Source organism: Acinetobacter marinus, assembly GCF_900096915.1.
Lineage (GTDB): Bacteria > Pseudomonadota > Gammaproteobacteria > Pseudomonadales > Moraxellaceae > Acinetobacter > Acinetobacter marinus.
In genome coordinates, this window is the sequence record NZ_FMYK01000002.1 from 288,358 (window position 1) to 346,028 (window position 57,671).

The following is a 57,671-nucleotide window of genomic DNA, read 5'->3' on the forward strand; positions in this document are numbered from 1 at the left end:
TGCATGTGCAACGCCTCAAAGAAAAAGTCGGCAATCGCAGTAATTCCAGCTCTGAAGTTGAATTTCAGAACGCATGGGGCATCATGATCGGTGAGGAAGGGCGAGGCATTCCGACCATTATCGAAATGGCGAACTATACCCGCCTGACTTGCTCCGTCGGCAGTACAGCGATTCTGCGTCAGGCGTTGGTGCAGTGTCTTGCTTATACGCGTCAGCGTCAGACTTTTGGTAAAGCACTTGCCGAGCAACCATTAATGCAAGCGGTATTGGCTGATTTGGCTTTAGAAACAGAAGCCGCTTTGCAACTGAGTATGCACCTTGCCTCACATTATGATCAGATCGCAAAGCAAGACAATGCGAATGAAAATGCCTTGTCACAAGCGTGGATACGTCTGATGACACCAGCGGCTAAGTTTTGGATTTGTAAGCGTGCGGTGGAACTGACAGGTGAGGCGATGGAAGCGTTTGGTGGTAATGGCTATGTCGATAACGGCATCATGGCTCGGCTGTTCCGTGAAGCACCTGTGAATACCATTTGGGAAGGTTCGGGCAATATCATGTGCCTCGATGTGCTTCGAGCGATGCAACGTGAATCAGAGTTGATCGAAATACTTCTCGCTTCTTTTTCAGAAGAATGTGCGTCACATCAAACACTCAAAATTGAACGCAGTCAACTCTATGAAATGTTGATGCTACCGCCTGATCAATTGCAGTTCCAAGCACGGACATTGGTGACACGATTGGTACTATTGGCGCAGTCGGTATTGATGCTACGCTACTCTGAGTCTGATGTTGCTGAGGCATTTGTTCAAAGTCGTTATAGTGCCATGCACGGACGTGTGGTGGGTATGTTGAATATTTCTCAAGCAGACGTTCAGCGTTTGTTTGATCGGGCTTTGGCATCCTAAAGACGGAAAATTTAAACAAAACAAAAGGAACAAAAAAAGAAGCTATCTCAAAACGATAACCTCCACTTGCGAAGTATGCTTCTCACTTCTTCACAGGGGGAAGGCTACTCAATAAAATCAAATAGTTAGAATTCCTCCCCTTGTTAAGGGGAGGTTAGGTGGGGTTGCTTAGATTTTGAGACAGCTTCTAGTGATCGTGCAATAGAAAAAAATTAAACCGTCACCACACGACCTGATTTCACCATATCTGCCAAACCGTGCGTACGGAAATAATGCTCAATCATGCTCTTGGTCATCAGCGGATTATTCAACTTTAACGCTTGATCAAGTAAGTCTTTGGCATCACTCATTGGAATATTACAAATGGCTTTACGCACTCTGAGAATATTACTCGAGCTCATTGATAAGGTATTGAAGCCCATCGCCATCAACAGCACAGCCGTCAATGGATCGCCCGCCATTTCACCGCAAATACTGACAGGTTTTTCAAACTTGTGGCATTCCTGAACCAGCTTGGCAAGGGTGCGCAAAATCGCTGGATGAAAATGTGAATAGACACTTGCCACACGAGGATTGTTGCGGTCTACAGCCAGAAGATATTGAATCAAATCGTTTGAGCCGACCGAGAAAAAATCGACCAAACTGGCAAAGTCCTCGATCTGGAGCAAAATGCTCGGTACTTCGATCATGATGCCGACTTTTGGACGGGTGATTTTGACTTGTTCTTCTTCTTGTACCGCCGCTAGATCACGTTCAAGCAAATACAACACTTCTTCGACTTCACTGACGCTGGTGATCATCGGTAGTAAAATATGCAAATTATTCAATCCGATACTGGCTTTGAGCATAGCACGGATTTGCGAGGAAAAAATCTCAGGATGATCAAGCGTAAATCGAATCCCACGCCAACCCAGCGCCGAGTTTTCCTCATCAATCGAGAAGTAGGGTAAATCTTTATCCGCACCAATATCGAGGGTACGCATCACCACAGGTTTATTGGCGAAGTGGCTGAGCTGTTGCCGATAAATTGCCCGTTGTTCTTCTTCCCCTGGAAAGCGTTCACGCAGCATAAAGGGAATTTCACTGCGATACAGTCCAACGCCTTTGGCACCACGTTGCACGCCACGTACCACGTCGATCATCAGACCTGTATTGACGAATAGTTTGACCGCCTCACCGTCTGGGGTAATGGCATCTTTGGTTTCATACTGTTTCAGGTCTTTGGCGATCTGATCTTCATCTTTTTTGATTTCTTTGTAGCGGGTGCGCAGACGACGAGGCGGATGAATAAACACACGACCTTGATAGGCATCAACGATCATTTCCGCATCATCTAAAGTATGAATTGGTAATTCGGTCACACCGACCACAGTTGGTATCCCCAGCGCACGCGCCACGATCACCATGTGGGAGTTGGCTGCGCCTTCGGTGGTGACAATGGCAGCGATGTTGGCAATCGGCATTTCGACCAATGCCGCAGTGCTAATTTCTTCACCGATGAGAATGGTATCTTCGGTGATTTCCTTATGCCCTGTATCTTCGGTTTGTAGATGTGCAAGGATACGGCGTCCAAGGTCTTTGAGATCGGCGACACGTTCTCGCAGATAGCTGTCTTCCATCTGTGCAAAGGCATTGGCATGTTTGTCAATAACACGGCGTACCGCACCTTGCGCCCATTGTCCATCACGGATTAAGGTGTTGATTTCGGCAGGCAAGGCATGATCATCCAGCATGCGTAAAAACACACTAAATAATGCACGCTCTTCAGACATTAATGAGTCTTGCATCTTGGTGTCGAGCTGTTTTAGTTCCTCACGTACCGCAATAATCGCCTCATTGAGCAGCGCTAATTCCTCGCTAATGTCTTCTGCATCTCGGTCAGGTACAGAGGATAAATCTGCAGCAGGATAGAGGATTACCGCTCGACCGAGCGCAATACCATCGGCGCCAGGTACGCCTAAAAAAGTTTGGTAGCTGGCGGCACTGTTTGGCTTACGAAAGACATCAATATTGCCGACCACATGCGCATGAGCAATCGCCCCAGAAAGTTGCGCACAGAGCGTCACTAAAAACGACTCTGCGGCTTCGCTAAAATCATGGCTTTCTTTATTTTGAATGACCATGACGCCCATTACCTTACGGCGATACATGACGGGCACACCCATGAACGAGTTATAAATTTCCTCACCTGTTTCAGGTAAGTATAAGAAGCGTTCATGTTGCGGGGCATTTTCGAGGTTGACGATTTCTTCACGTTGTCCAACAAAGCCGACCAGACCTTCACTGGTGGCGAGCGAGACCGTGCCGACCGCTTCGGCTTTGAGACCGTGGGTTGCCATCAAGACATAACGATGATTGCGCTCATCCAGTAAATAAATCGAACAGACATCGACATTCATGGCTTCCGCAACTTGATTGACCATGACATCCAAAGCCTCGTGCAGGCTCGGCGAAGCATCCACTTCTTGCACGATACGTCTTAAGGTCTCAAGTTGCATGGTATTTGCCATTCACAATGTCCTTTACTCAGTGAATTATCACGATTCGAAATCAAATCAAAATCAAGTCAAATCAAAATCAGTTCCAACGTGTGCATGATGAAGCGGTCAATGGAGTCATGCATTGAAGTCATACCATTTAAGCACTAAATGGTAACTCCAAACTCAGCTCAGTCAGCGCACGGCGATAGACGTCTTTTTTAAAATTTACTACTTGCCCAAGCGGATACCAGTAGCTCACCCATTGCCATTCATCAAACTCGGCGGGGGCGGTGGTGTTTAAACAAATGTGTTTGGTGTCGCCAATTAGGCGCAATAAAAACCATTTTTGCTTTTGTCCGATACAGACTGGATTAGAGTCGGTACGGATGTAGCGATACGGCAAACGATATCTTAACCAGCCTCGGGTTTGTGCAACGATTTCGACATGCTCTGGCAATAGTCCAACTTCTTCATACAGCTCTCGGTAGAGTGCTTGTTCTGGCGATTCACCATATTGGATGCCGCCTTGTGGAAACTGCCATGCATTGTGTCCAATGCGTTTTGCCCATAGTACTTGTCCAGCGTCATTTGCCAAGATGATCCCGACATTGGGTCGGAAACCTTCGGAGTCGATCATTTGGCACCTAAATATTCTATGTTATGGACTTTGCGTGCAGGCTGAGATCAGCGTATGATGCTCGGCGAGTGGACGCACAGTCAAAAAGCAATTTAAATTGCTATGATCTTAACGAATTTCTGACTGTTGCGGTAACAGAATTACATTTTTTTTACCAAATTATTGAAGCATTTGAGAAGTTTGATGAAACTGGCACTGTTTGATTTAGACCATACCTTGTTAAATACCGATTCCGACCATTCTTGGGGGGAGTTTTTGGTGGGTGAAGGCTTGGTGGATGCAGTGCGTCATCGCCACATGAATGATCAATTTTATGAAGATTATAAAGCAGGGCAGCTTGATCCGATCGCTTATAACGAGTTTGTCTTTGAATTTTTGACCCAGCATGACAACGCTTATTTGTCTGAATTGCATGATTTGTTTATGCAAAAAGTGATTCGTGCGCAAATGCGTCCAAAAGGCTTTGCAGCGATTCAACATCATCAAGAACAGGGTCATGCCATTGTCGGAATTACGGCGACGAGTGACTTTATCACTGCACCGATTTTCCGTGCCTTTGGCATTACCGAGATTATCGCCACCAATGCCGAAATGGTGGATGGAAAGTACACAGGGAAAGTGGCTGGAGTACCATGTTATCAAACGGGCAAATTGACCCGACTCGAACAATGGCTGGCTGGGCGTCAAGTCGATGAATCTTGGGCATATTCTGATTCAATCAACGATCGCTTTTTGCTTGAATATGCAACGCATGCGATTGCGGTAAATCCTGACGATCGCCTTGAGAAATTAGCGATTGAAAACCATTGGAAAATTGAAGATTGGTCGATTTAAACGGATTTTTAATGTCCGCTGAATTTAGATCACAAGATGCTGAAGCGTCATTGCAAAGAACTATTAAAAAAATCATTAAAAATAACCATTAAAAAATCATTAAAAATAACTATAGCAAAAAAGCCACTAGGCAAAGTCGTCGCCGTTCATGTTAGGCTGTAGTCAACGCACAATCTGAATGTACGCTGAAAATCGTGATCAAAGTCGAATGAAAACTCAGCAACGAACGATGCATCAAACTAAGCAACAAGCAATGCATCAAAGCAAGCAAAATACAACACGGGCAGTAAATACACTGCTTGCAATGTCTCGTGTGGCACCCGTTGCTAAGGTCAGTTGGTGGATTTTTCTCGGGGTTGGTACGTGCGTGGCATACTGGATTTGGGCAGAAGGTGGCGTTGCATGGTGGATGTTGATTCCATCGAGTTTGGTATTTTTTGCATTTTTACGGTTGCTGTATCGTTGGCGTAAAAATCGTCAATTGGCAAAATTCAATCACATCCATTTACCCCCGCAAATCTTATCGGCATTTAGACAACAGTATCCAGCATTGACACCGAAGCAAGTCGATTTGATCGAACAAGGCTTCTTGGATTTTATCGCAATGCATCTCTTGTCCAAACGAGACTATGCCATGCCATCACATGCGGTCGATGCGCTGTGGCACTGCATGCTGGAACAGCCTAAGGTCTATGAACAATGGTGTATTTCGGTATTGGGTTATTCTTTAGAGCATGTGCCACATATTCCGATTCATGCTGAACAGAGCTTAGGTGCGCAATGGCGTTTAAAATCATTGCATAGCCGACAAAATCATCTGGCTTGGCAGGAGAGTTGCTATTTGCACGGTCTCAATCCCTATCGTACCAAGCAACTGTCCAGACTATATGCTCTCGATGCGGCGCTAGGCTGGGCGGATGGTCTGCACTATGATGTACAGGTGTTACGTGGGAAATATGCACTAAAAGAAGGGGCAACGGCGTCTTCCAGTGATGATTATCATTCGGGGAATCATAGTTGTAGTAGCTGTAGTAGCAGTTGCGATTAATCGGTGCTTTGGGCTTATTCGCTGTGAAAATTGTTAAATGTCAGCAGACCCTAAGCGTTCTAACTGATTGAGTAGGCTTTGCATCGCTTTGGATTGACTACGATCAGGATGCCAGACGATGCCAAGTTGGCGTTCCAGTTGCACATCCAAATCTAAAATACACAAATCCTCATTGATCAAAGTCTGCGGTAACACCGACCAACCCAGCCCAATTGATACCAACATACGGATCGACTCCAGCGGATTGGTGCTCATTGACGCATGCGGTTTTAGCCCATATTTGGAAAATGCCGCTAAGGTAATCTGACTGGTATAGGTGTTTGACGCAGGTAACAAACTCGGATAGGCAATCAAATCCTCAAGGCGAAGCTGTTGTTGCTGTGCCAACGCATGAAAAGGGGCGACCACAAAAGATAAGGGATCATTCCACAATACCCGATGTTGCAAACGTGGATCGGGTTTTGGCGGTAGGGTGAGAAACGCCAGTTCAATTTCACCAGAAAGTACCAATTGTAAGGCTTGCTCAGAATCGACAAAGTGCACATCCAGCTCGACTTGCGGATATTGTTGTGCAAAAGGTTGTAGTTGTTTGGCGAGATGATGTAGCCCGATATGATGACTGGTACCGATTTTCAGTTTCCCTGCGATATTCGACTGCGACTGGCTCAGATCTCGATGCATATCTTCGAGTTGATTCATCCATTGCTGGACTTGCGGTAACAGGCGCTCTGCGGCTTTGGTCGGCTGAATATTACGTCCGACACTGTCAAATAATCTGACATTAAAAAATTGTTCGAGGCTTTGAATGCGTTTACTGACGGCAGGTTGAGTAATAAAGAGTTTTTCAGCCGCCATCGAAATGGAACCTGTTTCCATGACTTTGAGGAATGCTTCAAAGGCAGCAATATTCATAATTTTTATACGTGAAGTCGGTGAGGAAGTGATGATCTAATGAAATGCGGGAAAATGCAAATGGCTTGAAGTGATATGACTTGAAATAATAATTTGAATGGCGTGCGGTGCTTTTGCCTTACGGCATGAATTACTTGTTGCCGTAATGCCATACTGCGCCAGTGTAAGCGATAAAACCGAATGTTAATAGAACTGCTGTCATCATGAGAATGTACCTGTGGTTTCTGTTGATGCTATTTAATGATAGAAATATGACAATATGATGACACTTTTGTCATAATTGAAAAATAATTTTATAATGAATAATTTGTTCAAACTATTGATAATTAAGTATAAATTTAAAATTTAGGGGAAAATTGAATGAAAAAATCACTGTCATATTTCATGAAATATGACAGTTTTTAAAAAAATAAACCGTTTTCTTGTCACAAAGCGGATGGCTGATAGCGCTCCAATTCGACGGGGTCGTGCGCACAAAACATTTCGATTTCGGGATGTGCCTGATGCAAGGCACGCAATTTTTCTTGAGTTGCGATGCGTTCAGCTTGATCGGTCTGCACTTGTTTCTCAAACCATGCGAGTCCCGCAGGAACATTCGGCTGAGCGCTGATTTGACTGTGATCAAAATAAGCATCCCCACAATGTAGTAGCCAGTTTTCACCTGATTTTATTGCGACACCAACATGCCCCAGCGTATGCCCGATCAGAGGAATCATTTTCACTTCAAAACCAAGCTGTTCGGTTAAATCAATCGCATCAAAGCCAAACCATTGATCATTGATACTGACATGACGTTGCCATGTCGAAATATCTTGCAGTTGCGCTTTACGAAAGCGCAGGCGATCTTTCAATGTTGGCTTTAACGCATAATCCAACTCTTTGGCATAGACATGGATGCGTGCATTGGGAAAATCCGATGCCCCACCAATATGGTCAAGATCAAGATGGGTCGGCACAATATCGGTGACATCACTTGGGGAAAATCCCAAGGCTTTGATCTGCTCAGTCGCCGTTTCTTGTGGGTCGAGTGTTGGGCGAGTCAATTTTAAAAATAAGCCGCCGAGCCGAGTTTTGGGCTGGGCAATATCTTTTAGTCCGTAGCCTGTATCGACCAAGAGCAGTTTATTGTCATGTTCAATCAACAGCACGTGACAGATCAGTTTGGCAGGTTTGAGATAACTGCCATGACCATTGATAAGTTTTTGGCAGATCGGGCACATACTGCCACAGTTCAAGTGGTGAATTTTCATCGTAATGTTGTACTTTTTGATTGATTCCCTTGTTAGCGATAGTGGCACAGTGCTTTTACGATGTATAGTGCTCTGAAAAATATAGCGGTCTGGAAAATGTTGATCAGTTATTACGATTAAGGCTTAGAGAACATTGATTATTTTGCTAAGATGAAAAGAGCAAAAATTGAGATGAAATGAAGGAATGCGAGCATGCTAATTATCCCTGCGATTGATTTAAAAGATGGTAAATGCGTACGTTTAAAACAAGGTCGCATGGAGGATGATACGGTATTTTCTGATGATCCAGTGGCAACCGCTGCGCATTGGGTCAATGAAGGGGCACGCCGTTTGCATTTGGTGGATTTGAATGGCGCATTTGCAGGCACACCGATTCACAAACCTGTGGTGGAAGCGATTGCACAATCTCAGCCTGAATTGCCGATCCAAATCGGTGGCGGGATTCGTTCATTAGAAACCATTGAGCATTATATTGATGCAGGGGTGTCTTTTGTCATTATTGGCACCAAAGCCGTGCAAGAGCCTGAGTTTGTTGAGCTGGCGTGTAAAGAGTTCGCAGGGCACATCATCGTTGGGATTGATGCCAAAGATGGCTTTGTCGCAACTGACGGCTGGGCGAATGTCACCGATGTCAAAGCCACTGATTTGGCGAAACGCTTTGCTGATGCGGGTGTGTCAAGCATTGTTTATACCGATATTGCCCGTGATGGCATGATGCAAGGCGTCAATGTTGAGCAGACGGTGCATCTTGCCAATTATTCAGGTTTACCCGTGATTGCTTCGGGTGGTGTGACCAATCTGGAAGATGTGAAATTGCTCAAAGGTCAAAAAGGCATCCTCGGTGCGATCACAGGGCGTGCGATCTATGAAGGCTCACTCAGCTTACGTGAAGCACAATTGTTGCTAGATGAACAGCTTTAAGCTAGCAACTCAACACACCCAAAGTAACTGTAAAAAACATCATGATTTGCGAAGCTGATTCGTCCGCTTCGTAAACATATTACAATGGATTGATTTTTACTTGCCGATTGAGGAGAATGTATTGTCATCACCAACTGCGATTTCGACTCAAGACGACTTTTCGGTACAAGTCTTTTCGGTTCAAGCATTCTTTCATCAAGACACCAATACCTTTAGCTATGTGGTGGGTGATCCTGCGACACGAGCTTGTGCGATTATCGACTCGGTGCTCGACTATGATGCGGCGTCGGCATCAACCTCAACCACACATGCCGATCAGATCATTGATTATATTTCCTCAGAACACTTCACCGTACAATGGATTTTGGAAACCCATGTCCATGCCGATCATCTCAGTGCGGCGCAATATTTAAAACAAAAATTGGGTGGCAAAGTCGCCATGAGTGCCAAGATTGGCATTGTGCAAGAGACGTTTTCCAAGATTTATCATTTCGATATGAAGCAGATCAATGCCTCACAGCATTTTGATTATCTATTTGCCGATGGTGAACCATTTCACATTGGTAGTTTAAGTGCCTATAACATTCCCACCCCAGGGCATACGCCTGCCTGTCTGAGCTATGTGATTGGCGATGCGGTGTTTGTCGGCGATACCTTGTTTATGCCTGACTATGGCACGGCACGTTGTGATTTCCCTAAGGGCAGTGCAGGGCAGTTATTTGATTCGGTGCAACGGCTGTATCAACTGCCTGATACGACACGTGTTTTTCTTTGTCATGATTATTTGCCCGATGGGCGTGAAAGTTATTGTTATCAAAGTGATGTGCACACGCAAAAGATTGAAAATATCCACATCCAAGCTGGCACTGAAAAATCGGCATTTATCGAGATGCGAACCCAGCGAGATGCGACGCTGTCTATGCCACGACTGATCTTACCTGCGATTCAAATCAATATGTTGGCGGGACACTTTCCTGAACCTGAGGAAAACGGACAGCGTTATTTAAAATTGCCACTGAATTATTTCTAATCGATGGAGTGGTAAAAAAAACTGTATTTGGTTTGGCATTCCACCTGAGAAACATTGTTTCAGAACGGTGGAACGAGGTAAAAAATACAGTAAAAATAGTCGCTTAAGTCTCCAATTTTTGATTTCGTATAGAGTGTATTATGTTGATTTTAGGAAAATTAAACTTAATATCCCAACACTTTGAGATATCTAGACAATCTTTTTAAAGATTTATCTAAATATTCTTCATCATTAGCCACACCTTCTTTCAAAACTTCAATCAATGCAGGGTTCTTTGATAAAGTGATCTGAAAGTCATCATAAATTGGTAACTTTTCATCCTTAGCGTAACTGATAGACGCACATAATAAGCTAGCTAAATCTAATACACGATGAATAGGTAACTCTTCTGATTGTCTTGACCATTTTTCTCCCGTATATCTCCAAACTTTTGCAGATAAATCCATTTCCTCTGCATCACTCCACTGTGCTAAGCCTATTGATAAACCTTCAGCATCTGATTGATTAGCAAATTTCCCATCTAACAGTGTGTAGTCTTCCAATTTTACAATCGGTTTATGTGACAAATGAGTTGGTATATCCATGTTTAAACCCTTTTAGTAAGAAATTTAGTTAACTGTTTATAAAACTTGTTAGTAACATTTTTACTAAAAAATTTACTAAAGTAAAGAAATATTTTATCTCGTTCCACCGTTCCGCAACAATATTTCTCAGGTGTCATGCCAAACAGGTAGGTGCATGGCTTAGACAGCATTCGATTAGGCGCTGACCATACTACATGATCTGAAAAAGACCAAAGGTTTTACTTCCCACAACCATAAAGTTGATCCCCGACCTGAATATCCCACAGCTGACTTTGCCCAGCGTTGATTTCCAGTACATATTTGATATTTGAACTTTTCGCAACGTAGATTGGACAGTTTTGAGTTTTGCAAGGAGGGATATTCTGTTTGATTTCACGCAATTCACCACGGTCATCAAAAAACAGCATATCCAAAGGAATCAGCGTATTACGCATCCAAAAACCGACTTGGTGCGGTTCTGGGTAGATGAATAACATGGCTTGGTCATCTGCCATTGATTGACGAAACATCAATCCTTGACGTTGCTGATCTGGTGTTGTCGCAAGCTCAGCATAAAACTTGGCAGGAGGCGTACGATGAGATTTACCCTGAGACGCAACATCACCAACACAGATTAATGCATTATGATCACCATTGGCATAAGCAAGATTGCTAACGAATAAGGTCGTTAGCCAAAACAAGCCAACCGAAGATTTCAAAAATGTCATTCTCATTCTGCAATTCTAAAGAATAATCGAGTCTATGTTGCGTCTCATGTTTTTCAGGCAAAGATTCTGTAAAAAACACCAAGAGCCTCATCATAACACTGCGCAATCATTTGCCAAGGTATTTTGACCGTCAGAAATATTTTGCCATGAGCATAGACAAAGCGTTCAAGCGCAGCATGACAAGCACAAAAAATCCGAGTCGAAACTCGGATTTTTTAACGCAACAAATTACATATTTCGATATGAGAAGCACTGCTTCGCAAGACTATCCAAATTACATATTCGGGTAATTCGGACCGCCGCCACCCTCAGGGACTACCCAAGTGATGTTTTGTGATGGGTCTTTGATATCACAGGTTTTACAATGCACACAGTTAGCCGCGTTGATTTGGAAACGCTTCGAACCGTCATCATTTTCCATGATTTCATAGACACCCGCAGGGCAGTAGCGCTGAGCAGGCTCATCCCATTTCGGTAAATTCACATCGACTGGAATATCAGGATTGGTGAGTTTCAAATGTGCAGGTTGATTTTCTTCATGCACCGTATTTGACACGAATACCGAAGACAAACGGTCAAATGTAATCTTGCCATCTGGTTTTGGATAGTTCGGTTTAAAGCTCACCGCATCGACATTTTTTAGTACCGCATAATCTTGTTTCAGATCATGCAAAGTGAATGGCACTTGGAAAATGTTTTGATCGACAAAGTTAAATGCACCACCGATCCATAGACCAAATTTGTGCATTGCCGCACCAAAGTTACGAGCACGATGCAATTCTTCTTTGAGCCAGCTATTGTCAAATTTCTGCGTATAGGTCGAAACTTCTTTGGCAAAGTGATCTTCACCTTCAAGCACACGAGCAACCATGAGGTCGCCGCCTTTTTCAGCGCCTGCTTTGATTTCGTCAAATACTGCTTCAGCACAAAGCATTCCTGACTTCATTGCCGTGTGAGAGCCTTTGATTTTTGAGAAGTTCAAGAAACCTGCATCATCACCGATCAAGCAACCACCTGGGAAGGTCAATTTCGGCAATGCGTTGAGACCACCTTTCACCACAGCACGTGCGCCATAAGAAATACGCTTACCGCCTTCCAAATACTGTTTGATCAGTGGATGTGTTTTCCAGCGTTGCATTTCCATGAATGGGTACATGTGTGGATTTTCATAAGATAAATCCACGATCAAGCCCAAAGTGACTTGGTTGTTCTCTGCATGGTATAGCCACCAACCGCCTGATGAACCAGTTTCCGCCAATGGCCAACCTGAACCGTGCATCACCAAACCTGGTTTGTGTTTTGCAGGGTCGATTTCCCAAAGTTCTTTAATGCCGATACCGTAGTGCTGTGGATCAGCATCTTTGTCTAAGCCAAATTTTGCAATTAAACGCTTACCAAGATGTCCACGGCAACCTTCTGCAAAGAGGGTGTATTTTGCATGAAGCTCATAACCTGGGGTGAAGTTGTGTGTTGGTTCGCCATCTTTACCGATGCCCATGTCGCCTGTTTGGATGCCTTTGACCGTACCATCTTCATGATACAAAATTTCCGAAGCAGCAAAACCTGGGAAGATAGAGACTTCAAGTTCTTCGGCTTTTTGACCCATCCAACGTACCACGTTGCCGAGTGAAACCACATAGTTGCCATCGTTGTGCATGGATTTTGGTACCATCCAATGCGGCATTTTTTGTGATTTTTCATCAGAGAGTAAGAAGTAAGTTTCATCTTCTGTGACGTCGACAGTGACAGGTGCGCCTTGTTCTTTCCAATCTGGGAAAAGTTCGTTTAAGGCACGTGGCTCAAGCACTGCGCCAGAAAGAATATGGGCACCGACTTCAGAGCCTTTTTCCACCACACATACTGATAAATCAGGTAGGTTATTTTCGATTGCAAGCTGACGAAGACGAATCGCCGCAGCTAGACCAGATGGTCCTGCACCGACGATTACAACGTCAAACTCCATTGATTCACGTTCGATGTGCTCCATGTAGGACTCCTCAAATCATTGACGGTGGCAACCGCATTGTCGAATCGTTTTTTTCAACTCGGTGCTGCCATGAATATTGGGTATTTGTCTTGCTCCATCCCTGACTCAAGTGGATGAAAACCAACAAACTTGGATAAGCATAGACACAAAACTAACATCGTGTCACATAAGTATTGCGCTATTATAATTTCAAAGGGCAGTTTAGCCAATTGGCAAGCACAACTAATTTTCATGTCAATCGTGCATAAGTGTTGGAAAAAAAGGATTTTTCAGGTGCTAATGACGCACGAGTCAGAGGATGTAAATTATGGCAGTTCAGGCAAATTTTGAAAATATTGCCAGTTATCTACAGCAGTTTTCGCATGATCGCAGTATTCCACCGCTGGAAAAGTGGAATCCAGACTACTGCGGTGAGATGGATTTGGTGATCAAAGCCAATGGTGAATGGTGGCACGAGGGGCGCCCGATACGCCGTCAAAAGATGGTGGATTTATTCGCCAAGATTCTATGGAAAGAACAGGATGACTATTTCCTCAAAACACCTGTAGAAAAAATCAAAATTCAGGTCGAAGATGCACCATTATTGATTAGCGCAGTCGATCAAGTGGAAATCGACGGTAAGCAATATCTGCAAATGACCACACAAAATCAGGATGTGTTTGTGATTGATGCCGAGCATCCGATCTATATGCGAGCGTTCGATGGCGAAATGCGTCCATACGTCAAGGTGCGCTATGAACTGGAAGCCTTAGTACAGCGCAATGTGTTCTATCATTTGGTCAATTATGGTGAGTTGTATGATGAGCCAAATTGCACCTGTTTAAAACTGCACAGTGGCGATGCACAATTTACTTTGTGTATGTAGCGGATGACGATGCTTGTAAATGGGAAATTTTAGTGCTGTTGCGGGCTTTTGATAGTTTAGTTTTGGCAAGATGAGGTTGCAGGACAATAACAATTTCTGCTATGGCATCTGCATTGAATCGGCGTATGATGCCAAGAGTATATTATTTCATTTGATGACCATGTCTGCTCAACTTCACAGTCAGCCAAATCAACCCATTGCATCGAATCAATCGCTTGCACCGCAGTCTATGGCTTTGCCGAATGGCGCAACACGGGCTTCGCCGATTGGGATTTTTGACTCAGGCATTGGCGGACTCTCAGTGGCGATAGATGTGCATCACTATCTGCCCAATGAGCAAATTCTTTATTTTGCCGATACCGCCCATGTGCCTTATGGCGCACGTAGTGATGAAGAGATTCGCCGACTGACTGCTGAGGCGATTGATTGGCTGTATCAGCAAGGATGTAAAGCTGCGATCGTGGCGTGTAATACCGCATCGGCATTTAGCTTGGATTATTTACGGCAATATTACGGCGAGCAATTCCCGATTATCGGCTTGGTACCTGCGGTGAAACCTGCGGTGATTCAGTCGCAGACCAAAGTCGTGGCGGTACTTGCCACACCCGCAACCTTTCGAGGCAAATTGATTCAGGATGTGGTACAGCATTTTGCCTTGCCTGCGGGAGTCAAGGTCATGACCACCACCTGTTTGGACTTGGTGCCTTTGGTTGAGCAAGGCAAAGCCTTGGATGCAGAATGCTTGCTGGCATTGCAACAATGTTTACAGCCTGTGATCGATGCGGGCGCTGATCATTTGGTGCTCGGATGTACGCATTATCCATTTTTAAAGACGGCGATTGAACGGCTGTACGGTGATCAGCTGATTTTGGTGGATTCTGGACAGGCGGTGGCACGGCAATGTGGTCGAGTATTACAAAAATTTCAGCTTCAAAATGAACAGCTTGTCACGGATTTTGAAATGAAATGTGTGTTCAGTGGGAACAATCAGCAGTCCATGCAAAAGGTCGTTGAGAATTTAATTCAAAATAGATTGGTCGTTCGATTAACGGATCTTTCAGATTTTCATCTCTCCAGTGCATAATACGACAGCGTATTATGCTGAAAACAAATTAAATACAGTGCTTTAACGGCTTATTGTGTAAAGTAACAAAAGATTTCATAAATCCTCATTTGGGGATTGGTTTTAGGGGTAATGGTTTGCTAGGATTTTCGTGCACGAGGTACGAATTGATCGGTTGAACTATTGAGGGTGCAACAACTTAAGTCGGTACTGACAACGATTTAGGTGATAAGGAAGATTCATGTCTGATAAGCGTTATCATGTGTTTATTTCGACTGCCTTTCAAGGTGTGGAAGCAGAGCGATTAAAACTTGAGTACACATTATTAAATCTCGGTGCTTTTCCGTGGCAGTTCAATGAGCCACGCAACTCACTGAATACGGCACAAGCACGTCGTCAGATGGATGAGTGTGATTATGTGGTGTTTGTGCTCAGTGATTTCTATGGCGAATTGTCGGCGTCGGGCATCAGTTATCTGCATCTTGATTTCTCCTATGCGGTCAATAAGAAAAAAACCATTCTCAGCTTTGTCAATCAGCAACCGAGCAGCGAAACCGATCCCGAAATGATCAAAAAGCGTAATGGATTGATTGACCTATTTAAATCACAAAGTGAATATTTTCAGCACTATAACGGCTTGCTTGATTTCGAGCGCAATCTGCGTAATGCATTTCAAAAAGCCAAATCAGAATTTCCATCACTCGGTTGGGTGCGTCCAAAGTCCAATGATGTGCTGCAAAGTGAAGTGGTGCGCCTTCGAGAAAAAGTCGCTGAGCTGGAACAGAGTCTGATTCGAGCTCGCCAAGAAGTGTCTTACTCGCAAAATGAGCAGGCGGAACAACAAAGTTTTCTGCTCAGTTTTCGTACCCAAGCCTACCAAGATGGCAACCTGAAAGACGTGGCGTTACAAAAAGAGCTGACTTGGGTACAAGCACTGAAAATATTGGCACCGCATTTTCGCCAGCCGACCTTAGAGATGCATTTTATCAAAGTGGTGAATGCTTACTTAGATGAAATTGCTCTCACGGAAGTCAATAAAATCATGCCTCGAGTGCATGCTGTGGCGAGAACGCAGGTCGATAGTCGTAGTCTGCAACAGCTCAAATTGCAAATGAAATGGAATAATTGGATTATCCCGCAAGCTGAGATTGGGTCAGGCACACGTATCTATTGGCGTTTGACGCCTGAGGGTGAGAGAGCCTTGAATCGGCATCGTTAAGTCAATGATTGACGAGCATCATATGTGGCGACTAGATGTGAAAACGAAATGTGAAGGCTAGATGTAACGATCATGCCAAGCAATCGCTTTAATTCAAATTTACTTTGACTGCAATACTGAAATTTATCGTCAGTTGAATTAGTATTAAGCCAATTCCTTACATTTTAATACTTATGAAATCGGCATCACCACGTATTGTGGTTATCTTAGCAAATCTTGGTACACCAGACGCCCCAACACCGCAGGCTGTACGTGCGTTTTTGCGACAATTCTTGTCCGATCAGCGTGTGATTGAAATCCCCAAACTGCTGTGGCAAATCATCCTCAATCTGTTTGTTTTGCCATTTCGTCCCAAAACGGTGGCGAAAAACTATGCCAGCATTTGGCAGGATGATTCACCGATGCGCAGTATCTTGCGTGAACAAGTGGCGTTGCTGGAGCAAGCGCTAAGCTCACAAAATCCTGATTTAAATCTGCAAGTTGTCCCAGCGATGACCTATGGGCAGCCGAGTATTCACACCGTATTCGATCAGCTCAGTCAGGATCTGCCTGATCAAATTATTCTGTTGCCATTGTTTCCGCAATATTCTGCCACATCGAGTGCACCGCTTTATGATGCGCTGAGTCAGTGGGTGTTAAAACAGCGTAATTTGCCTGCGTTATCGATCATCCGAGATTATTATCAGCATCCTGACTATATTCAGGCGCTGGCGCAAAGTGTCCGTGATTTTCAGGCGGAGCAAGATTATACAGGGAATGGTCAAGCGGATAAATTACTGATGTCTTTTCATGGGATTCCACAGCCTTATGCAGATAAAGGCGATCCCTATGCCGATCGTTGTAGAGAAACTGCTCGTTTGGTTGCCGAGCAATTGGGATTATCCAATGAGCAATGGGCGATTAGTTTCCAATCTCGTTTTGGCAAGCAAGAATGGGTCAAGCCCTATACCAGTGAGCTGTTAAAAGAATGGGCAACACAAGGGGTAAAGTCGGTACAGGTGATGAGTCCTGCCTTTTCTGCTGATTGCTTAGAGACGCTTGAAGAGCTTGAAGTGGAAAATCGTGATATCTTTATTGCGCACGGTGGGCAAGATTATGCTTACATTCCTGCGCTCAATGCACGAGATGATCATGTTGCGCTATTTGCCAAGCTAGTACAGGCACAGCTCAATGCCAGCCGTGAACAATTCCGACATTAAGTTTGCGCTTTTCACCCTGATTTAAAAAGATCGACTGATTGATTTGAGGTTCATTATGTTACGTTGCCAAATTATTCCTGTGACTGCCTTTCAGCAAAACTGTAGCATCGTGTGGGATGACGAATCGATGGAAGCGGTGTTGATCGATGCGGGCGGTGAAGCGGAAAAACTGCAACAAGCCGTTGAGGCGCTCGGTGTGACCGTCAAAGCCTTGTGGAATACCCATGGGCATGTCGATCATGTTGGTGCAGTCGGGGCCTTGGCGAAAGTCTACGATGTGCCAGTAGTGGGACCACACCGTGAAGATCAGTTTTGGCTTGATGCTTTGCAAGATATCTGCCGTCAATACGGTTTTCCTGTTGCTGAACAGGTCATTGTCGATCAATGGCTTGAGGGCGGTGAAACCCTGACATTAGGGAGATATACCTTTGAAGTGCGATTCACCCCAGGTCACACCCCAGGTCATGTGGTGTTTTATTGCGCTGAAATGAATATTTTGTGGACAGGTGATGTACTGTTTAAGGGTTCGATCGGTCGTACAGATTTCCCTAAAGGCGACTTTGAGACTTTGATCAACTCGATCAAAACCCAGATTTATACCCTACCTGATGACACGCAATTTATCTGTGGTCACGGTCCAACAAGCACCGTCGGACATGAAAAACAATTCAATCCCTTTGTGTCGAGTAAAGCGGGTTAGATTTTATCTTCTCAATTTACTTTCATATATCGAATCAAAGTGATCTTTTTGATTTTAGAAGATTAAGATTTTGGTAGCTGTGAGGCGGTCTTTTGCATGTTTTGATAGAGCGCATTGGTTTGTGCGTTTAATCGCTCTAAAGTACTGCGCTGTGCACCACTGAGCTTGTCCAGCGTCGCCAGTTTAAAGACATTTTGGTATTTGGTGGCGTGATTAGTGATGCCTTGGCGCAGTTTGATCGCCGTCTGATCGGCAAGCACCAAGCGTTTTAATGCCGCTTTGGATTGTTCAAGATTGCGATTAAAGGTATAGACACGGGCATTGCGCTTCGCCTGATCTTTTTCGGCTTGTAGGCTAGGGATCACCTGTTGCATCTGCTGGATGTCTTGCTGATACTTTTTCCAAATTACTTTTAATTGTTGCATATCAATGAGTTCTTGCTTGGCGAGACTTTGCTTGGTCACTGCTTTTGCGGGTGTATTGGCATAGCTTGGCGCACTGAATACGACCAAACTAGACAAAGTCAGACCAATTGAAAGCATCACGTTGCGCATCATTTTCCCCCTTGAGTATCTCAGCACAGTTGCCATTTTGATTATTTTACTGTGGCACACTATATAAAAATGGGTACAAAATGACAATATTTGTCGTAATACCTTACACAATGCTACAGAGCGAATAGGTGGCATTCTCAAGTTGGGTTGTACTTCGTTATAGGCACTAATCTTGATCGTGCTCAGGCGTGATACGTGATGGGCTATCTTCAGAGGCAACTTTGTAATCTTCATTTGCCCATGCAGAAAAGTCCACCATCTTGCAACGCTCAGAGCAAAACGGACGATACGGATTGTCTTGCCAATGGCTGGCTTCGCCGCAACGTGGGCAGGGAAAAGATTTTGGATTTTTAGCGGATGAAGTCATGTGGTCTGTCATAATTTTACGAGTGAAATTGAGATAAGAAAAATAGATAACTTGCGTAGAAACACAGACAAATTGTAGCGTACTTGCTAGACTGATGCAGTCCTAAAACCGTATTCAAATGTATTTGTAGTCCATGACTTATCCTGATATTCGCCCATTCCAATCACACTATTTAAAAGCCCCTCGCAACTTTCAGCCGATTGAAAAGCAGGTGATGGAAAACCATCCCGTTTGCCTCGAAATCGGCGCAGGCAAAGGCAAGCACGCCTGTTTATTTGCTTCGAATCATCCAAAGCTACAACTCATCGCCATCGAGCGCACCGCCGAAAAATTCCAAGCCATGCAAAAGTCACAGCGTGAAGCAGGCTTAGATAACTTGACAACCATCCATGCTGATGCAATCCCGTGGGTGGTGCATGCGTTATATCCTGCACAGTTGCAACAGATTTTCCTGCTTTATCCAAATCCTGAACCGCATAACTCAACACAGCGTTGGTTGAATATGCCTTTTTTTGAATATTTACTGTCACGTTTGCAGGTGGGTGGCACGATCACGTTGGCGAGTAATATTGCAGAATATATTGCTGAAGCGGTTGAGCAATTAAATCAGGTGTGGAAATTGCCTTTTGAGCTACAAAAAACTCCCCAAGATTCCGCTCGGACGCATTTTGAAATTAAGTATTTACAGCGTGGCGAATTGTGTCAGCAAATTATTATCACTAAGCCACAAGGCTATCAAACGCGATTCGATGATATCCAACCACGCTTAGGACAAGCTCATGAAGCGTAAAGTCGCCATCATCGGTGCAGGGCCTGCAGGACTGGCGTGTGCCGAAGTGTTGGCAGAACGTGGCAATTTTGACATCAGCATCTATGAGCAAAAGCCATCGGCGGCACGTAAATTCCTCATGGCAGGCAAGACAGGGCTCAACATTAGCCATAATGAGCCACTTGGCGATTTTATTGATCGTTATGATCATGCCGAGTGGCTACGTCCAATGGTCGAGGCGTTCCATGCTGAGCATATTCAGGAATGGATGCAGGGCTTAGGCATTGAGTCCTATATTGGTAGCTCAGGGCGGATTTTTCCTAATGAAATGAAGGCAGCGCCACTGCTTCGAGCATGGTTAAAACGACTACAAAATCAAGGGGTAACTTTCCACTATCGCCATCAAATCAGTCATATTCAAGATGGTGAAATCACCGTGATTGATCTTCAAAATAGTGATCTGAAAAATGATCAGACTCGTACTGAACAGGTCGACGCTATCGTGTTGGCATGTGGTGCAGTGTCGTGGTCACAGCTGGGTAGTGATGGACGTTGGCAGTCGTGGTTAGATGCTTCACAAATTGAGCCATTCCAAGCCAGTAATGTCGGTGTTTGCGTGGCATGGTCAGATTTTATGCATGCGCATTTTGGGCAACCGTTAAAGCGCATTCGTGCATGGGCGGAAGGTGATACGCCACAGTTCGGTGAGATGGTGATTAGCCATTATGGCTTAGAGGGCGGTTTGGTCTATCGCTGTAATCGTGCCTTGCGTGATCAGTTCCGCTTGCATGGCGATAGCTCAAAAACAGCAAAACTCTATCTCGACTTGCTTCCTGCATTGAGTCAATCTGAGCTTTTGGACAAGTTACAACACGGCAAAAAGCAGTCTTTAAATACGCTATGGCAACGCATTGGCTTGGATAAAACTAAAATTGCATTGATACGTGATGTGGTGGCGAAATCCGACTGGAATGATCATGCCAAAATGGCACAGCACATCAAGCAACTTGCGATCTATGTGCAATGCTTCCGTCCGATCGAGGAGGCGATAAGTTGTGCGGGTGGCATCAAACAAGAGGCTTTGGATGAAAACTTAAAGCTGAAAAATAGCCGTGCGATCTATGCTTGCGGTGAGATGCTCGACTGGGATGCGCCGACAGGTGGCTATCTGCTGACGGCGTGTATGGCAAGTGGGCGATGGGTGGGTGAGCATTTGTAGATTTGATCGACGATAATATAACAGTCCAATAATTGGATCACAGTTTAAAAATAAGTAATAATGACAAAGTTCGCTCAATATAATGTGCATGGTGTTCAGTTGCATTTATGGGGCAGTTTTTCTAAGTTGAGTTTTGTGTTGTTTGACATTTGTCCAAAAATTAGAGTTTTAAATGATGAAAATCAAAATATTAAATTGTTTTATTGCTTCCATTATTTCACTTAGCTCTGTTGCTGCGCATAGTGAAACTCAAGACCTCGGTGCGAAGATCAATAAGGAGATGGCAGAGCCAAAAGCAACGATGGCTGAAGCAATATCCTATGAATCTGAATTACCGACATATATTGAAACAACCAATATAGACATTGATGATTATATTTGGCGAGTGGAGTACACATTTAATCCTGCCACCAAGCATCTTGTTTATGCGATAAAAAATCCACATCCGACTTTGAAAGCATACAATCAACGCGTAGAGGAAATCGCAAAATCCTATAATGCACAACGCCTTTCCTATCTTATTGCTGATAATTATGTAAATAAGCAAGGTTACACAAAAGAAAGCCCGCCTGATAAAAAATTCACTATTCGCTTGTCAGTACAATTTTTACAAGGAGCACATAGAATGCCGAATTTTGAAAGAAATTTACAAAGGAGTTATGGCATGATGATCAACAGATTGCCAAAACACATTCGTGAGTCATGCAAAAATGGGTATTCAGGTGGAAAATTCGATTTGTATACAAATGGGTATGGTCGAATTAACAATTTTAAATTTTTGAATGGAACATTGACAGCAGAGCAACAGGATTTTTACTCGAAATTATTTTTAGGGCGAAAAATAGTTCGTCCATATAATTTGAACGGTGTGATTCAATCTGAATTAAAAGTTACACAGGAAGTTAAATTACAAGATCAGGATTGCACTTAAGACAGTTTTTTCTTGAGCTAACCCAAGGCGATATGTGGTGGGTTAGCTTATATTTGCAAATAGATTGAATAACGTGCAGTGAAGTTGATCATCTTGGTGAGATCAACATTATTTATCCACTAGCGCCTCACCCTCAAACTTCACACCATCCCAACCATTCACCATAAACTGACGAATATTCTGATGATCTGTGCCTTCAGGTGTCGCCAAAACAGACTGATAATGTTCAGCAAATAAACGCAAAGTCTGCGCTTGATCCAAACCATTGAGCTTAGCAAAACTCAACACTTTGGCACTGCCTTGATTTTGCTCGGCAGTATTATGCTGTTCGCCATTTTGAAAAGCAGTCGGTGTATGTTGATAGTGCATATCGATCAAGCGAATCACATCGGCAAACTGCGCTGTACCTGCTTCAAGCTGTACCAATAAATCATTGACTATTCTTGGCGCTAAACTCGTTGTCATTTTGAATCTCTATAAAATCGAATGAATGGCGCATAGCCTAACAAGAGTGCCCACAAAGTACAATCTCCATTCACCAAGTAATAAATTATCCTTTTTCCGTCGATAGCAAGGTAAACTGTTGATGTTCAAGCAGTCGTCAAATCAGTTCGAGTGAAGCATATGTTTTTATGGGTAGCATTGGGTGGTGCGATCGGTGCAAGCGGTCGCTATGCGCTGAGCCAGCTTTTGCCTGTGGCGCAAGGTACATTTCCGTGGGCGACGTGGTGGGCGAATATTATTGGTTGTATTTGTGCAGGATTGTTCTTTGCTGCCAGTGAGCGTTTTGTCAGCTTGCAAGGCGAGTGGCGATTGTTCTTGATGGTCGGCATTTTGGGTGGATTTACTACCTTTTCCAGCTTTAGTTTGGAGAGCTTTCAATTGATCAAGTTGGGGCATTATGGCTTGGCGTTTGGCTATATATTTAGCAGTATCTTGATTGGCGTTTCAGCGTTGGCGGTCACTTACTATCTCTGTAAAACCGTGCTGTTTCAGTAACCCAATTTGATCGTGCGCATCATAGATTTACTTGAGCGATTCGCACTTGGCTCGTAGAATAGAGCCTATTTTTTCAATTCATAATTTTCAATTCATCCACGGAACAGCTATGACCAAATCAACACCACAGATTGAAAACAAAAACAATGTGACGGGCAATAGCGCACAGCAATCGCAATCTGCATTTGAACAACAACTTCGCCAAAAAGCACAACAGGGTGATGGCGTGGCATGTTTCCAATTGGTGGAGCATTTCGAGCATAAAGCGCCTGCGCAGAACAAGCTCGAATCGCAAAATCGCATTAATCTGCTCATGCAAGCCTCGAATCAAGGTGTCGGTGCTGCCAGTATTTTGCTTGGACGTTGGTATTTGACAGGGCATTACGTGGCGAAAGATTCTGCCAAAGCGATTATGTTTTTTGAGCATGCGGGCAATGTTTGTAAAGACTCATATGGATTTTACCAGTTGGCGGAAATGTTCCAAACAGGCAAGGGCGTGAGCGTCAATGCCGAAAAAGGCTTGGATTATTTGAAAAAAGCCGTTGCAATGAATAATCCCGAAGCGATTTTTACCTATGCCAATCAATTGCTGAAAACCGATGTGGCACAAGCATTTCAATTGCTCAAAGACAATTATAAAAAGCAAAAGCATTTGAAAAGCCTACTGTTTATCAATGATGCACAGCAACTCGATCAAGACAAAGTACAGCAATATCTCAAGGAACATGCCGAGCAAGATTCATTTGCCAGCGCACTGTATGCGTTTCGACTACTCCAAGCAGGCGATGCAAAACAAGCGATTGCTTATGCCGAGCGTGCGATCAAGGACAATAATCCGATTGCATTCTATGTGCGTGCCTTGATCGAATTACAAGATGACAAAGGCGATGCGCAAAAGGCACAGCAATACATGCTCCAAGCGGCACAGTTCGGTCATGTCGAAGCCGCCTATCGTGCAGGTATGACCTGTTTGCAACAGGTTGACCAGTTGCCTGATGAGGCGTCGAAAAAGCAGATGTTGCAACAGAGCTTGCAACTGCTTGCGCAGGCAGCACAGTCTGGTTTCGACGCGGCGCAGTTTTCTCTTGGGCAATGTTGGTTACAAGGTATTGGCGTAGAGAAAAATCCGAAAGAAGGTATGGCGTGGATAGAGCGAGCAGCACAGCAAGGCAATATCGATGCGACATTTGCTTTGGCGTTGAATCTGCCTGTGGAGCATGAGCAACATTTACCATTATTGAAACATGCCGCCGAGCAAGGTCATACCAAGGCGATGATTTGCATGGGGATTTATGCGCAGAATCATGAACAAGCGGAAAAGGGCTTGGAATGGTTTGAATTGGCGAAATCTCGGGGCGAGATTCGTGCAGATTATATGCTTGCTGTGGCTTATCGTGATGGCTTAGGTGTCGAAGCAGACAGTGCTAAAGCGATTGAGCTATTCAAAACTGCTGCTGACAATGGCGATGCCGATGCCATGTATGCGCTGTACCAAGCCTATCGAGATGGCGAAGGTGTGCGCAAAAACAAAAAATCTCAAGCCAAATATTTGGACATGGCAAAAACTGCTCAGCATCCAGATGCCTTAAAAATAAGTGAGTAAAATCACGCTTTCCTGAAAAAGCACAACGGCGTATATTGTTTTGAGGATATTATTTCAAATCAATCTATGTGTTGTGGCGGGAGATGTTGATGGTTGAGCGTGGTATTGAGTCTGAGCTGTTATCTGCCTTCCAGCAAACGGTGATGGATGGTAAGCGCTGGTTTGAGCTCTATCAACATCTTTCCCAGCACTCTCCAGAAATTGAAAGCATGGGTGCAGATTCCACCTTTGAAAAAGGCGTGCTGGAGAGTATCCGCTTTAAGCAAAACCTCGAACATCAATGGCGGATGATGAATCATGTCTTTGATCATCTGCCTTTTGCGGTGTTGTTTCTGGATCAACATGGCAAGGTTTTACATCAAAACTATCAATCCAAATACTTGCTCAATCAGGTCAATCTACTCGCAAAATTGCAAGCACTGTGCAAATCATCACACCTTGAGCATGTTGTAGATGAAGAATATCACGTGACCAACCTGATGGTGGAGCGTGACGACGATGCTCAAAATCACACCTATTGCGTAGGCATGGTGCCTTATCAAGATCGCCATCATCAAAGTTTTATTGTCTATGTCTTTGATGAACATATTGTTTTAGATCAAGTAACTTTGCAAAAAAATTATCAAATTAGTAAGGCAGAAGCACGGGCGCTCTATGCTTTAATTCGATATGGGCGTAGTGATTTGGCGATAGCACATCTGCATATCAATATCGAAACATATCGCACCCATCTGAAACGGATGATGCAGAAAACGCAGACCCATAGCCAAGCCGAGCTGATCAAAAAAGTCATGTCTGGGAGCTACTGGCTCGGCAAAATGCGACAACTTGAATACACGCAAGACACCACGCCACTCGCTGATTTAATAGATAAAGCCATCATTGAAATCGGTGATCGCAAAGGCAAAGTTATTTTTGTGATTCCGAGTTTCTTTGGTATTGCATGGGATCTGACCGAAGATAAAATCTCCTATTGGAAGTTATGGTGTTTGGAGCATGATTTGTGCTTGGTGGTGCTCAATACACATCATCAGATCTCTCACCGAGATTGGTCAAAGGGTAATCTGCCTAAGATTTGTGAATTATTGGCAACGCAGATTACGCAGTATATCGCTCATCACGATCTCGATGTGACTGAGGGTGTGGAGATACTGGGGATTCATACAGGCGCTGCATTTGCACTCAATCTTGCAACGCACCTTGATCTAAATGTGCGAACGGTCAAGTTGGTTTCGCCGATTTTGCCAAGACAGTATATGTCGAAGCAACATTTTCATCATGCGGAATATATTAACATCACCAAGATCAATAAAATTCCACACACTGCATGGTTTGCAATCGCCCCGCATATTGTAGAGCTGGCTGCCAAAGATATGGATCTGTATTTTGCCAAACGAATGGAACGCCAACAGCATCTTGAAGATCGCCTCAAAGTGCAACGCTGGCAAAACAGCGAATCACTCAAAACATTATTTGCGAGCTATCTCAGCAAGGCGAGTTATAAGATCGCTTTTGATGTCAATCTGATTGATAAATCATGGGACATTTCGCATCCGTCTCATATTGCAGTGCACTGTTTTGCAGGAAGCGATGATATTTATACCAATATCCAAAGTATTCAGCATTTTGCCGAGCAAGTGCATGTTACGGCGCATATTCTCCCCAATGAAAAGTATAGTCTCTCGGATCGCAGTTGGCAGAGCATTTTGCTGAATTGATTCACTTATATTTACAAATTAACAAGTTTTAATTCTCGTAAATCACCCATATGGGTGATGTTGTACAGTGCTAATAAAACTAAGCTCAATAGTGTGGTCTATTGAGTTGGATATCTCATTGGTTTATCTAACTAAAATTGTGATCACTACATTGGAATGAAGTAAAAAGTGAAACAACGTGTTTGGAGAATAATATGAAAACATCTCTTTTTGGCTTGATTTGTGTGAGCCTCATCATTGCACCGACTTTTAGCCATGCGGGTTTTGCAGACAGCTTACGTGATTTGCGTAGTTCAATCAGTCAGATTAGTGGTGCGACCAAAGAAGCCAGTGATTTAACCAAAGAAGTGACAGGGCTTACTGGCAGTGGTTCAGGTCAAGCCAGTGGCTCATCGGCAGCATCAGGACAGGTGCTCTATCCAAAGATCAATAATGTCAAACTCTATCAATCTGCCAATAAAGGCAGTAGTGTGGTGACTAAACTGTCTAAAGGCTCAGAAATGGTTTACTCAGGTAATAGCAGCGGAGCTTTTCACCAAGTAACTACCGAGCATGGTGATGGTTGGGTAGAAGCCAGCCTCGTGCAGTAAAAAAACTAGCATAAGCTAGAACAAAATAAGTATCGCATAAAGAAGCAAAAGCAATAAGCACAGAACATTGCGATACGAGTTAGCCTAAAGAGAAGGACAAGCACCTTCTCTTTTTTTATGCGAACGCGCTAAAACGCCAAATCAATTGAGTGAAAATTGAGGCAAAAAAAACGAAGCAACTCGGGGGAAGTTACTTCGCAGAGGAGGATAAGCGTAGAATAGACAAACTATTCATACCTTAATCCCATGAAAATGCTTGGGTGACATCTAGGGATATGTCTACAAGATAGGATAATATTAACAAGCAATCGTGCATTGTTATATTATAACAGTGTAAGTGTTTGATGGCAGGCTGTAACAGGCTTTACACGTACTTACATGATCTGTTGTAGCTAGAATCGCAGCTAGTATCAGTAGGCAGGATCAAATGTCTTGTTTCGGCACCAGCTGTTCAAACAAATCGTTTAAATTATCATGCACTTTGAGATTGATCAGATTCCAGTAATGTCCAGAAACAGTACGATTCACCATGAGTGTGTCAGGCGATGGCTGGAAACAGTCCCAATATTTCAAAGATTGCTTGGCGAGTCGCATACCATCATGATGTGAGGAGTTTTCAGCAAAATCATAATGCGTGACCAGTGGGCGCATCAGTACCTCTAGCCAGTCCAGATACAGTTGCTGCCGAATCTGACCTTTTTCGGTACGCACATTTAGCGTGCGCAAATCAGTTTCAATGGCAGCGATGTTTTGCTGTCGTGCCGCATTGATCAGATGCTTATAGGTATCGACAATGTCATGGCTGAGTGTTTTGACACCACCGTAATCATAGACTATCACACTGCCATCTTCACGAAAAGCAAAGTTACCTGGGTGCGGGTCGCAGTGAAAGCGTTTCAGATAAAAAATCTCTTGTCCGATGGCTTGGAAAAGACGACGCCCGAGCTCATTGCGCTTTTCCACAGCCCAAGTGCTTGCAGTCTCGATGCTTTCACCAACTTCTTGACTGAGCGTTAATATGCGCCGTGAAGAATAGTCTGGAAACACTGAGGGAATAATGATTTTATCATCGAGTTCGGCATGAAAGGTTTTAAACACATACAGATTTTGCGCTTCGATTTCGTAGTTCAGTTCGGTGTAGAGGCTTTCACGGATTTCATGGAAAATTTCATCTTGTAATTTACGATCAATTTTCAACACACCCATCAAACGTAGCGCTAAACGAACCTGTTTGAGGTCGCTTTCACAGGCTTCGTCTACACCTGGATATTGCACTTTGACCACCACCGCCTGACCATTGGGCAAAACGGCTTTATGTACTTGACCGATGGATGCCGCCGCAAAAGGTGTTTCATCAAAGGATTGGAATAATTCAGCAAGTGGTTTGCCGAGCTCCTTTTCCACTTGATTTTTGATCAAGGCAAAAGGCATGGCAGGGGCTTGACGTTGTAGTTTGGCGATTGCCGTTTGCACTTCGGCGGGGAAGATGTCTTTGTACTGTGAGGCGATTTGCCCGACTTTCATCACCGCACCTTTCATTTCACCTAGGGTTTCGGCGATTTTGACGCCAATCTCTTGGTAAAGTGCTGAGCGTGCTTGCAGTTTTTTTTCTTCGTCCGCATTGATGTTTTTGATCGAGCTAGTGACCGCTTTGCCTGCAATGCTGGCGGTCATGCCTGCCAGTTTCATAAACCGTCGACTTGCGGATGCTTTGTTGTCTGCCATAGGTTTTTCCAGAATGATCACCGTGACGATCTCAAGTGATCAAACATATTGAGTTCACAAAATGCTAATGCTTTGAATGTAAGGGTGAATTGCTCAACTTACAAGTGCGCTTCTGTGAGCAATAGTTACCTAGAGCAGAAAAGACGGTTCAGCTTGGCTGGGTCATCCGTATTTGTTGTTGCGCTTGATGTTTAAAATGTCGGTTATTGGCAATCAATCGGATCAACAGTAACACGCAGGCAATCGATAAACCAATGATCAAGCCAATCCATACTCCTTTGGCAGAGGCATTGGCATAGCGGGTCAGATAAATCCCAATCGGTAAGGCGATGATCCAATAGGAAATAAAGGAAATCCACATCGGGCTTTTGGTGTCTTGCATACCTCGCAAACAGCCACCAGCAATGACTTGCCATGCATCGACCAGTTGATAGGCGAGGGCATAGATCACCAAACCATATGCCACATGCAGTACGGCTGGATCATCATTATAAAGCTGGATCAGCCAGCCTCGTCCAAACCATAAGAAAATCATGGTACAACATGCCACAACCGTCGCCACCATAAAGCCCAATTTTTGCACTTTACGCATCGCATCAAAATTGCCTGCACCAAAGTGTTGTCCAACACGAATGGTCAGCGCTAAGGCTAACGACAGCGGAATCATAAAGAGCTGTGAAGTGATCGACATGGCGATTTGATGCGCTGCAATGACAATATCGCCAAGCGGACTAATCACCAGTGCGGCGGTACTAAAGATACTGATTTCAAAGAAAAAAGCCAAACCAATCGGCACGCCGAGACCGAGAATACGCCGAAACAAGATCGGATCAATTTTTTCAAACTTCTGGAAAAGTCGGGTCTCAGTAAAGGCTTTGCCACGATAGACATATGCCGCCAAGGCAAATAACATCAGCCATTGCAAAATCGCATTCGCTACGCCACAGCCTGCACTGCCCATCTCAGGCAGACCAAATAGTCCATGCATAAACACATAGTTAAATGGAATTAATAACGGCAAAGCCAACAAGCTAATCGCCGTCACCACTTTTGCTCGACCAAGTGCTTCGGTATAGCAACGGAGCACGGTATACATCGTCACCGCAGGCATACCAAAGGCAATGGCATGTAAAAAAGTGCCTGCTTTGTGATGCAGATTTTCAGGGATTTTTAAGGGTTCAAAAAATAACGGCATGAGTTGTAAAGCCAGCATACCCAAAAGCCCCAAAAGTAAGGCAATCCACAGCGCCTGATGGCTAATGTGCGCAATGTCTTTGTGTTTTTTAGCGCCCATCGCCGCCGCAACAAGCGGAGAGGTGGCAAACATGATACCTGTACACAGTAACATCACAGGCATCCACAAGCCGACCGCCACCGCAATCGATGCCAAATCTTCGGCGGAGAGCTGTCCAGCCATAATGGTATCAATCAAACCAAAACCCGCTTGGGCGAACTGGGTGATTAAAATAGGCAACATTAACTGCAATAAATGTTTTAACTCAAAACGCAGTTGACTAGACGCTGACATAACATCCTTAAATATTGATTAATTAATGCTCAAATAAAGCAAACTTGCACCACGACGAGGCACTTTAACACAGTGGGGATAGGCTTCACATGGCAAAGCACAGTTAATTTCGAGTCTAGTGAAAGTAAGCAGCGATTAGACGGCAATGTGATAATCGAATCAGCGTTGTAAGGTAAAAAGTATGCCGACAGCGATCAGAATCGCACCCAAAAGTCGTTGCCAATTGACAGGATTTTTCTCCACACCGATGAGTCCAAAATGATCTAATAACATTGACATGATTACCTGACCAAACAGCACCAATCCTGTAAAGGTCAAAAAACCGAGTTTTGGTGCGGTATAAATACTGGCTGTGATTGCATAGACGCCAAGCAATCCGCCAACCCATAGCCAGATCGGAATATCGCCGAGCTGAGTCAGCGTTGGCTTGGTTGCTGAACCGTTCCACATCATGACGAACATCATGATCGCTAAACAGATCGTGCCCACTAAAAAGGAAAAAAATGCGGCTTGAATCGGGCTGTTGAGATATTGACGGAGTTGGGTGTTGACGGCAGTTTGGGTCGCCATTGCCAAGCCAATGCCCGCTGCAAAAAGCAAAGGAATCAGCATTTCTGTAGCACGCATTATCGCTCTCGTAGGCTGTAAATATGGTCTTAGTAAAGCATGATTTAGTGATGGATTCTATGTTTGATTTTAGGCTAGATTCTGCGCTTGATTCGAGTACACATTTTTTGAAAAAGTGGCTGACCGAGCGTGTTAAACTATGCGCCGTTTCATTTTTCCTGATTTACTTTTTTTGCTTTTTATTTTATTTGCTGAGTGTTGCATGCATCCACTTTTTATCGCCGAAATTCCACTATCGCTGTATATCCATATGCCGTGGTGCGTGCGCAAATGTCCGTATTGTGATTTTAATTCGCATGAACTGGCAGGAGGACAGCTCAGTCAGAATTTGGAACAGCAATATATTGATGCGCTGATTGCAGACTTTGCGACACAAAAAGAATTTATTCAAAGGCGGGAATTGCACAGTATTTTTATCGGTGGTGGCACACCATCGTTGATTTCTGCGCCTGCGTATCAGCGATTATTCGATGCTTTAAAATCACAAATTGTATTTCAGAAAAATTGTGAAATCACCATGGAAGCCAATCCAGGCACAGTAGAGCACGATCCGTTTGAAGATTATTTAAACGCTGGAATTAATCGACTTTCGATCGGTGTACAGAGCTTTGATGTAGCACATTTAAAGCGACTAGGACGGATTCACAATCCTGACAACGCCAAATCTGCGATTCAAAATGCCAAAAGTGCAGGCTTTCAGCGCATCAATGTTGATCTAATGCATGGCTTACCACAGCAAAGTGTTGCACAAGCCTTAGCGGATCTACAGATGGCAATTGACTGCGGTGCAACACATATTTCATGGTATCAACTGACCATCGAGCCGAACACCGTTTTTTACCGCTCACAGCCGACTTTGCCTGATGAAGAGGTGCTTGAGCAGATTCAGCTTCAAGGCGAAGCGTTGCTTCGTGCGCATGGCTTTATCAATTATGAAGTGTCGGCATGGGCAAAAGAGCGACCGAGTCAGCATAATCTCAATTATTGGCAGTTTGGTGATTATTTAGCGATTGGCGCAGGGGCGCATGGTAAGGTGACTTTGCCAGATGGCATCTATCGTTTCCAAAAAACACGCATGCCCAAAGATTATTTAGAACAAACTCCTGCGCCAAATTTGCAATTTAAAGCGATTGCCGATGACGACATGCCTTTTGAATTTATGATGAATGCACTGCGTTTGAATGCAGGTGTGCCAAGTGATTTTTATCAAAAGCGAACAGGATTGGAATTATCAACGATTCAACCAGTTTTAGATGAATTACGCCAAAAGAATTTGCTTGATCAAGATATTGAGCAACTGAAATGTACCGAACAGGGAAGATTGTTTTTGAATACAGTGCTACAACAGTTTATCTAAAATAGATAAGCTGAAATATAAAGTATCAAATATAAGGAAATGGTGGGTCGTCCGCGACTCGAACGCGGGACCAATGGATTAAAAGTCCACTGCTCTACCAACTGAGCTAACGACCCTGAGCGAGAAAAAAGCACTGCTTTTTTCGAAGCGCAAGAGAAATTGAAAGGTATCAATTTCTTAGATATAAGAAAGAGTTATCTTACATCTGCTCATGTTTAGAAAGAAGATTACTTTCTAAAGCGGTTGTTTACAAGGAAATTGCAAACATATCGAAATAAATGGTGGGTCGTCCGCGACTCGAACGCGGGACCAATGGATTAAAAGTCCACTGCTCTACCAACTGAGCTAACGACCCTGAGGAGAAATTATCGATTAATTATCGATGATTTCGACGCAAGAGAAAATCAATAAAATTTCAATTTTCCTTGCCACATTAAAAAATAATGTGTCTTCATTTCGATGGAGCGTATTGTAGCAATTTATCTGATGAACACAAGGGAAAATTATCCTTAAACGATATGTTTGCTTATATTTGCATCATTTTAATGAAAAAAGCAAAGTCGAAACTTTGCTTTTTGATTAGATCAAGCACATTGCGAAAGGCTTAGAATCGATATTCACCTTGATTGATCTTGTTTAAAACGTCATTACTGACTTCGCAATATGCAGATTCACCAGGGAGTAACACTAAGATTTTTTCTTGGCATTGTTCTGGATCGAAGGCTTGCTCTTTGAGTTTGTTTTTGGAGTATTTGAATGTGCCTGTGGTTTCGATGTGCTTTTGGATGCGCAGAAAGACAGGCACAGCATAGGCTGGTAATTCAGCTTTGAATGCTTTGACCATACTGGCGAGATCGCCATCATCGAGCGATTTGCCATCTTGTAGGGTAATCGCTGCCATGCCCGCACGACCATTGGTATTGGGGATCTCGACACCGTAGACCACCGCTTCGGCGATTTTATCGTATTCAGAGACGATATTTTCCACTTGTGTGGTCGAAACATTTTCACCTTTCCAGCGAAAAGTATCACCGAGACGATCGACGAATTGTGCATGACGAAAGCCAATGTCTCGCACCAGATCGCCTGTATTAAAGTATTTATCACCTGTGCTGAGGACATCTTGCATAATAACCGATTCATTATTTTTGGCATCGGTATAACCATCGAAGGGTGAACGGCGTGTGATTTTGCCAATCAATAAGCCTGTTTCGCCTTTTTTGACTTTGCGACAGAAGCCATCCGCATCACGAATCGCCTCATTTTTCTCTTTGTCAAAGGCAATGATGGCATACGGTGTCGGGGAGAAGCCCACGGTATTTTCAAAGTTAAAAATATTGCTAAAGCCGACATTGCCTTCGCTTGAGGCATACAGCTCAAGAACTTCTTCAACGCCAAAGCGTTCTTTAAATTCATGCCAAATATTGGAGCGCATGCCATTACCAATCATTTTGCGTACACGATGTTGGCGTTCTTCAGGTGTTGGTTCACAGTCGAGCAAGTAACGACATAATTCCCCGACATAGCCGATTGCTGACGCGTCAAATTTTTGTACGTCTTTCCAGAAGTTTGATTTTGAGAATTTTCGGCGAATCGCAAGCGCCGAACCGCCCGCAATCACACCACACCAGCACACCACCATGCCTGTAGCGTGGTACAGCGGTAAAGTGGCATACATCACATCATCGGTATCCAGATTGAGCACATGACCATAAGTGCCATAGGCAAGCATCCAGCGATTTTGATTGAAAATCACCGCTTTAGGCATGCCTGTGGTGCCAGATGTATAAATGTAAAATAACCCGTCTTTCCCACAAATCTCTTGCGTGGCTGATGGATTATCTTGGCGACATGTTTTGCTGACCTGCGCTAGGTCTGTGAATGGTTTTGGCGCAGAGGTGCTTGAGTCATCATCGGCAAACCAAAAGAATTTGTCCTGTGCAAGTTGTAGATCGTTTTGAATGTCTAAGACCGCCTGTTGAACTTCTTCACCAATCACCACCGCAAACGGTTTGACGAGGTTAATGCTGTGGCTGAGCACTTTGCTAGTTTGCGCAGTATTGACCAAAGCCGAGACCACGCCGATTTTGGCAAGTCCGAGTACAGTGGCAACCAATTCTGGGCGATTTTCGATCATGACAGCGATGACGTCGCCTTTTTTCGCACCGATACTCAGAAAATAATCCGCAATCTGGTTTGCCCAGATATTTAATTCGGTATAACTAAACTGTTCATCTTCATAGAGCAGGGCACTGCCATCTGGATTTTTTTCAACGGCTTTTTCAAATGCCCAGCCGAGTCCACAGGTGGTGCTTGGTCGTCGTAGATAAGCATGCCTTAAACCACTCAGGACATTGGGAATTTTTTTTGCAAATTGCGGAACTTGTTTTATCACATCCGAAAGGGAAATTATATCTTTAGTCGGATCAATGCTCATTACCAAGCTCCTTTATATTTTCTATCATTAAAATGGATATGACTGTGTCATTTGATACAGTCATATAAAAGTGGAATGTATTTTGCGCATGAAATCATTCACGGCGCAATGACTATACTAAATAAAAAAGCTCAATACTTGACTGGTCAGTATTGAGCTTCTCGATCTTAGCTTTGATCAGTGCTTGGGCTGACTTTTTTCGGTGGTCGACCTCGAGGGCGACGTGGACGAGCAGGTTTGTCCTCATCGCTTTTGGCTTTACGAGTGCGTGTTGCTTTTTTCTCTGACTCTGACTCAGCTGGTGTTTCATGCTCTAGCGCTGATTCTGTTGCTGTTTCAGCTTCAGATTCTGCTGGAGCTTGCGTGTCAGCTTCAACTTCAGGGATCGCATCATGCGGTGCTTCAGTCGATGCTGGCGCTTGCTCAGCTGGTGCTAACGCAAGATCTTCCTGTGCTGTCGGCTCTACAGTCACAGATGTGCTGCTTGCTGTCGCATCAGTTGTAGCGTCAGCATCAACCACAGTCTGGGTGTTTTCTGCACCTGACTCAGTGCTTTGCGCTGCAAGTTTGCGCTTTTCACGAGGGTCATTGCTCAGGCGAACACTTGGCTCAGGTGGTGTTAAAGATAATGCTTCAACAGGCTCCTGATTTTGCTCACGAGGCAATTCGACATCACGGGTCACTGGGCCGGTGTAGACATCCTCATCATCCTCAGCAATTACCGCTGATTGGAATGCTTCGGTGTGCTTAGTTACGGCACGATTGAAGGTTGGAATCAGACCAAACTGTTCAATCAAAACATTACAATCTTCACCGTAAACATGACGAATCAAGCCAACCACACTAAACTGCGCTAAGCTCGCCAATGATTTGGCGTTTAGTGGCGCTTTTTCAGTGCTTTGTTGTGCACGTTTTTGTGCTTTGAGACGGCGCTTTTCACGTGGATCATTGCTGGCACGTGTTGCTGGTTCGTCTTGAGCTTGCTCTTGCACAGACTCAGTTGGGCGATCTTGCTGAGATTTGCCTTTCTTTTTGCCTTTTTGCGCATTGCTGCGTGTTTGAGCTGGCTGTTGCTCATTTTGCACATCGTCTTGCGCTGTAACATTGTGTGTCACAGACTGCGGTTCGACTGATGTTTCGATCGCAGCGACTGGCGGTGTGCTGTTCGAGCGTTCTAAGGCAACGATTTCAGTTTGTGCTGTATCGGTATTGACCAGCATCGCTGTTGGTAAAATCTCCGAAGTGCCTTGCTCAAAGGTTTGCACATTGATGCTGTCATCGCTATTTTCAGCCGATTCATTCAAGACACTGCTGTCACGTTCACGTTGCGGACGTGGTGGGCGATTTTGATTGCGCTCACGACGAGGCACCGCATTTTGCTGACGGTTGTCGTTTTGCTCTTGATCGCCATTTTGCTTATTGCGACGATCATTTCGAGGTTTGCGCTGGTTCTGTTCAGCTTGCTCGGCATTGCGTCCATTACGATTGTCATTGCGTGAGTCGTTACGCTGTTCACGATTGTCGCTACGCTGTTCGTCACGCTCACGTTGCTCACGTGAATCTGTACGTTGCTCCGTGCGTTGCTCTTGACGATCAGTGCGCTGATCTTTGCGCTTACGTTTGTCTTTACGACGTGAACGATCTTCGTTGTCCGTCGTTTCAGACGCTGGTGCATTTGGATTCAGATAAGCATTGTTGGTTTGCGCCGATTGCTCGATGCTTGCACTATCAATTTGACCAAACTGACCACGGCTCACCGCACCCGCATTGACCATTTGCTCAATCGCTGCCGCCGCATTTTGTGCACTGCGTGCTTGATCGGTGGTTTTGGCTTGTTTAGGGACAAACAAGTTTTCTAACCAAGCGCATGGGCTACTACTTTGTGCAGGTGTTGTAGGTGCTGATGTAACAGGTGCAGGCGCAGCAGTTTGTTTCGAGTTGTTTTTGTTGGCGCTTTTTGCTGGTACGTTAGCGCTATCAATAGGCGTATTTTGTGCAACATGAGTTGCTTCTTCAATATGCCATGTCGAAGATTCATAACCGATGTCTTTTTCGCTTGAACGTGTTGCTTCAGTACGTTCATAGCTAGTCGGTGCATAGCCTTCAGGATTGTATTGGATTTCGTAATGTGGCGTTTCTAAGTGTGGATGTGGCAATACAGTGACACGCACACCCGAAGTTTGCTCGAGATAAACCAAGCTATGACGCTTTTCATTAAGCAAGAATGCTGCGATTTCCACAGGCACTTCGATTTGCACTTCACCTTGACGGTGTTGGAGCGCAATCTCTTCGACTTTACGCATGATCGACAATGACAATGAGCGTTGATCCCGCACCATGCCTGTACCATGACAGCGAGGGCAGACGTAGCCAGTAGACTCTTCGAGCGATGGGCGTAGGCGTTGACGGCTCATTTCCATCAAGCCAAAACGTGACAATTGACCAAATTGGATACGAGCACGGTCACTTTGCGTGGCTTCACGCAGTTTCGCTTCAACCATACGTTGGTTGCGTTCACGACCCATGTCGATGAAGTCGATCACGATCAAACCGCCCATATCACGTAGGCGCAATTGACGAGCAATCTCTTCAGCAGCTTCAAGGTTGGTGTGAAGCGCTGTGTCTTCCACATCTTGACCACGAGTGGCTTTTGCCGAGTTGATGTCGATTGCCACCAATGCTTCGGTTTGATCAATCACGATCGAACCACCTGATGGCAACTTCACTTCACGCTCATATGCAGTTTGGATTTGGCTTTCAACACCAAAATGCGCAAACAATGGATCGTTTAAAGTATAGGTTTTTAATTTGTCTAATTGATTTGGCATCACTGCTTTGACGAAGTTATAGGCTTCGTTATAGGCATTTTCGCTATCAATCAAAATTTCTGCGACGTCATCACGCAGATAGTCACGGATGGCACGGGTCACTACACCTGCTTCTTGATGCACGAGCATCGGCGATGGACCATTTTTTGCTGAGTTTTGGATTTGATTCCAAAGATCGAGCAAGTGTTGCAAATCGAGTTGTAATTCTTCTTTGCTTCGACCAATCCCTGCGGTGCGGATGATCAAGCTCATGCCACGAGGTAGATTGAGTGAGGCTAAAATTTCTTTCAATTCTTCACGTGTCGAACCTGAAATCTGACGGCTGATACCGCCACCTTTCGGGTTGTTTGGCATCAACACCAAATAACGACCTGCAAGTGAAATATAGGTCGAAAGTGCAGCACCTTTGTTGCCACGCTCTTCTTTTTCCACTTGTACCAAAAGCTCAGTGCCTTCAGTAATCAGTTCACGAATATTGTGGTTTTGGCGAGGGTCGCCTTGTAGATAAGAATGTGCGATTTCACGTAAAGACAAGAAGCCTTGACGACCTGCGCCGTATTCTACAAAGACTGCTTCTAAAGAGGGTTCTACTCGGGTCACATGACCTTTATAGATGTTTGATTTTTTCTGTTCACGCGTGCGATTTTCAAGGTCAAAATCATACAGACGATTGTCTGTGACAAGTGCAACACGAACTTCTTCGGCATGTGTTGCATTGATCAACATACGTTTCATGGGTGTAATACCTAATCAAGGATGACCCAAACGCATCAACACCACATTAATAATTCAATGATCATAGCAAGCGAAAAGTTTTGAATAGATGTTCTTTACATCGTTTTGTTCAAATCGTTTTCGCAATGTTGCGACAGTGGAGATCGACGGTACATTTTTCGATTGTAAAAATGAAACTGTCTAATCCTGTGTCTGCATACTGTTGCCAAGTCTCTGTTGAGATTCGTTGCAACGATATTCACTGGGGGACGCATTGTATTTAAGGTGACTATCTATTCGCTATTTGCTATTCACAATTTGCGATAAGACGCATGGATTTAGACATTAAGAATGACGTTGTAAGCGTTAAATCGTTAAATCTAAATCATTCGATCTTTTGCTAGTCATTTCTCTCAAGCCACGGAATGCTCATCGTGGCGAGGGCTAACAAACCTTAAATGATCAAATGGGTTGCCTGAATATCTTGCGTGGTGCAATGTGTCTGATGCAATCCGTTATCAATTAAACTAACTTCACGATTGATTGGTCGTTGGTTAGCGACATTTGCATGCTGTGCGGTGAACATGGTTAAAATAAACACATGCACATCACAGTTTTGCCGATATAATCTGCCATCGGCTTAGGCATAATCTTTGAGGACCGACACGTCATCTTATGTGCATCTATCGTCTTATTTTTTCAAAAGAAGATATATTATGATGGACGGTGACGTTGGTATCCGTGCGCTGAATATAGCAAATACATCGCCATCTGCCTATATGATATTTGCGATTAATTGATGTTATTTGCTTAAAAGATAGGCAAAAATTGCGAAATTGTGCCGTATCCGTGACTTAATCAGAATCTGATTGAAATATCGTTGTAAAATATTGATCTTGAAAGATCGCTACGCCCAAGCGTTCAAATCCTGCCCATGAATAAGTTGTGAGTTTAATGCGCCCATCTAAGTTTACCTCGTCTTCAAAAACGTCCGCTTCAAAAGCACGATCTTCAAACGCAGGATCTTCAAATTCGTCGTCCTCAAAGCGTTCGACTTTTAAATCCTCGCCATCAAAATCAGTGCCTTTAAAATCAGCACCTTCAAGACCTGCAAAGTTTGAAGAAGAAAAGTTAGAACAAGAAAAAGCTGATGTCGATACAGCAGGCGCATGGCAAAGCGTGACGTGGATTGATGTGACGGAACATCATGAAGGACAGCGCATTGATAACTTCCTCTTTCGCACCTTAAAAGGTGTGCCGAAAAGTCGCATTTACCGACTGATTCGTGAAGGTGAAGTACGGGTCAATAAAAAACGCATTAAAGCAGAAACCAAGCTCAATATTGGCGATCAAATCCGTATCGCACCGATTCGTATGCAACAGCAAGAAGATCATGCACCGATCGGCGATAGTGTGGCGCAAGGTTTATTGGCTCGCATCATCTATGAAGATGAAGGCTTGATCGTGGTCAATAAGCCGTCAGGCATTGCGGTACATGGTGGTAGCGGTGTGGCGTATGGTTTGATCGAAGCGATGCGCCAAGCCACAGGAAAAAAATATTTAGAATTGATTCATCGTATTGACCGTGATACCTCAGGCTTGGTGATGATTTCCAAAAAGCGTTCTGTACTGAAAACGCTACAAGATGATTTGCGAGAACATCGCATCAAAAAGACTTATGCGGCGATCGTGAAAGGCGTGGTGGCTTTAGACAAGCAATTGATTGATGCGCCATTGTTACGTTATGAACTGAATAATGGCGAACGTCGTGTTCGTGTATCCAAAGAAGGTAAGCCTAGCCAAACCCAGTGGAATGTGGTTGAGCGCTATACTGGAGCGACGCTGATTCATGCATCGCCATTGTCTGGGCGTACTCATCAAATCCGTGTGCATGGTTTGAGTATTGGACATCCCTTGGTTGGCGATGATAAATATGGGCATCAAGTGCCGTTTTCTCATCACGATGTCAAGCGACTCTGCCTACATGCCATGCGTTTGGAAATACCGAATTATCCTGTGATCGAAGCGCCGTTACCCGATGATATGCAGAAGTTGATTAAAAGTCTGAGTAAGTCATCAGACAGCAATTGAAATCGATTAGCTTATGAAATGAATTTGGACGAGATAGATTTTACTGATGAATGATTTAAGCCAATTTTCTCCCGATGTAGACACGACAAGCGCATTGGATATGCAAAATATTGATCTGATCATTTTTGATTGGGATGGGACGTTGTTTGATTCTGTTGGTCAAATTGTCCGAAGTTTGCAATTTGCCGCACAACAGTTTCAACAACCGCTGTTAGACGATGATGCAAAAAGTGTGATTGGACTTGGCTTACCTGAAGTGATGCAACGCCTATTCCCACAAGTGCCTGAATTACACGAACAGATTCTAACTGACTATGCACAGCATTATGTCGCAAACTCAGGCAGTGATGTGTGGTTTGATGGTGTGGCGGAATTGCTTGATGTCTTAAAAGCACAAGGCAAATTGCTCGCTGTCGCTACAGGGAAAAGCCGTAAAGGGCTTGATCGGGTACTTGCGCAGACACAAAGTGAAGACATATTTGTCGCAACACGTGCCGCCAGTGAAACACGCTCGAAGCCTGATCCCTCGATGCTTCAAGAAATCTTAAATGTGACTGGTGTGCCTGCAGATCGTGCCTTGATGGTCGGTGATACCAGTTATGATTTGGAAATGGCACAGAAAATCAATATGCCTAGAGTCGGTGTGAGCTATGGCGTGCATGCAGTAGAGGTACTTGAGCGATTTGCACCTGTGGCGATTGTGGGTTCTGTGGCGGAACTGCGTACGTGCTTGTTGAAGCAGAGATAATACTGTGTGGAAAAGAAAACAATGACCTTTAAGGCTGAACCGTTTTCTTTTCCAACATTCTGCCAAAAAACAATCCACATTCAAACAATAACCACATGATGGTAGCAAGCAGTGCCATACTCAGTGCATCAGGCGGTGTGACGAACATGGCGATGGTAAAGCATCCCACAATAATATAACGGCGTTTTGCTGCCAAGTCTTGGGTGCTGATCAAACCAGTTAAAATCAAAATCAAGGTGGCAATGGGCACTTCAAAGGTCAGCCCAAACACTAAAAACAACTTTAAACAGAAACTTAAATAGCTATTGATGTCGGTCATCGGTGCCACACTGTCGGGTGTCGCATGAATGAAAAACGACAACACCGCAGGCAAAGTCACAAAGAAAGCACAAGCAATCCCCACATAAAATAAGACAAAACTGCTGACCACCAGCGGAATCGCAATGTGTCGTTCTCGTTGATATAAGGCAGGCGCAATAAAGCCCCAAACCTGATAGAGCAAGTACGGCATGGCAAGAATCACTGCGACAAAGGCATTGAGCTTAAATGGTGCCATAAATGTGGCAGTGACATCCGTGGCGATCATACTGGAGTCGCTTGGAAGCAATGCACGAAGTGGTGCAGACAGCATTTCATAGAGTTGATCGGCAAAGGGCAGTAGCGCAAAAAAGATCAATAGCACCACCACAAACATCCGAATCAAGCGCTGACGTAAATCCTGTAAATGCGCAATAATGCTCATCGAAGCTAGCGCATTCGGGTTTGGTGGTGCTAGGTTTGGCAAGGTCGCAGAGGGTGGCTGTGTCTTGGTTGTTTGTGCCTTGGCTGATGCTTGTGTGCTAGCCGTGGACTGCGCAGAGGGTTCTGTCATGACAGTTCCTCCTGCTTTGGCATCACGATGTTTTGTGTGATGTCTAGAAAGGTGTCTTGTGCGGTTGGCGATGAGGTTGAGCTGTTTGATATTGTGTTATTAGATATTGCGCTGTTTGATATAGGCGGACTAGATTGCGCTTTGCGTGCCTTGAGCTGTTCCATATCGAGGCTCATTTTTTGCAGTTCTTCTCGCATGCGTTGCTCAGTCTGTTTGATGTGTTCAAGCTCTTGTTGCATCTGTTGTCTGAGTTCGTCCAACTTCAACTCTTGATCAATACTGTGCTGAATATCGCTAACTAAGCGTTTTGATTTGGCATAAAAACATCCCAACGCACGCATCGCTGTCGGGAGCTTTTCAGGACCAAGCACGATCAGCGCAATGGCGCCGAGCAGGAGTAACTCACTGAATCCAATATCAAACATCTTGCCATCTACTGTGAAGCATGAACGATAGTCTCAGGGCTTTAAGATGCATTGGAGTGGTCTTTGACCACGCGGGCTTCGCTGTCGATGGCGTGTTGGTGTTTTTGTTGATCCAATTTTGCATCTTCATCTTTGACCGAGTTTTTAAAATCTTTGACTGCACCGCCAAGATCTCGACCTAAATTTTTCAGTTTTGAGGTGCCGAATAACAGCACAACGACAATCAATAAAAGCGCAATGTGCCAAATAGAGAGTCCAGCCATGAGAATGATCCTTTCGCTTTAAAAAAAGATAGACTAAAAAAACATCATGGATGCGAATGTGATGCAATGTAACGAAATAAAATTGGTGTGTAATGATTTGTTGCAAAACAAGATGCATTTTGCGAATGAATTTGTTCATTCTTGGTATTTTTATTAGTTTGGCTAAATAATCTATTTTCTTAATATGTGATTCTTCAATCTAAATTTTAAGATTCAGTAAGATAAGATTGCTTGCTAAATTTCCGCTGAATCGAATATTAAGCATAATTAATAAACAGATTTGTTGCAGTGCTGTTTATTTCTCCATAATGTTCACATGACATTACCGAAGCTGGCATTTTTATCTACGCTTTTCTTTTTTAATGCTCAAGTTAAAACCAAAAAGTCAAATGCCAATTTTGGCGGATTAGCCAAGTGGAGATCGATATGAATCATGAGGAAACACACGTGGTGGACTCAATGGGGCTTGCGCAAGATATTCAGCAGATGTTGAATAAGCAATTGTCCCGACGAGATGCCTTACTTTGGGGTGTTGGGGGAACGGCTGCTTTATTGATGGGCTGTGGCGGTGGAGATGGTGGTGATAGTTATAGCAGTTCATCATCCAGTTCGAGTGGTTCGTCTAGCTCAAGCGGTTCATCGGGTTCGGGCAGTTCGTCAAGTAGTTGTTCCGAAATTCCAACTGAGACCGAAGGGCCTTATCCTGCCGATGGGCATGTCTCGAGCATTAATGCCTTAACCCGCTCAGGTATTGTGCGCAGTGACCTTACCTCGAGTTTGTATACGGGCAATAGCGTTGATGGCGTACCGCTAACGCTTGCGATTAAACTGGTCGATATTAATGACAATTGTAGTGCGCTGACCGATTATGCGATTTATGTTTGGCATTGCACCCCAGATGGTGAGTATTCTTTATATTCATCAGGGGTGACCGATGAAGACTATTTGCGTGGCGTGCAAGCGACAGATAGCAACGGTATGCTGTATTTTGATACGGTATTTCCAGGTTGTTATGAAGGGCGTTGGCCACATATTCACTTCGAGGTCTTTCCAAGTGTGAGCGTAGCAACCACCTATCGCAATCAGCTCAAAACCTCACAATTCGCCTTGCCTGAAGATGCTTGTGATGAGGTGTATAGCAACTCGGACTTGTACAGCAGTAGCCAAACACCATTTAGCCGAATTTCATTATCCAACGACAATGTGTTTAATGATGGCTATTCACTGCAAATGATGGATCTTTCAGGCAGTGTATCAGCAGGTTATGTGGCAACGATCGTGGTCGGTGTTTCGGCATAATATGCTTGAAGTTGTTTGAAAAATAGCCGTCAATTGATGGCTATTTTTTATAGGTGGCTATTTCAGGTCAAGTTTATTGTGAGTCGAATTTATTATCGGGATATTCACGGAAAAGTTGTAATGCCACTACAGAAAGCGCTGCCATCGCCACATTCATCACCACAGGATTAAATGCGCCGATCAAATGTTTTGGAAAAATCATCATCACGCCAAGAAGTAAAGCAATCATGCCGATAATATTGGAATAATGCAAAATCCGATGTGGATAAACGAGAAACAATACGCCAAAAATAATTTCGATCACACCGCTCGTTTTACCCAGCAAAATCGCCGTTTCTGTCGATGTACCAAACCACTGCCAAATGGCAACTTCATCTGCACTTGTCCAGAGCAATTTCGGCACTAAGCCTTGATAAATCCATAAGAAGGCTAAACTGTAATGAATCAAACGCAGGGGATTATTTTTCATATGAATGAGTTTAAGTCGTTGCTGGCACGGATGGGCGCAGATCGTTTTTTAAAAGCAAATAGTTTTCTAAAAAATGTTGCTGATGCTTTGGCTCAGGCAACGCACAACTTCTCTGTCCAAACCAACGATAGCGGTTTCTAGCGACAAAGCGATACAGTGGATCACGCAGCATTTTTGGTGTGATCAAACCCAGCTGTACGGCTGACCACGGCAAGTGCAAATTTTGCATGATTTTTAGAAATGCGGTGGATTGATCATAAGCCGTGCCACGATCGATAAACAGCATGGTATCGAAGTCTGTGGTGGAATAGCCAAAGTGGGCAAGCAACTGCTGACCGAGGGGCGACTGCACACTTGCCAGTTTGAACTTTGCCTTGCGATCGACTTGAATCAGGAAATTCGCCCATGTGTCACAGATCACGCAGGTCGCATCGAATAGTACGATTTGGAATGCATCAAAATGTTCAAACTCGACTAGACTCATGGTGGTCTCCGTGCGTTTTCTGTAAATGATTTTACTTATAAGAAAATTGTATCAGAGTTGATTGCTTCATCCTATTTAAGTATGTGTTGTTTCGACTGCAATGAGTATTGATGAGGCTCGTGATAAGTAAATTTGTTTCATCAATGAAATTGGTATTGAACCTGAGAAATGTTGTTTTTTAAACAAAGACAATAGTTTGATTAATCCTAGAAAATTACTGATTCTTCCGCCATTTTTTCCATGCGTAATAGATCAACATACCGAAAGGTAAAATCAAAAAAAATGCACCAAAACCAAAAAAACACGTAGGCTGCATAAATATTTGCAACTGCAAAAAATAGAAGTAAAAGAATCAATTGTCCTATCATTTCACCAAATAATCCGCAAATGGCTTGCTTCCATTTATTCGGTCTTTTTTCGCTTTTATTATTCTGTGAATCTTTTTCGCTATTTGTAGTCACGTTTATTTCTCTTGCTGAAAAATGTTAATACATTGCCTCATCATTACTCAGCGCAATCAAGCCACGTATCGCACGATACACACTCCACACCCACGCCAAGCCGATAATGACTAAACAAATCGTAGGTGCAAACACCGCCCACCATGCCGATTGATAGACAAAAACCACAAGAAACAAACTGGCAAAGCCAATCACATTCCACAGCAGATACCACCAAAAACCTCGAATCTGCCAAAGGAAATGACTTTCTAAAAATGTGCCTTTGACACTAGAAAATTTGACATGGTTAATGATGATAGCGATCACTGCCAAGATGCCCGCACTAAAGATCGCAGCGAGATATAAGCCGTACAGTAAGTAGGTGAGATTTTTCTGATCTTGAATGTTGTTCAAAATTATTCCTCTGAATTAGTTTGCTGATTCAATTCATTTAATACGTCGATTGCTAAAGAACCCCAAGTCGCACCTTTGCCACGTTGATGAGCATTAACTTCATAACGATCGGTGATATTGCGAAATACATAGACTTGAAGGAGTGCTGTGCGGTCAGGATTAAAGTCAATATCAAATTCATAAAATTGATAGTCAGGCGTCAGTATGATTCCCTCATCGGTGCTTCCTCCAAGACTGTCTTGTTCATATTCTAGAAAAATTGAGTGCTCAACATCTATATGGTGCTGAATGGCGATTTCACGTAGTAATTCAGGAACACCCTGTTTACGCCAATATAGGGCTTCTTGATAGATACGATGTTTGCTAATAAAGTTTTGCTCTTGGACATTGAGCTGTCGTTTTTTGAGTAATTTTTCAATATCCATGACAATGCTCTTTTTCATTCCATTTGAATATTACACTTAAAACACTCTCAGCATAAACACACTAAACGCCAGCAATGCAATATGCGCCACGATACTCAGATAATAGTATTGTTTAAACGGTTGTTTCTGTGTCTTATGGTGAAAGTGCTTCATGGCAAACCACGCCGCCGTCCAACCACCCAACGCACACATGAGCAGTAAATGCTGTTCGGAAATCCGTTGATCGCCTTGCATCGCCGCTTTTTTGTCTTGATAAAAAATCCAGTAACAATAGCTATTCACCAGCATAATCACCAACAACGTAAACGGCGGAAGCTGTCCATAGGCTGCGGTGACAAACAGCACCACCCAATACACCAACATGGCGAGATACATCGGATGCCATGCAAAACGCTTTTTCGGTGCGCTGGAAAAAGGTTGGCTGTTCGGATTGTGGCTAAAGACTTGCTTGGCTTTGACGTAGCGTACATTGCGGGCTTGCGGTCGAGATTGATCGTCGATGCCCAGCTCATACTCCACCACACAGCCCTCAATCGGTCGAGGACCACTACGCTCAAAGGCACTAATGTGCAGAAACACACGCTGATGCTTGGGATCGCTAATGCCCTGAATAAAGCCGTAGCCTTGCTCATCGTGCCATTCGATCAAACGTCCTTGATAGCGTGCCATTACAATGCGTACTCTATGTTTAAACGGTCATGGGTCATATTGCGCATCTCTTGTGGATCTTTCTGTAGAATTTCTGTGCCAGTGCGTCCTTCATTGCGATTGCGCTCAGCAACTTGCAAACGAGAAATCCAAAAACGACAAGCTGCCATCGCAAAATAAGTTTGTAAGCACGCTTTTTCATCATCAGTCAACGCACGCACCGCTTGATAAGCATTTAAAAATGCCTGTGCTTTTTCCATATCTAAAGACACATCGGGATAATCACTACAGAAATCATTCATCGTGATACTAATATCCAGCAACAACTGATCATAGCTCAGCTCAGAAAAATCTAAAATTCCTGACAACGAGTCGCCGACATACAGGCTGTTATCACGGAACAAATCGGCATGAATCAAACCATAGGGACGATTCGGATAGGCATCAAACATCTGTTCATACTGTGCAAAGACTTGAGTGAGTAACGCTTGATCGGCTTCATTCATTTTTGCATACAGCTCATGCGCAGTCGCAGCCCACCATGTATGGTCATGATTATTTTTGCGTTGTAATGGATAATTTTGCAGTGCCAAATGCATCTTCGCCAAGGCTTCACCCATTGCCGCAACTTGTGCGACCGTAGACGGCATGGGATGCTTGCCAGCGATACGTGGCGCAATTTGTGCAGGTTTGCCGACGATGCTATGAATTGGTTGATCATTAAAAGTTAAGGGTACAGCAACAGCAATGCCGTGTTGCTCAAGATGTTGCAACACAGGGAATAGTTCGGCAGCTGCATTTAGGTCTAATTCTTCAAACACCGTGAGTACAAATTCTTGACCATTTTTTGCAGTAATAAAATAATTGGTGTTTTCAATGCCGCCTTGAATCGGTTCGATCTCGATAATCTCCAAGCCATATTGCATGGCGAAAGTGTGTACTTGTTCAAGATTGAGTTGGGTATAGACGGACATAACGATGAAAACTCTAGGCATACAGAATATTTTTGCTAGAATAACCGCTTCTTGCGTCAAGGTGTAGTCTTTGCGCATAGAACGCTAAAGTTCTTTAAAATGATGATCTTTAAAAGATCAGATTTTGCCGTCAAAATATGTTGCTGAGAATCAAGCTATGTTAGCAAAACGAATTATTCCGTGTTTGGATGTAGACAATGGGCGTGTGGTCAAAGGCGTTCAGTTTTTGGATATTCGTGATGCCGGTGATCCTGTGGAAGTGGCACGTCGCTACAATGAGCAAGGTGCCGATGAGATTACTTTCTTAGACATTACAGCAACCCATCATGGTCGTGATACGACGTACAAAACCGTAGAACGTATGGCGGAAACGGTATTTGTTCCACTCACCGTTGGCGGTGGTGTGCGTAAGATTGAAGATATTCGATTGTTGCTCAATGCAGGTGCGGATAAAGTCAGTATTAATTCGGCGGCGGTATTCAATCCTGAATTTGTGGCTGAAGCATCGAGTCGTTTTGGCGCGCAGTGCATCGTGGTGGCGATTGATGCCAAGAAAGTCGCTGAGAATAAATGGGAAATTTTCACTCACGGTGGACGTAAGCCGACGGGGATTGATGCGATTGAATGGTCAGTGAAAATGGCAGAGTTTGGCGCTGGCGAATTGCTGGTGACCAGTATGGATGCCGATGGAACGAAGGCAGGCTATGACATTGGATTGATGCGTGCGATTAACGATCGCGTGACGATTCCGACCATTGCTTCGGGTGGTGTGGGGAATCTGCAACACATGGCAGATGGGATTTTGCAGGGTGGGGCGGATGCAGTTTTAGCAGCGTCGATTTTCCACTTTGGGCAACATAGCATTCCTGAAGCCAAAGCCTTTCTTGCGGCGCAAGGTATTGAGATGCGCTTATAACTTAGAAAGATTCTGCAAAAAGATAAACCCTCTGTGGCGAACCATTGAGGGTTTTGTCTTTTAAGCAACTTATATTTGATCATTCGATGAAGTATGTTCTTTGCAGTATTGAAAAGCAGGACATTTTAGGCGAGTTATTGTGGTGTATGTTAAAAGTCAGAAGTAACCTTCGGTTGGACCTACTTTTCTTTCGGGAAAATGAGAAACTCAGTTTCGCAAGAAAACCATTTGTCAGCCACAAACTCGGTCATACAATGGAATGTTTCCAATGCCTTGAAAAACGTAATTTTGCTAAATCTTGCGGAATATATTCCTCATGCCCTCGAACAGTGTGGCTGACGTTTTCACGAATTAGCTAATTTCTACTCATCTTATTCCAAACAAAGGTGAAGCAGATAGTTATTGATCAAAGCCTTCCAGATTTTCTTTCGGTGCGTCATCGACCAAACGATAGAGCAATGCACCAATGACACCACCGACGATCGGTGCAACCCAGAACAACCACAGTTGGCTCATTGCCGCAGTTTCAGCGAACAATGCCACACCTGTACTACGTGCAGGATTCACAGAGGTGTTGGTGATTGGAATACTGATCAAGTGGATCAGCGTCAAACCCAAACCAATCGCAATCGGTGCAAAACCGACAGGCGCACGGTGATGGGTTGAACCCATAATGATAAATAAGAAAATCGCCGTCAAAATTACTTCAGTCAGTAGCGCTGACATCATCGAGTATTTGCCAGGGGATAAATCGCCAAAACCATTGCTGGCAAAACCACCGACACCTGCAAAGTCTGCTTGACCTTGAACAATCACGAACAGCATTAAACCTGCCAAACATGCACCCAAAGTCTGCGCAATAATATAAGGCACAATATCTGCTGTATTAAAACGACCACCCGCCCAAAGACCGACCGTGACCGCAGGATTAAAATGTCCACCAGAAATCCGACCTACTGCATAGGCTGCTGTGAGTACCGTTAGACCAAATGCAAGCGCAACACCTGCAAAGCCAATACCGAGCTCAGGATATGCAGCTGCAAAAATCGCACTACCGCATCCACCAAAGACCAACCAGAACGTGCCGATCAATTCTGCCAAAAGTTTTTTCATTGTATGACCCACTGTGCAAATGAAAGCTGAATGTCAATAGACCCTAATTTACATCGCAAAATGTAATTATTCTGTGAGATATTTCACGGATGTAGTGTAGGTGAATGACTTATCTAAAGTAAAGTGATTTGTTTTGTGCGTTCTCATGCAGTTTCATCAAAGGTTCATCAAACGCATTTTATAATACGTCATCTCCTGATTGTGGAGGTATGGGATGCGACAACACATCATGACTTTGGATGATATTTCATTACGTTATCAAGAACTCATTGATAAAACAGATGCCCCGAAAATTGAAAACTTGACCAATTGGGGCAGACATCGATTGTTTTTGGCAAAATATTTTAAGATTCACGATGGGCAATATACACCACATCGTATTATCGTTGAGTTTCATGCCAGAGCATTTGCGCTAGATACTACGCAAGCGCCTGATTTTTTGGATCAGAATAATTATATCCAGTGGCTACAACAGCAGTTGAGTCATGAATAAGTTGTGGCTTGGATTGCCTTGCAATATCGCAGAATGCCAAAATACTGAAAAATAATAAAATATTTTTAAAGAATCAGCAGTTTGCAAATTGTTTTAATCCGCATCACGATCTGTGTGGTCATTTAAAAATGGATTCTGAATCCGTTCTGCCTCAGGGATTTTAGATTGATTTTCGGACAAATCCTGTCGCTGTAAATAGTCGACCGTATCTTGCAGAATTTTTAACAAGGTCTGGGCATCCGACAAACCTTGCGCTGTGACTTTGATTTGCAAACTGCCATAAATCGAGAGCCGATCACCTTGATTCTCAATGGTGAGATTGTCAATCGCCGTGCTTTGATCGTGGTTGGCAAAGGCTTGAAAGGTCATGGATCGCTCCTGATTTTTGAATAGGCAATTTGGGCAATGTTATTAGAAATCCCTCTTTTAAAAACAGTTTATTGTAGCGCTATTCCTGCGAGTTATTGAGCTTTAGCCAACGAATCACTGCCAAAAGCCATTTATTCATACTGACACCATATTCTTGACGGCTTTCTTTTTGGCTACTCGGCAGTTGTTCGATGACCTCATGGCTGAGTTTGCCTTCGCTGACCATTTTTTCCAAAGTTTTTAAATCCAGGCTTTTTAAATCAATGTTCTTCAAATTGGTGATTTCATTGTCGTGACTTTGATTTTTGACAAAGGTTTTTTGCGTTGCCAAGATTTGTTCCGCTTCAACGGTCGGCGCACATTGACTGTGCATATCGGTGTTTAGATATTGTGGATGTTTTTTGGCTTTGACTTGGTTGGTTCGGCGGGGCAGTTGATACACCTGACGCTTGGATTGTTCATCGACCCGAGGGAAGAGATTGATGCCAATCTTTTCTTCCAAAGCGCAGATACTCATCACCTGCGCTTGGCGTGTACTATCGTTTGGGCTCAGGTAAGCGCTGGCAAGTCCAATGCGTGGGAAATAAATGGCTTTAAAAACATGACTTGGCACCAGTACATCATGTCCTTTTTTGACATAGCGCACGGTCGGTTCGAGATAAGCTGGCCCTGTAATGATGTAGCCATCGAGTTTGTATTTGCTGACCATGGCACGGGTGGCTTCTTCGATCTCACGCCATGTATTTTGGTTATTATCTGAGGCTTGCGGGACGATGTTACTCAGTGCAAAACTTTGATATTGTGAGTTTTTATTATTCATATCGGCATTCGGTGCCATGTGACCCCGATCATAGCCTGAGCCACGATAGTCGTCCAAAGTGGCTTGTATGCTGACAGGCAGTCGACTATCTTCGTGAAAATTATCTTCACGCTTGATGCGAATGCTGAGGCGTTCTGGGGTGAGTTTTTCAGCCACCCAAATCGGTGTTTTGGAGACGCCTGAATAATTTACACTAAAGCCTTGATTGCACAGTGGATAGCTATTTACTGCCAATTTCTGATTGATCAGCTCAGGTGCAGCTTGCGCATAAAATTGATCGAGGCACAATTCCTGATGAAAGGGTAAATATTGCCCAGCGTTCAACTGTGGTAAAGCAAAAACCACGGGGAGCAAGGAGAAGAGTGAAACGAGAATTTTTTTCAAAAGCACACACTGTAGCAAATACAAAAATGATGTATTGGTAATCTGAACACACTACAAATACAACGCAAGCCACCTATTTGGCAGACCTATTAAAATCTTAACAATCAAACTTTACCAAGTATATGCATTTGTCTGGATTTACTCACCTTTGCTACACAATTGCTGTGCTTTTGAACAACTTGACTGCTACAAAGTTAACAGAGGGCTGATCTAAGCTGAGCTCAACTTGAAACATGAATAAATCGTGCCCTGTGTTGCTCGGATGCCATTTCAAGATTTTTGTGCGTTGTAAATGCGATACATCGCCCAAAAAAATTGAAGTCGAGCGCACTCAAATTCAAGTTAAGTGATTTTCCAAAAATCCATGTAATGAAATGCGCATTGCATCGTTTTGGGAAGTGCTTTTATAAAATTCTTGGATTTGGGGCTGATCCAGAACATTGGAGAATAAAGATGTCAAATTTAAATATGAACAGTCAACGTCGCTTGAGCAAATTGTCTTTAGGTCTGAGTGCAATCGCTACGGCGATGTTTGCCAGTGCTGCATTTGCAGAGCCACCGATTCAAGCAGGCGATACGCTGGAAAGTCTGTCTAAAGCGACTGTGCAAACCACCATTAACGGACAACCAGGTTCACTTGAACAAATGGGTATTCCGAAAGAGGTGATTGCACAAGCCATTGCACAAAATGCAGTGATTGACTTACAAGCACGTACTTTGACGCCGATCAGTGCGCCGACTCAAGCACCGAATCAAGCAACTGCTGATATGGCAGCACCACAATCGGCAATGCAAGCGAACCCTACAGATGCCAATATGGATCCATCGCAACAGATGGGCGCAGAACAGACAGCGCAAAGCACAATGGCTGAGCCAACATCTGCCGAGATGTCTCAAGGTGTTGAACAGCAGGCTTTGGCGAGCTCAAGTGCAGAGACACCTGTGAATATGGCACCTGCTGATATGAGTGTACAAAATGAAGCCCCTGTCGTCGATGATGCATCGGTACAGCAAGCACAGCAAGTGGCGCAAAATGTCGAAGCGATCGATAGCACCGCAACAGACGCTGAAATGATGGCGCAAGCAGGTCAGGCGAGCGAACAGGCTGTTGATCAACAGCAGGCAGCGATGGCTGAAGCGCAAAACCAATTGGCGCAAGAACAGCAACAATTACAAGCACAAGGTCAAGTGGCACAAGATGCTACTGTGCAAACAGCTTCAGAACAAGTAGCTACCGAACAAACCGCAATGGCGCAAGCATCTGAACAAAGCCTTGATCAAGGTACAGTCGATGATGCACAAGTGAGTGCGGCGGTTGATTCTGCGATCAACGAAGCAGACCAAACAGTGGCAACTGCACAAGCGGATGTGGTGAATGCAGATCCAAATGCAGCTGCATTGATGCCTGAGGCTGATCAAAATGCAATTGATCCGAATGCACAAGCACTGCCAGCTGAAGACAGCAACCAAGTGGACGAGGCAACGCAATTGGCTGACCCAGATGTTGATGCAACAGCGCCATTGCAATAATTGACGTATGGTATCGATTTCATACCGAAATCAATAAAAGCACAAAGCCCCGATTGTTCGGGGCTTTGTATTGTTTAATTGAATAAATCATTCTCAGAAACAACACAATTAAATGATTTCTAAATGGTTAAATCTCAATTTGTCCGCCTAGCTCGACCACACGATTACTCGGGATTTGATAGAAATCACTGACGGCACTGGTATTACGTTGCATGGAGATAAACAGTTTTTCACGCCACGGCGCCATGCCTTCACCGACTTTAGAAATGACACGGTCACGTGAGATAAAGAAGCTGATTTGCATCATGTTATATTCCAGCTTAAGCTGTTCATAGACTTGCTCTAAGGCTTGCGGAATATCAGGCTCATCTTTAAAACCGTAGTATACATACACTTTAATGAAGCGCTCATCCAAAGTCTTAACAAAAATTCGTTCAGCATCATCGACATAAGGCACATCACGGGTAATTACGGTGATGAGAAAATTCAACTCGTGCAAAATTTTATTGTGTTTCAGATTATGCAACATAGCGTGTGGGACGATCTTTGGTGTGCTGGTCAGGAAGATGGCTTGACCAGGTACGATTTGTACGCTATTGCCCAGATGGTTGATAAAGGTATCGAGTGGCAGCGCATCACGTTGTAGATTTTCAAACATCAACTCACGACCACGTTTCCACGTCATCAGCAGGGTGAAAACCACGCCGCCGATGGCAAGTGTGACCCAGCCACCATCAGGAATTTTCAGCGAAGTCGCACTGACAAAGATCAGATCGAGTACGAAAAATGGCGTCATGATCAGCACAGTTTTGTAGATCGGCCAACGCCAATAATTATGCGCCAAAATGGTAATCAAAATCGTACCGCATAACATGGTACTGGTCACAGCCACGCCGTATGCGCTAGCAAGGTTGGTGCTGTTTTCAAACAGAATCACAATGATAAATACCGCAATAAACAGCGTCCAGTTCAAAAAAGGCACATAAATTTGCCCTTGCTCAGACTCTGAGGTTTGCTGAATGGATAAACGTGGCAAATAACCGAGCTGTATGGCTTGCTTTGCCATGGAGAAAATCCCTGTGATCATGGCTTGTGATGCGATGATGGCAGCAATGGTTGCTAAGCCGATCATTGGATACAGTCCCCATTCAGGCACCATCAGATAAAATGGATTCTCAATCGCTTCAGGGCGTCGTAGTAACAAAGCGCCTTGACCAGCATAATTCAAAAGCAAACAAGGAAGCACCACACTAAACCAAGCCAAACGGATCGGTGCAGGACCAAAATGCCCAAGATCGGCATAGAGCGCTTCACCACCCGTAATGGTAAGAATGACTGCGCTCATGGTGAAGAATGACACCAGTGGATGATGCCAAACGAATTCCGCTGCCCAATGTGGACTGACCATACCAAGTACGATCGGCGTTTGAATCACACTCCACAAGCCAAGACCACCTAGCGATAAAAACCATAGCAAGGTGACAGGACCAAAAAACTTGCCCATCACCGCAGTACCATGACGTTGGATCATAAAGAGTCCAGTCAAAATACCCAGTGCAATCGGGATAATCCAATCATTAAAAATCGGTGTAGCGATACTCAAGCCTTCGATCGCAGACAACACCGAAATTGCAGGGGTAATAATGCCGTCGCCAAAAAATAATGAAGCGCCCACAAAGCCACAGGCAATGATGGCGAGTTTATATTTCGGGGTCAGATTTTGATTGCGCAGATTCAAAGCCAAAAGCGACATGATGCCACCTTCACCATTGTTATCGGCACGCATGATGATACTGACGTATTTGATGCTGATGGTGATGGTCATACACCAAAAGATCAGCGACAGAATTCCCATGATGCTTTCGACATTGACACTGATATGGGCAGCTGCAAAACATTGTTTGATGGCGTACAGTGGACTCGTCCCAATGTCTCCGAAAACAACGCCAAGGGCGGCAAGTGTCATTGCGGGAAGGGCAGCTTTTTTGACTTGACTCATAAATATAAAATCAATGCTTTTGGTATATCTGGCAATGTTAGCACTGTTTTTTATTTATTGTGCAATTCACTTGGCTTTCATTGCAAATTTCGCTATCATCGCTGACCTTACGGTGAGGTGTCCGAGTGGCTGAAGGAGCACGCCTGGAAAGTGTGTATACGTTTGCGCGTATCGAGGGTTCGAATCCCTCTCTCACCGCCATTTTGCAAAAGCATACAACGACATAATGCTACTTAAGGCTTGAATTTACTAGGGTTCAAGCCTTTTTTGTGTCTGTGGTAACGACATACATCCCCTTGTAATCGTTGGTATTTTTGTTGATATAAATTCATACCAATAGTTTTATACCAACACATTGGCGTCAAACCTTTATGCTGACTGATGTACGGCGAAGAAAAATCAAGCCCAGTACCAACGGACTGTGATTGAACATCTTGGCGGTATATTTGGCGGTATAAAATTCACCCCTTAAATTTATACCCCCAAATGATGGTGTAATGTCTATTCTGTCTATGGATTGAACGGTCGTATATAGACGGCGCTAGACATCATTTTTATTTCCTTGTTGCCATAAAAAAACTGACTTAAAAAAGTCAGTTTTCAACGTCACATCCAAGAGAAATTAAACTTTTGCAAGGGCACTGTCAGTTTGCGGTAGGCGTTTTTTGACCAGCGCATAGGCAACACCAGTCACCAGACTTCCTGCGGCGATCGCAATCAAATATTTCAATGGATAATTCATCGCATTTGGGATAATCAAGACCATCACCCCGCCATGTGGCGTCACCAATTGACATTTAAATAAAGCCACCAAAGCGCCTGTCACCGCACCACCTGCAATGGCACATGGAATCACACGTAACGGATCTTTTGCCGCAAAGGGAATCGCCCCTTCAGAAATAAAGCATAAGCCAAGTACCACAGCCGCTTTACCCGCATCTTGTTCGGCTTTGGCAAATTTACTTTTTGCCAAAAAGGTGGCAATCGCCATACCCAGTGGCGGCACCATGCCACCTGCCATGGTCATCGCCATCGGCTCATAGCTTTGCGTGGTCAATAGCCCAACGGTAAAGGCATACGCCGCTTTATTGATTGGACCGCCCAAGTCGATACACATCATACTACTCAAGATAATACCCATAATCACCGCATTGGTGGTGCCCATATTGGCAAGGAAATCGGTGAGTAGTGCAAAGAGCTGTGCCACAGGTTGACCGACGATATAGATCATGATTAGACCCACCGCCGAACTCGCCAAAAGTGGAATAATCAAAATCGGCTTTAAGGCCTCTAAACTGCTTGGTAGTTTCAATTTCTTGGATAAAAATAACGCAATATAACCCGCAATAAAGCCCGCAACTAAACCACCCAAAAATCCCGCTTCAAGCTGTGTGGCGAGTAAGCCACCGATCAATCCAGGGGTGAGTCCTGGGCGATCTGCGATGGAATAGGCGATATAACCCGCCAACATCGGCACCATCAAAGTAAAAGCAGCTAAACCGATTTGCTTAAGCGAAAAGGCAAAGCTCCCTTCAACGGGATTGAGTCCAAAAATAAAGGAAATCGCAATGATCAAACCACCTGCGACCACCATCGGCAACATGAACGACACACCTGTTAACAGATGCTTGTAGACGCCCGTTTTTTCTTTTTTGTCACTCTCAGCAGTGCTATTTTGCTGTTTGCCAGCTTCTAGCACTTTGGCTTCGGCAATGGCTTGAGCAAAGGCTTTGTCGGTTTGTTTGAGCGCAAAACCTGTACCACAGCGATACACTCGCTTGCCCACGAAGCGATCGGTATTCACCTCAATATCGGTGGCGAGAATCACCACATCAGCATTGGCAATACTTTCTGCCGAGAGAATATTTTTCGCACCAACCGAACCTTGGGTTTCCACATCGATCTGATAACCATGCTTGACTGCGCCTTGTTGCAAGGCTTCGGCAGCCATAAAGGTATGAGCAACCCCCGTTGGACAAGCGGTAATTGCGACAAAACGTGTTGCTGTAGTATCGTCACTGAGCATGTCATTACTGACTAACTCATCGACTGTACCAGCATGCGCTAAAGCCTGTTGCAGTACCGTGTCGGCGTCTTGCTGTGCACTGTCTAAGCGAACCACAGCAACTTTTTGCGCACTGAATTGTGCTGTTTGAGCGGGCTTTTGACCCACAAAAAGCACCGTA

The 57,671-nt window shown here is 44.1% G+C and carries 54 protein-coding genes and 3 tRNA genes (2 of these 57 only partly in view); 25 read left to right on the forward strand and 32 right to left on the reverse strand.

Features of this window, described 5'->3' with window-relative positions:
* Positions 1–908, forward strand: the 3' portion of a protein-coding gene (locus tag BLQ60_RS04765) for an acyl-CoA dehydrogenase family protein (protein ID WP_092617406.1). 790 nt of this gene lie to the left of the window's left edge; 908 of the gene's 1,698 nt are visible here — the last part of the coding sequence; its start codon lies off the left edge, out of view; it ends in the stop codon at positions 906–908.
* A gap of 212 nt (positions 909–1,120) precedes the next feature.
* Here the strand turns inward: BLQ60_RS04765 and ptsP are convergent, their stop codons facing one another.
* A complete protein-coding gene (gene ptsP, locus BLQ60_RS04770; RefSeq protein WP_092616792.1) occupies positions 1,121–3,418 on the reverse strand; it encodes a phosphoenolpyruvate--protein phosphotransferase in 2,298 nt (765 codons plus the stop codon).
* Positions 3,419–3,545: 127 nt separating this feature from the next.
* Positions 3,546–4,025, reverse strand: coding sequence for an RNA pyrophosphohydrolase (locus BLQ60_RS04775; RefSeq protein WP_092616795.1), 480 nt, complete (start codon positions 4,023–4,025; stop codon positions 3,546–3,548).
* Between the two features lie 183 nt (positions 4,026–4,208).
* Here BLQ60_RS04775 and BLQ60_RS04780 point away from each other — a divergent pair, with 183 nt between their 5' ends.
* Together BLQ60_RS04780 and BLQ60_RS04785 are read left to right on the forward strand one after the other, a co-directional pair.
* On the forward strand, positions 4,209–4,859 hold the full coding sequence (locus BLQ60_RS04780) for an HAD family hydrolase (RefSeq protein WP_092616798.1): 651 nt from the start codon (positions 4,209–4,211) through the stop codon (positions 4,857–4,859).
* A 208-nt stretch (positions 4,860–5,067) separates the two neighbouring features.
* Positions 5,068–5,907, forward strand: a complete 840-nt coding sequence (locus BLQ60_RS04785; RefSeq protein WP_143005180.1) for a glycine-rich domain-containing protein — start codon at positions 5,068–5,070, stop codon at positions 5,905–5,907.
* 33 nt (positions 5,908–5,940) lie between these two features.
* Here BLQ60_RS04785 and BLQ60_RS04790 read toward each other — a convergent pair whose 3' ends face one another.
* Positions 5,941–6,819, reverse strand: a complete 879-nt coding sequence (locus BLQ60_RS04790) for a LysR family transcriptional regulator (protein WP_092616802.1) — start codon at positions 6,817–6,819, stop codon at positions 5,941–5,943.
* A gap of 425 nt (positions 6,820–7,244) precedes the next feature.
* Positions 7,245–8,069, reverse strand: coding sequence for an MBL fold metallo-hydrolase (locus BLQ60_RS04795; RefSeq protein WP_092616804.1), 825 nt, complete (start codon positions 8,067–8,069; stop codon positions 7,245–7,247).
* A gap of 192 nt (positions 8,070–8,261) precedes the next feature.
* On the opposite strand from BLQ60_RS04795, the gene hisA reads away from it, so the two are divergent.
* A complete protein-coding gene (gene hisA, locus BLQ60_RS04800; RefSeq protein ID WP_092616806.1) occupies positions 8,262–8,990 on the forward strand; it encodes a 1-(5-phosphoribosyl)-5-[(5-phosphoribosylamino)methylideneamino]imidazole-4-carboxamide isomerase in 729 nt (242 codons plus the stop codon).
* Between the two features lie 121 nt (positions 8,991–9,111).
* Positions 9,112–10,020 carry an MBL fold metallo-hydrolase gene (locus BLQ60_RS04805; protein WP_244515962.1) on the forward strand — a complete coding sequence of 303 codons (909 nt, stop codon included), beginning with the start codon at positions 9,112–9,114 and terminating at the stop codon, positions 10,018–10,020.
* A gap of 164 nt (positions 10,021–10,184) precedes the next feature.
* On the opposite strand, the gene BLQ60_RS04810 is transcribed toward BLQ60_RS04805, so the two are convergent.
* From BLQ60_RS04810 to BLQ60_RS04820, 3 genes are all read right to left on the reverse strand, one after another.
* Positions 10,185–10,604: a DUF6530 family protein gene (locus BLQ60_RS04810; protein ID WP_092616808.1), complete on the reverse strand. Its 420-nt coding sequence runs from the start codon at positions 10,602–10,604 to the stop codon at positions 10,185–10,187.
* Between the two features lie 218 nt (positions 10,605–10,822).
* The gene (locus tag BLQ60_RS04815) at positions 10,823–11,311 is read right to left on the reverse strand and encodes a DUF192 domain-containing protein (RefSeq protein WP_092616810.1); all 489 of its coding nucleotides are present in this window, start codon (positions 11,309–11,311) and stop codon (positions 10,823–10,825) included.
* A gap of 274 nt (positions 11,312–11,585) precedes the next feature.
* Positions 11,586–13,298, reverse strand: a complete 1,713-nt coding sequence (locus BLQ60_RS04820; protein ID WP_092616812.1) for an electron transfer flavoprotein-ubiquinone oxidoreductase — start codon at positions 13,296–13,298, stop codon at positions 11,586–11,588.
* A gap of 307 nt (positions 13,299–13,605) precedes the next feature.
* On the opposite strand from BLQ60_RS04820, the gene BLQ60_RS04825 reads away from it, so the two are divergent.
* The 5 genes from BLQ60_RS04825 (at position 13,606) to BLQ60_RS04845 (ending at position 18,344) form a co-directional block, all read left to right on the forward strand.
* Complete coding sequence (locus tag BLQ60_RS04825) at positions 13,606–14,163, forward strand: DUF1285 domain-containing protein (protein WP_092616814.1); 558 nt, start codon at positions 13,606–13,608, stop codon at positions 14,161–14,163.
* A gap of 229 nt (positions 14,164–14,392) precedes the next feature.
* Positions 14,393–15,247, forward strand: coding sequence for a glutamate racemase (gene murI, locus BLQ60_RS04830; protein ID WP_092617412.1), 855 nt, complete (start codon positions 14,393–14,395; stop codon positions 15,245–15,247).
* Positions 15,248–15,467: 220 nt separating this feature from the next.
* Complete coding sequence (locus BLQ60_RS04835) at positions 15,468–16,445, forward strand: DUF4062 domain-containing protein (RefSeq protein ID WP_092616816.1); 978 nt, start codon at positions 15,468–15,470, stop codon at positions 16,443–16,445.
* 173 nt (positions 16,446–16,618) lie between these two features.
* Positions 16,619–17,644: a ferrochelatase gene (gene hemH / locus BLQ60_RS04840; RefSeq protein WP_092616818.1), complete on the forward strand. Its 1,026-nt coding sequence runs from the start codon at positions 16,619–16,621 to the stop codon at positions 17,642–17,644.
* A 55-nt stretch (positions 17,645–17,699) separates the two neighbouring features.
* Positions 17,700–18,344, forward strand: coding sequence for an MBL fold metallo-hydrolase (locus BLQ60_RS04845; protein ID WP_092616820.1), 645 nt, complete (start codon positions 17,700–17,702; stop codon positions 18,342–18,344).
* 62 nt (positions 18,345–18,406) lie between these two features.
* On the opposite strand, the gene BLQ60_RS04850 is transcribed toward BLQ60_RS04845, so the two are convergent.
* Both BLQ60_RS04850 and BLQ60_RS04855 read right to left on the reverse strand, forming a co-directional pair.
* A complete protein-coding gene (locus BLQ60_RS04850) occupies positions 18,407–18,889 on the reverse strand; it encodes a hypothetical protein (RefSeq protein ID WP_143005182.1) in 483 nt (160 codons plus the stop codon).
* A 175-nt stretch (positions 18,890–19,064) separates the two neighbouring features.
* On the reverse strand, positions 19,065–19,265 hold the full coding sequence (locus tag BLQ60_RS04855; RefSeq protein ID WP_092616824.1) for a DNA gyrase inhibitor YacG: 201 nt from the start codon (positions 19,263–19,265) through the stop codon (positions 19,065–19,067).
* Positions 19,266–19,398: 133 nt separating this feature from the next.
* Here BLQ60_RS04855 and BLQ60_RS04860 point away from each other — a divergent pair, with 133 nt between their 5' ends.
* From BLQ60_RS04860 to BLQ60_RS04870, 3 genes are all read left to right on the forward strand, one after another.
* Positions 19,399–20,055 carry a DUF938 domain-containing protein gene (locus BLQ60_RS04860; RefSeq protein ID WP_092616826.1) on the forward strand — a complete coding sequence of 219 codons (657 nt, stop codon included), beginning with the start codon at positions 19,399–19,401 and terminating at the stop codon, positions 20,053–20,055.
* Positions 20,045–21,253: a TIGR03862 family flavoprotein gene (locus BLQ60_RS04865; protein ID WP_092616828.1), complete on the forward strand. Its 1,209-nt coding sequence runs from the start codon at positions 20,045–20,047 to the stop codon at positions 21,251–21,253. Before BLQ60_RS04860 ends, BLQ60_RS04865 begins: the two co-directional genes overlap by 11 nt.
* Before the next feature lie 172 nt (positions 21,254–21,425).
* A complete protein-coding gene (locus BLQ60_RS04870; RefSeq protein WP_092616830.1) occupies positions 21,426–22,184 on the forward strand; it encodes a hypothetical protein in 759 nt (252 codons plus the stop codon).
* Positions 22,185–22,292: 108 nt separating this feature from the next.
* Here BLQ60_RS04870 and BLQ60_RS04875 read toward each other — a convergent pair whose 3' ends face one another.
* Positions 22,293–22,649, reverse strand: coding sequence for a HopJ type III effector protein (locus BLQ60_RS04875; protein ID WP_378235226.1), 357 nt, complete (start codon positions 22,647–22,649; stop codon positions 22,293–22,295).
* A gap of 159 nt (positions 22,650–22,808) precedes the next feature.
* Here BLQ60_RS04875 and crcB point away from each other — a divergent pair, with 159 nt between their 5' ends.
* The 4 genes from crcB (at position 22,809) to BLQ60_RS04895 (ending at position 27,094) form a co-directional block, all read left to right on the forward strand.
* Entirely contained in the window at positions 22,809–23,183 is a 375-nt protein-coding gene (gene crcB, locus BLQ60_RS04880; protein WP_092616832.1) for a fluoride efflux transporter CrcB, read from the forward strand.
* 109 nt (positions 23,184–23,292) lie between these two features.
* The gene (locus BLQ60_RS04885) at positions 23,293–24,786 is read left to right on the forward strand and encodes a tetratricopeptide repeat protein (protein WP_092616834.1); all 1,494 of its coding nucleotides are present in this window, start codon (positions 23,293–23,295) and stop codon (positions 24,784–24,786) included.
* Between the two features lie 89 nt (positions 24,787–24,875).
* Positions 24,876–26,504, forward strand: a complete 1,629-nt coding sequence (locus BLQ60_RS04890; RefSeq protein ID WP_143005183.1) for a helix-turn-helix transcriptional regulator — start codon at positions 24,876–24,878, stop codon at positions 26,502–26,504.
* Between the two features lie 194 nt (positions 26,505–26,698).
* On the forward strand, positions 26,699–27,094 hold the full coding sequence (locus tag BLQ60_RS04895; protein WP_092616838.1) for an SH3 domain-containing protein: 396 nt from the start codon (positions 26,699–26,701) through the stop codon (positions 27,092–27,094).
* A gap of 423 nt (positions 27,095–27,517) precedes the next feature.
* On the opposite strand, the gene BLQ60_RS04900 is transcribed toward BLQ60_RS04895, so the two are convergent.
* The 3 genes from BLQ60_RS04900 to BLQ60_RS04910 all read right to left on the reverse strand — a co-directional run bounded on the left by BLQ60_RS04900 (position 27,518) and on the right by BLQ60_RS04910 (position 30,974).
* Positions 27,518–28,819: an ABC1 kinase family protein gene (locus BLQ60_RS04900; RefSeq protein ID WP_092616840.1), complete on the reverse strand. Its 1,302-nt coding sequence runs from the start codon at positions 28,817–28,819 to the stop codon at positions 27,518–27,520.
* Between the two features lie 148 nt (positions 28,820–28,967).
* Positions 28,968–30,347 carry an MATE family efflux transporter gene (locus tag BLQ60_RS04905; RefSeq protein ID WP_092616842.1) on the reverse strand — a complete coding sequence of 460 codons (1,380 nt, stop codon included), beginning with the start codon at positions 30,345–30,347 and terminating at the stop codon, positions 28,968–28,970.
* A 159-nt stretch (positions 30,348–30,506) separates the two neighbouring features.
* Positions 30,507–30,974 carry a DMT family transporter gene (locus BLQ60_RS04910; protein WP_378235227.1) on the reverse strand — a complete coding sequence of 156 codons (468 nt, stop codon included), beginning with the start codon at positions 30,972–30,974 and terminating at the stop codon, positions 30,507–30,509.
* Between the two features lie 202 nt (positions 30,975–31,176).
* On the opposite strand from BLQ60_RS04910, the gene hemW reads away from it, so the two are divergent.
* Positions 31,177–32,331 (forward strand): radical SAM family heme chaperone HemW, encoded by a 1,155-nt coding sequence (gene hemW / locus BLQ60_RS04915; RefSeq protein ID WP_092617418.1) that lies wholly within the window; start codon positions 31,177–31,179, stop codon positions 32,329–32,331.
* A gap of 40 nt (positions 32,332–32,371) precedes the next feature.
* Here the strand turns inward: hemW and BLQ60_RS04920 are convergent.
* The 4 genes from BLQ60_RS04920 to BLQ60_RS04935 all read right to left on the reverse strand — a co-directional run bounded on the left by BLQ60_RS04920 (position 32,372) and on the right by BLQ60_RS04935 (position 38,331).
* Positions 32,372–32,447: transfer RNA gene (locus tag BLQ60_RS04920), tRNA-Lys, on the reverse strand.
* Between the two features lie 163 nt (positions 32,448–32,610).
* Positions 32,611–32,686 (reverse strand) — tRNA-Lys (locus BLQ60_RS04925).
* Positions 32,687–32,935: 249 nt separating this feature from the next.
* Positions 32,936–34,768 (reverse strand): long-chain-acyl-CoA synthetase, encoded by a 1,833-nt coding sequence (locus BLQ60_RS04930; RefSeq protein ID WP_092616846.1) that lies wholly within the window; start codon positions 34,766–34,768, stop codon positions 32,936–32,938.
* 167 nt (positions 34,769–34,935) lie between these two features.
* Entirely contained in the window at positions 34,936–38,331 is a 3,396-nt protein-coding gene (locus BLQ60_RS04935) for an Rne/Rng family ribonuclease (RefSeq protein WP_092616848.1), read from the reverse strand.
* Between the two features lie 1,059 nt (positions 38,332–39,390).
* On the opposite strand from BLQ60_RS04935, the gene BLQ60_RS04940 reads away from it, so the two are divergent.
* Both BLQ60_RS04940 and BLQ60_RS04945 read left to right on the forward strand, forming a co-directional pair.
* Positions 39,391–40,401 carry an RluA family pseudouridine synthase gene (locus tag BLQ60_RS04940; protein ID WP_092616850.1) on the forward strand — a complete coding sequence of 337 codons (1,011 nt, stop codon included), beginning with the start codon at positions 39,391–39,393 and terminating at the stop codon, positions 40,399–40,401.
* A 100-nt stretch (positions 40,402–40,501) separates the two neighbouring features.
* Positions 40,502–41,149: an HAD-IA family hydrolase gene (locus BLQ60_RS04945; RefSeq protein ID WP_092617421.1), complete on the forward strand. Its 648-nt coding sequence runs from the start codon at positions 40,502–40,504 to the stop codon at positions 41,147–41,149.
* A 28-nt stretch (positions 41,150–41,177) separates the two neighbouring features.
* Here BLQ60_RS04945 and tatC read toward each other — a convergent pair whose 3' ends face one another.
* The 3 genes from tatC to tatA all read right to left on the reverse strand — a co-directional run bounded on the left by tatC (position 41,178) and on the right by tatA (position 42,708).
* Positions 41,178–41,891 (reverse strand): twin-arginine translocase subunit TatC, encoded by a 714-nt coding sequence (gene tatC, locus BLQ60_RS04950; RefSeq protein WP_092617424.1) that lies wholly within the window; start codon positions 41,889–41,891, stop codon positions 41,178–41,180.
* A gap of 125 nt (positions 41,892–42,016) precedes the next feature.
* A complete protein-coding gene (gene tatB, locus BLQ60_RS04955; protein WP_092616852.1) occupies positions 42,017–42,445 on the reverse strand; it encodes a Sec-independent protein translocase protein TatB in 429 nt (142 codons plus the stop codon).
* 41 nt (positions 42,446–42,486) lie between these two features.
* Complete coding sequence (gene tatA, locus BLQ60_RS04960) at positions 42,487–42,708, reverse strand: Sec-independent protein translocase subunit TatA (protein ID WP_092616854.1); 222 nt, start codon at positions 42,706–42,708, stop codon at positions 42,487–42,489.
* 426 nt (positions 42,709–43,134) lie between these two features.
* Between tatA and BLQ60_RS04965 the strand changes: the two genes are divergently transcribed.
* A complete protein-coding gene (locus BLQ60_RS04965) occupies positions 43,135–44,007 on the forward strand; it encodes an intradiol ring-cleavage dioxygenase (protein ID WP_092616856.1) in 873 nt (290 codons plus the stop codon).
* A 73-nt stretch (positions 44,008–44,080) separates the two neighbouring features.
* Here the strand turns inward: BLQ60_RS04965 and BLQ60_RS04970 are convergent, their stop codons facing one another.
* The 7 genes from BLQ60_RS04970 to BLQ60_RS05000 form a co-directional block, all read right to left on the reverse strand.
* Positions 44,081–44,476 carry a DoxX-like family protein gene (locus tag BLQ60_RS04970; protein ID WP_092616858.1) on the reverse strand — a complete coding sequence of 132 codons (396 nt, stop codon included), beginning with the start codon at positions 44,474–44,476 and terminating at the stop codon, positions 44,081–44,083.
* 10 nt (positions 44,477–44,486) lie between these two features.
* Complete coding sequence (locus tag BLQ60_RS04975) at positions 44,487–44,960, reverse strand: thiol-disulfide oxidoreductase DCC family protein (protein WP_092616860.1); 474 nt, start codon at positions 44,958–44,960, stop codon at positions 44,487–44,489.
* Between the two features lie 206 nt (positions 44,961–45,166).
* Positions 45,167–45,421 carry a hypothetical protein gene (locus BLQ60_RS04980; protein WP_092616862.1) on the reverse strand — a complete coding sequence of 85 codons (255 nt, stop codon included), beginning with the start codon at positions 45,419–45,421 and terminating at the stop codon, positions 45,167–45,169.
* 24 nt (positions 45,422–45,445) lie between these two features.
* Positions 45,446–45,814, reverse strand: a complete 369-nt coding sequence (locus tag BLQ60_RS04985; protein WP_378235228.1) for a DUF4870 family protein — start codon at positions 45,812–45,814, stop codon at positions 45,446–45,448.
* A 2-nt stretch (positions 45,815–45,816) separates the two neighbouring features.
* Positions 45,817–46,239, reverse strand: a complete 423-nt coding sequence (locus BLQ60_RS04990; protein WP_092616866.1) for a hypothetical protein — start codon at positions 46,237–46,239, stop codon at positions 45,817–45,819.
* Between the two features lie 36 nt (positions 46,240–46,275).
* Positions 46,276–46,908, reverse strand: coding sequence for a DUF1294 domain-containing protein (locus tag BLQ60_RS04995; RefSeq protein ID WP_092616868.1), 633 nt, complete (start codon positions 46,906–46,908; stop codon positions 46,276–46,278).
* On the reverse strand, positions 46,908–47,861 hold the full coding sequence (locus tag BLQ60_RS05000) for a homoserine kinase (RefSeq protein WP_092616870.1): 954 nt from the start codon (positions 47,859–47,861) through the stop codon (positions 46,908–46,910). The genes BLQ60_RS04995 and BLQ60_RS05000 overlap by 1 nt, the downstream gene beginning before the upstream one ends.
* A 157-nt stretch (positions 47,862–48,018) precedes the next feature.
* Between BLQ60_RS05000 and hisF the strand changes: the two genes are divergently transcribed.
* Positions 48,019–48,777, forward strand: a complete 759-nt coding sequence (gene hisF, locus BLQ60_RS05005; RefSeq protein ID WP_092616872.1) for an imidazole glycerol phosphate synthase subunit HisF — start codon at positions 48,019–48,021, stop codon at positions 48,775–48,777.
* Between the two features lie 399 nt (positions 48,778–49,176).
* On the opposite strand, the gene aqpZ is transcribed toward hisF, so the two are convergent.
* On the reverse strand, positions 49,177–49,890 hold the full coding sequence (gene aqpZ / locus BLQ60_RS05010; protein WP_092616874.1) for an aquaporin Z: 714 nt from the start codon (positions 49,888–49,890) through the stop codon (positions 49,177–49,179).
* 214 nt (positions 49,891–50,104) lie between these two features.
* On the opposite strand from aqpZ, the gene BLQ60_RS05015 reads away from it, so the two are divergent.
* Positions 50,105–50,383, forward strand: coding sequence for a hypothetical protein (locus tag BLQ60_RS05015; protein WP_092616876.1), 279 nt, complete (start codon positions 50,105–50,107; stop codon positions 50,381–50,383).
* A 93-nt stretch (positions 50,384–50,476) separates the two neighbouring features.
* On the opposite strand, the gene BLQ60_RS05020 is transcribed toward BLQ60_RS05015, so the two are convergent.
* Both BLQ60_RS05020 and BLQ60_RS05025 read right to left on the reverse strand, forming a co-directional pair.
* Positions 50,477–50,752 carry a hypothetical protein gene (locus BLQ60_RS05020; RefSeq protein WP_092616878.1) on the reverse strand — a complete coding sequence of 92 codons (276 nt, stop codon included), beginning with the start codon at positions 50,750–50,752 and terminating at the stop codon, positions 50,477–50,479.
* 79 nt (positions 50,753–50,831) lie between these two features.
* Positions 50,832–51,956, reverse strand: coding sequence for a DNA/RNA non-specific endonuclease (locus tag BLQ60_RS05025; RefSeq protein ID WP_171259050.1), 1,125 nt, complete (start codon positions 51,954–51,956; stop codon positions 50,832–50,834).
* 453 nt (positions 51,957–52,409) lie between these two features.
* Between BLQ60_RS05025 and BLQ60_RS05035 the strand changes: the two genes are divergently transcribed.
* Entirely contained in the window at positions 52,410–53,486 is a 1,077-nt protein-coding gene (locus tag BLQ60_RS05035) for a hypothetical protein (RefSeq protein ID WP_092616884.1), read from the forward strand.
* Positions 53,487–53,613: 127 nt separating this feature from the next.
* Here BLQ60_RS05035 and BLQ60_RS05040 read toward each other — a convergent pair whose 3' ends face one another.
* A complete protein-coding gene (locus BLQ60_RS05040; protein WP_092616887.1) occupies positions 53,614–55,485 on the reverse strand; it encodes a potassium transporter Kup in 1,872 nt (623 codons plus the stop codon).
* A gap of 111 nt (positions 55,486–55,596) precedes the next feature.
* Here BLQ60_RS05040 and BLQ60_RS05045 point away from each other — a divergent pair.
* A tRNA-Ser gene (locus tag BLQ60_RS05045) sits at positions 55,597–55,686 on the forward strand.
* Positions 55,687–56,107: 421 nt separating this feature from the next.
* On the opposite strand, the gene BLQ60_RS05050 is transcribed toward BLQ60_RS05045, so the two are convergent.
* A protein-coding gene (locus BLQ60_RS05050; protein WP_092616889.1) for a fructose-specific PTS transporter subunit EIIC crosses the window boundary here: on the reverse strand, positions 56,108–57,671 show its 3' portion. The gene runs 173 nt beyond the window's last position; 1,564 of the gene's 1,737 nt are visible here — the last part of the coding sequence; its start codon lies off the right edge, out of view — the gene reads right to left on this strand; the stop codon is at positions 56,108–56,110.

Coding starts and splice junctions, on each gene's coding strand:
- ptsP (WP_092616792.1), bottom strand. CDS start 3,418: ATGGCAAATACCATGCAACTTGAGACCTTAAGACGTATCGTGCAAGAA.
- BLQ60_RS04775 (WP_092616795.1), bottom strand. CDS start 4,025: ATGATCGACTCCGAAGGTTTCCGACCCAATGTCGGGATCATCTTGGCA.
- BLQ60_RS04780 (WP_092616798.1), top strand. CDS start 4,209: ATGAAACTGGCACTGTTTGATTTAGACCATACCTTGTTAAATACCGAT.
- BLQ60_RS04785 (WP_143005180.1), top strand. CDS start 5,068: ATGAAAACTCAGCAACGAACGATGCATCAAACTAAGCAACAAGCAATG.
- BLQ60_RS04790 (WP_092616802.1), bottom strand. CDS start 6,819: ATGAATATTGCTGCCTTTGAAGCATTCCTCAAAGTCATGGAAACAGGT.
- BLQ60_RS04795 (WP_092616804.1), bottom strand. CDS start 8,069: ATGAAAATTCACCACTTGAACTGTGGCAGTATGTGCCCGATCTGCCAA.
- hisA (WP_092616806.1), top strand. CDS start 8,262: ATGCTAATTATCCCTGCGATTGATTTAAAAGATGGTAAATGCGTACGT.
- BLQ60_RS04810 (WP_092616808.1), bottom strand. CDS start 10,604: ATGGATATACCAACTCATTTGTCACATAAACCGATTGTAAAATTGGAA.
- BLQ60_RS04815 (WP_092616810.1), bottom strand. CDS start 11,311: ATGACATTTTTGAAATCTTCGGTTGGCTTGTTTTGGCTAACGACCTTA.
- BLQ60_RS04820 (WP_092616812.1), bottom strand. CDS start 13,298: ATGGAGCACATCGAACGTGAATCAATGGAGTTTGACGTTGTAATCGTC.
- BLQ60_RS04825 (WP_092616814.1), top strand. CDS start 13,606: ATGGCAGTTCAGGCAAATTTTGAAAATATTGCCAGTTATCTACAGCAG.
- murI (WP_092617412.1), top strand. CDS start 14,393: ATGGCTTTGCCGAATGGCGCAACACGGGCTTCGCCGATTGGGATTTTT.
- BLQ60_RS04835 (WP_092616816.1), top strand. CDS start 15,468: ATGTCTGATAAGCGTTATCATGTGTTTATTTCGACTGCCTTTCAAGGT.
- hemH (WP_092616818.1), top strand. CDS start 16,619: ATGAAATCGGCATCACCACGTATTGTGGTTATCTTAGCAAATCTTGGT.
- BLQ60_RS04845 (WP_092616820.1), top strand. CDS start 17,700: ATGTTACGTTGCCAAATTATTCCTGTGACTGCCTTTCAGCAAAACTGT.
- BLQ60_RS04855 (WP_092616824.1), bottom strand. CDS start 19,265: ATGACTTCATCCGCTAAAAATCCAAAATCTTTTCCCTGCCCACGTTGC.
- BLQ60_RS04860 (WP_092616826.1), top strand. CDS start 19,399: ATGACTTATCCTGATATTCGCCCATTCCAATCACACTATTTAAAAGCC.
- BLQ60_RS04865 (WP_092616828.1), top strand. CDS start 20,045: ATGAAGCGTAAAGTCGCCATCATCGGTGCAGGGCCTGCAGGACTGGCG.
- BLQ60_RS04870 (WP_092616830.1), top strand. CDS start 21,426: ATGATGAAAATCAAAATATTAAATTGTTTTATTGCTTCCATTATTTCA.
- BLQ60_RS04875 (WP_378235226.1), bottom strand. CDS start 22,649: ATGACAACGAGTTTAGCGCCAAGAATAGTCAATGATTTATTGGTACAG.
- crcB (WP_092616832.1), top strand. CDS start 22,809: ATGTTTTTATGGGTAGCATTGGGTGGTGCGATCGGTGCAAGCGGTCGC.
- BLQ60_RS04885 (WP_092616834.1), top strand. CDS start 23,293: ATGACCAAATCAACACCACAGATTGAAAACAAAAACAATGTGACGGGC.
- BLQ60_RS04890 (WP_143005183.1), top strand. CDS start 24,876: ATGGTTGAGCGTGGTATTGAGTCTGAGCTGTTATCTGCCTTCCAGCAA.
- BLQ60_RS04895 (WP_092616838.1), top strand. CDS start 26,699: ATGAAAACATCTCTTTTTGGCTTGATTTGTGTGAGCCTCATCATTGCA.
- BLQ60_RS04900 (WP_092616840.1), bottom strand. CDS start 28,819: ATGGCAGACAACAAAGCATCCGCAAGTCGACGGTTTATGAAACTGGCA.
- BLQ60_RS04905 (WP_092616842.1), bottom strand. CDS start 30,347: ATGTCAGCGTCTAGTCAACTGCGTTTTGAGTTAAAACATTTATTGCAG.
- BLQ60_RS04910 (WP_378235227.1), bottom strand. CDS start 30,974: ATGCGTGCTACAGAAATGCTGATTCCTTTGCTTTTTGCAGCGGGCATT.
- hemW (WP_092617418.1), top strand. CDS start 31,177: ATGCATCCACTTTTTATCGCCGAAATTCCACTATCGCTGTATATCCAT.
- BLQ60_RS04930 (WP_092616846.1), bottom strand. CDS start 34,768: ATGAGCATTGATCCGACTAAAGATATAATTTCCCTTTCGGATGTGATA.
- BLQ60_RS04935 (WP_092616848.1), bottom strand. CDS start 38,331: ATGAAACGTATGTTGATCAATGCAACACATGCCGAAGAAGTTCGTGTT.
- BLQ60_RS04945 (WP_092617421.1), top strand. CDS start 40,502: ATGCAAAATATTGATCTGATCATTTTTGATTGGGATGGGACGTTGTTT.
- tatC (WP_092617424.1), bottom strand. CDS start 41,891: ATGAGCATTATTGCGCATTTACAGGATTTACGTCAGCGCTTGATTCGG.
- tatB (WP_092616852.1), bottom strand. CDS start 42,445: ATGTTTGATATTGGATTCAGTGAGTTACTCCTGCTCGGCGCCATTGCG.
- tatA (WP_092616854.1), bottom strand. CDS start 42,708: ATGGCTGGACTCTCTATTTGGCACATTGCGCTTTTATTGATTGTCGTT.
- BLQ60_RS04965 (WP_092616856.1), top strand. CDS start 43,135: ATGAATCATGAGGAAACACACGTGGTGGACTCAATGGGGCTTGCGCAA.
- BLQ60_RS04970 (WP_092616858.1), bottom strand. CDS start 44,476: ATGAAAAATAATCCCCTGCGTTTGATTCATTACAGTTTAGCCTTCTTA.
- BLQ60_RS04975 (WP_092616860.1), bottom strand. CDS start 44,960: ATGAGTCTAGTCGAGTTTGAACATTTTGATGCATTCCAAATCGTACTA.
- BLQ60_RS04990 (WP_092616866.1), bottom strand. CDS start 46,239: ATGGATATTGAAAAATTACTCAAAAAACGACAGCTCAATGTCCAAGAG.
- BLQ60_RS04995 (WP_092616868.1), bottom strand. CDS start 46,908: ATGGCACGCTATCAAGGACGTTTGATCGAATGGCACGATGAGCAAGGC.
- BLQ60_RS05000 (WP_092616870.1), bottom strand. CDS start 47,861: ATGTCCGTCTATACCCAACTCAATCTTGAACAAGTACACACTTTCGCC.
- hisF (WP_092616872.1), top strand. CDS start 48,019: ATGTTAGCAAAACGAATTATTCCGTGTTTGGATGTAGACAATGGGCGT.
- aqpZ (WP_092616874.1), bottom strand. CDS start 49,890: ATGAAAAAACTTTTGGCAGAATTGATCGGCACGTTCTGGTTGGTCTTT.
- BLQ60_RS05015 (WP_092616876.1), top strand. CDS start 50,105: ATGCGACAACACATCATGACTTTGGATGATATTTCATTACGTTATCAA.
- BLQ60_RS05020 (WP_092616878.1), bottom strand. CDS start 50,752: ATGACCTTTCAAGCCTTTGCCAACCACGATCAAAGCACGGCGATTGAC.
- BLQ60_RS05035 (WP_092616884.1), top strand. CDS start 52,410: ATGTCAAATTTAAATATGAACAGTCAACGTCGCTTGAGCAAATTGTCT.
- BLQ60_RS05040 (WP_092616887.1), bottom strand. CDS start 55,485: ATGAGTCAAGTCAAAAAAGCTGCCCTTCCCGCAATGACACTTGCCGCC.